The 52,452-nt window shown below is 42.9% G+C and carries 35 protein-coding genes and 1 riboswitch; of the genes, 28 read left to right on the top strand and 7 right to left on the bottom strand.

Annotation, left to right across the window (positions count from 1 at the left end):
* On the top strand, positions 1-2,957 hold a 2,957-nt coding region (locus ACESZH_RS01505; protein ID WP_373219840.1), incomplete at its 5' end, for an Ig-like domain-containing protein.
* Positions 2,958-3,178: 221 nt separating this feature from the next.
* Here ACESZH_RS01505 and ACESZH_RS01500 read toward each other — a convergent pair.
* From ACESZH_RS01500 to ACESZH_RS01490, 3 genes are all read right to left on the bottom strand, one after another.
* Positions 3,179-4,810, bottom strand: coding sequence for an IS66 family transposase (locus ACESZH_RS01500; RefSeq protein WP_373216163.1), 1,632 nt, complete (start codon positions 4,808-4,810; stop codon positions 3,179-3,181).
* Positions 4,811-4,927: 117 nt separating this feature from the next.
* The gene (gene tnpB / locus ACESZH_RS01495) at positions 4,928-5,281 is read right to left on the bottom strand and encodes an IS66 family insertion sequence element accessory protein TnpB (protein WP_373216161.1); all 354 of its coding nucleotides are present in this window, start codon (positions 5,279-5,281) and stop codon (positions 4,928-4,930) included.
* A complete protein-coding gene (locus ACESZH_RS01490; RefSeq protein ID WP_373216159.1) occupies positions 5,275-5,688 on the bottom strand; it encodes an IS66 family insertion sequence element accessory protein TnpB in 414 nt (137 codons plus the stop codon). The genes tnpB and ACESZH_RS01490 overlap by 7 nt, the downstream gene beginning before the upstream one ends.
* Before the next feature lie 128 nt (positions 5,689-5,816).
* Here ACESZH_RS01490 and ACESZH_RS01485 point away from each other — a divergent pair, with 128 nt between their 5' ends.
* Positions 5,817-7,460, top strand: a complete 1,644-nt coding sequence (locus tag ACESZH_RS01485; protein WP_373216364.1) for an AAA family ATPase — start codon at positions 5,817-5,819, stop codon at positions 7,458-7,460.
* A 65-nt stretch (positions 7,461-7,525) separates the two neighbouring features.
* Here the strand turns inward: ACESZH_RS01485 and ACESZH_RS01480 are convergent, their stop codons facing one another.
* A complete protein-coding gene (locus ACESZH_RS01480) occupies positions 7,526-8,014 on the bottom strand; it encodes a GyrI-like domain-containing protein (RefSeq protein WP_373216157.1) in 489 nt (162 codons plus the stop codon).
* A 181-nt stretch (positions 8,015-8,195) separates the two neighbouring features.
* Here ACESZH_RS01480 and ACESZH_RS01475 point away from each other — a divergent pair, with 181 nt between their 5' ends.
* Both ACESZH_RS01475 and ACESZH_RS01470 read left to right on the top strand, forming a co-directional pair.
* Complete coding sequence (locus ACESZH_RS01475) at positions 8,196-8,621, top strand: PBECR2 nuclease fold domain-containing protein (RefSeq protein ID WP_373216155.1); 426 nt, start codon at positions 8,196-8,198, stop codon at positions 8,619-8,621.
* A 306-nt stretch (positions 8,622-8,927) separates the two neighbouring features.
* Positions 8,928-9,040, top strand: a riboswitch (cobalamin riboswitch).
* Between the two features lie 370 nt (positions 9,041-9,410).
* Positions 9,411-10,892 carry an Ig-like domain-containing protein gene (locus tag ACESZH_RS01470; protein WP_373216153.1) on the top strand — a complete coding sequence of 494 codons (1,482 nt, stop codon included), beginning with the start codon at positions 9,411-9,413 and terminating at the stop codon, positions 10,890-10,892.
* A 3,657-nt stretch (positions 10,893-14,549) separates the two neighbouring features.
* Here the strand turns inward: ACESZH_RS01470 and ACESZH_RS01465 are convergent.
* Complete coding sequence (locus ACESZH_RS01465) at positions 14,550-14,927, bottom strand: pentapeptide repeat-containing protein (RefSeq protein ID WP_373216362.1); 378 nt, start codon at positions 14,925-14,927, stop codon at positions 14,550-14,552.
* On the opposite strand from ACESZH_RS01465, the gene ACESZH_RS01460 reads away from it, so the two are divergent.
* The 17 genes from ACESZH_RS01460 to ACESZH_RS01380 all read left to right on the top strand — a co-directional run bounded on the left by ACESZH_RS01460 (position 14,919) and on the right by ACESZH_RS01380 (position 38,897).
* On the top strand, positions 14,919-15,854 hold the full coding sequence (locus ACESZH_RS01460; protein WP_373216152.1) for an AAA family ATPase: 936 nt from the start codon (positions 14,919-14,921) through the stop codon (positions 15,852-15,854). The two genes, ACESZH_RS01465 and ACESZH_RS01460, sit on opposite strands and share 9 nt — an antisense overlap.
* A gap of 18 nt (positions 15,855-15,872) precedes the next feature.
* Entirely contained in the window at positions 15,873-17,009 is a 1,137-nt protein-coding gene (locus tag ACESZH_RS01455; protein WP_373216150.1) for a DUF58 domain-containing protein, read from the top strand.
* A 14-nt stretch (positions 17,010-17,023) separates the two neighbouring features.
* Positions 17,024-19,408, top strand: coding sequence for a transglutaminase domain-containing protein (locus ACESZH_RS01450; protein ID WP_373216148.1), 2,385 nt, complete (start codon positions 17,024-17,026; stop codon positions 19,406-19,408).
* A gap of 43 nt (positions 19,409-19,451) precedes the next feature.
* The gene (locus ACESZH_RS01445; RefSeq protein ID WP_373216146.1) at positions 19,452-24,452 is read left to right on the top strand and encodes a PQQ-binding-like beta-propeller repeat protein; all 5,001 of its coding nucleotides are present in this window, start codon (positions 19,452-19,454) and stop codon (positions 24,450-24,452) included.
* Positions 24,453-24,472: 20 nt separating this feature from the next.
* Complete coding sequence (locus ACESZH_RS01440) at positions 24,473-25,492, top strand: hypothetical protein (RefSeq protein WP_373216144.1); 1,020 nt, start codon at positions 24,473-24,475, stop codon at positions 25,490-25,492.
* Between the two features lie 356 nt (positions 25,493-25,848).
* On the top strand, positions 25,849-26,286 hold the full coding sequence (locus ACESZH_RS01435) for a sigma factor-like helix-turn-helix DNA-binding protein (protein WP_373216142.1): 438 nt from the start codon (positions 25,849-25,851) through the stop codon (positions 26,284-26,286).
* Positions 26,273-26,533, top strand: a complete 261-nt coding sequence (locus ACESZH_RS01430) for a helix-turn-helix domain-containing protein (protein ID WP_373216140.1) — start codon at positions 26,273-26,275, stop codon at positions 26,531-26,533. Before ACESZH_RS01435 ends, ACESZH_RS01430 begins: the two co-directional genes overlap by 14 nt.
* 228 nt (positions 26,534-26,761) lie before the next feature.
* Positions 26,762-27,013 carry a DUF6870 family protein gene (locus ACESZH_RS01425; RefSeq protein WP_373215590.1) on the top strand — a complete coding sequence of 84 codons (252 nt, stop codon included), beginning with the start codon at positions 26,762-26,764 and terminating at the stop codon, positions 27,011-27,013.
* Positions 27,014-27,129: 116 nt separating this feature from the next.
* Positions 27,130-28,806, top strand: coding sequence for a recombinase family protein (locus ACESZH_RS01420; protein WP_373215589.1), 1,677 nt, complete (start codon positions 27,130-27,132; stop codon positions 28,804-28,806).
* Positions 28,799-30,478: a recombinase family protein gene (locus ACESZH_RS01415; protein WP_373215588.1), complete on the top strand. Its 1,680-nt coding sequence runs from the start codon at positions 28,799-28,801 to the stop codon at positions 30,476-30,478. Before ACESZH_RS01420 ends, ACESZH_RS01415 begins: the two co-directional genes overlap by 8 nt.
* Positions 30,459-31,994, top strand: a complete 1,536-nt coding sequence (locus ACESZH_RS01410) for a recombinase family protein (RefSeq protein ID WP_373215587.1) — start codon at positions 30,459-30,461, stop codon at positions 31,992-31,994. Before ACESZH_RS01415 ends, ACESZH_RS01410 begins: the two co-directional genes overlap by 20 nt.
* 371 nt (positions 31,995-32,365) lie before the next feature.
* Positions 32,366-33,619, top strand: a complete 1,254-nt coding sequence (locus tag ACESZH_RS01405) for an ATP-binding protein (protein ID WP_373215586.1) — start codon at positions 32,366-32,368, stop codon at positions 33,617-33,619.
* A gap of 84 nt (positions 33,620-33,703) precedes the next feature.
* Positions 33,704-35,422: a hypothetical protein gene (locus ACESZH_RS01400; RefSeq protein WP_373215585.1), complete on the top strand. Its 1,719-nt coding sequence runs from the start codon at positions 33,704-33,706 to the stop codon at positions 35,420-35,422.
* Between the two features lie 346 nt (positions 35,423-35,768).
* Positions 35,769-36,359: a hypothetical protein gene (locus tag ACESZH_RS01395; RefSeq protein ID WP_373215584.1), complete on the top strand. Its 591-nt coding sequence runs from the start codon at positions 35,769-35,771 to the stop codon at positions 36,357-36,359.
* Positions 36,356-37,126 (top strand): metallophosphoesterase, encoded by a 771-nt coding sequence (locus tag ACESZH_RS01390; protein ID WP_373215583.1) that lies wholly within the window; start codon positions 36,356-36,358, stop codon positions 37,124-37,126. The genes ACESZH_RS01395 and ACESZH_RS01390 overlap by 4 nt, the downstream gene beginning before the upstream one ends.
* 57 nt (positions 37,127-37,183) lie before the next feature.
* Positions 37,184-38,341, top strand: coding sequence for a tetratricopeptide repeat protein (locus tag ACESZH_RS01385; RefSeq protein WP_373215582.1), 1,158 nt, complete (start codon positions 37,184-37,186; stop codon positions 38,339-38,341).
* Positions 38,342-38,354: 13 nt separating this feature from the next.
* Entirely contained in the window at positions 38,355-38,897 is a 543-nt protein-coding gene (locus tag ACESZH_RS01380) for a hypothetical protein (protein WP_373215581.1), read from the top strand.
* Positions 38,898-38,959: 62 nt separating this feature from the next.
* Here ACESZH_RS01380 and ACESZH_RS01375 read toward each other — a convergent pair whose 3' ends face one another.
* Positions 38,960-39,796: a hypothetical protein gene (locus ACESZH_RS01375; protein WP_373215580.1), complete on the bottom strand. Its 837-nt coding sequence runs from the start codon at positions 39,794-39,796 to the stop codon at positions 38,960-38,962.
* 13 nt (positions 39,797-39,809) lie between these two features.
* A complete protein-coding gene (locus ACESZH_RS01370; protein WP_373215579.1) occupies positions 39,810-40,262 on the bottom strand; it encodes a toll/interleukin-1 receptor domain-containing protein in 453 nt (150 codons plus the stop codon).
* Positions 40,263-40,419: 157 nt separating this feature from the next.
* Here ACESZH_RS01370 and ACESZH_RS01365 point away from each other — a divergent pair, with 157 nt between their 5' ends.
* The 7 genes from ACESZH_RS01365 to ACESZH_RS01335 all read left to right on the top strand — a co-directional run bounded on the left by ACESZH_RS01365 (position 40,420) and on the right by ACESZH_RS01335 (position 52,285).
* Positions 40,420-42,516: a hypothetical protein gene (locus tag ACESZH_RS01365; RefSeq protein WP_373215578.1), complete on the top strand. Its 2,097-nt coding sequence runs from the start codon at positions 40,420-40,422 to the stop codon at positions 42,514-42,516.
* A 15-nt stretch (positions 42,517-42,531) separates the two neighbouring features.
* Complete coding sequence (locus ACESZH_RS01360) at positions 42,532-46,788, top strand: protein kinase (RefSeq protein ID WP_373215577.1); 4,257 nt, start codon at positions 42,532-42,534, stop codon at positions 46,786-46,788.
* Positions 46,789-46,872: 84 nt separating this feature from the next.
* Positions 46,873-48,093 (top strand): FtsW/RodA/SpoVE family cell cycle protein, encoded by a 1,221-nt coding sequence (locus ACESZH_RS01355; protein ID WP_373215576.1) that lies wholly within the window; start codon positions 46,873-46,875, stop codon positions 48,091-48,093.
* Positions 48,084-48,545 (top strand): hypothetical protein, encoded by a 462-nt coding sequence (locus ACESZH_RS01350; protein ID WP_373215575.1) that lies wholly within the window; start codon positions 48,084-48,086, stop codon positions 48,543-48,545. The genes ACESZH_RS01355 and ACESZH_RS01350 overlap by 10 nt, the downstream gene beginning before the upstream one ends.
* A 204-nt stretch (positions 48,546-48,749) precedes the next feature.
* A complete protein-coding gene (gene rsxC / locus ACESZH_RS01345) occupies positions 48,750-50,741 on the top strand; it encodes an electron transport complex subunit RsxC (protein ID WP_373215574.1) in 1,992 nt (663 codons plus the stop codon).
* A 1-nt stretch (position 50,742) separates the two neighbouring features.
* Entirely contained in the window at positions 50,743-51,366 is a 624-nt protein-coding gene (locus ACESZH_RS01340) for a methylenetetrahydrofolate reductase C-terminal domain-containing protein (protein WP_373215573.1), read from the top strand.
* Positions 51,367-51,406: 40 nt separating this feature from the next.
* On the top strand, positions 51,407-52,285 hold the full coding sequence (locus ACESZH_RS01335) for a methylenetetrahydrofolate reductase (protein WP_373215572.1): 879 nt from the start codon (positions 51,407-51,409) through the stop codon (positions 52,283-52,285).
* Positions 52,286-52,452: the final 167 nt, after the last annotated feature.

The raw sequence follows: 52,452 nt of genomic DNA, 5'->3' as shown, positions 1-52,452 counted from the left end.
AGAGCTATACTGCAGAAGTCGGAGAAGACGGAGCAGTATACTGTATTCAGGCAGGAGAATACTATCATCTGTATATCGAAGTAGAAGAAAAAGAAGAAGTGAAACTTGGAAGCTATATTTCTATCACTACGGATATGGACGGTGAGGTAACTGTTACTGAAGAAGAAACAGATATGTTTTTCCCTGTTTATAAAACAGTAGTACCTAGAGGTTCTGGTTACGCATATTTCACTTTCCCAGCGAATACTATTTATACTTTTGAGGGTAGTGCTAAAGTAACACTTAGAAGAACTGGACATAGCCCTGATAAATATTATCAGGCAATCACAAATGTAGATGGATCAGTTACAGTAAAACTTCTGATTACAGATATTTATACTGGAGCACTTGATGAAGAAACTATTGCATGTTTCTGGAAACCAGATGGTACCAGTGTATTAGAAGGTTATTCTTTTGAATACTCTAATGACATGAGTATTCTTTTGGTCGGACTTGCAGTTGGCAATGGTTATACTACGAATGGTGCAACATATGTTAAAAATGGAGAAGATTATACATTCACTATTGATGTGAAAAATGGTTATGATGCTACTAATATGGTAGTTAAGGTTAATGGTGAGACAGTTACTCCGGACGAAGATGGTATCTATACTGTGAAAGAAGTAACGGAAGATTTGGATATTACTGTTGAGGGTGTAGAATCTATTCCAGTTGATGGTGATGTGACCGTATATTTTACAATGGAAAATCATGATAAGTTTGTTGAACAGGGTGGCACTGTATGGGCATTAGAAAAAGTTACTATTCCGTATTTTGATCTTGCTAACTATGGTATGGAGTATTTATATTACAATCCAAATTGTTATACAGGAGGCAGTCAGACGGGAGGTACAAAAGAAACTGCAGATGGTGTTGTAACTCTGCTGCATATGATGATCTGGTTAACTGAGGTATATTATAATGATGTTGATCCGGAAGATGCTGGGCAGGGCTATTTAGCAAATGAATTGAACTGGAGAGGATTTTCCATTCATCATGCTACAGCAGGATCCGCATTCTTTAATATATGGGATTTCGGATATAATTTTAATTACTATCTGAATTATGAATATCCATTAGGAAGTCCGGGCTGGGGATCAACATGTGACCAGATTAAGCTGAGTGATAATGATGTGGTCACTATTCGATATAATGATAATTCAGGTAATGTTGGAACGTATCATCATTTTGGTGAAAATGGAATCGTTGAAAAATCAGTAACGCAGGGGACAAGTATTGACTTGAATATTTATTATACTGGTGTGGATAACGTGAATTATACAACTCCAGTGTATAAAGTAGGAGAGGGACATAAAGTATATATGTTCCCGGAATATGATGTATATGTAGATCCGACTGAAGGTACATATGTCGGTGTAACAGATACAGATGGAAAAGTAACAGTAAACACTGCAGAGCTTGAAGTTGGAAGATATTATCTAGTTTCAGATTCTATGAGTCCGGCAGTAATGTTACTTGAAATTCAGGAAAACACTGATCCGGGTGCAGTAGAACTTGCAAATGCTAAAACTGATGCCAAGGCAGAAATTACAAATTATAAAAATGCTGATAATTATAGAGAAGCAGAAAAAGCAGCTCTGATAGAAGTAATTGAAGCAGCAAGGTCAGCAATTGATGAAGCAGAAACTATCGAAGAAGTTACAGAAATAATAGCAGTGGCAAAGGCTGAGATGGATGCGATTAAGACTGATGAACAGCTTAAGAAAGAAGAAGCAGAATCAGAAGAAAAAGAAGCGGCAGAAACAGTTACTAATGCAATTTCATCTCTTCCGGCAGTGGACAGTCTGACAGCAGGAAATGCAGAAGAAGTCAAAGCAGCAAGAGAAGCATACGAAGCTCTGACAGATGCGCAGAAAGCGCTGGTATCCACGGATACATTGAAGCAGCTCGAAGCAGCAGAAGCTAAGATTGCAGAACTGACACATGTTCATTCTTGGGATGTAGGAACAGTTACAAAAACTGCAACATGTAAAGAAACAGGTGTGAAGACCTTCAAGTGTTCCTGCGGTGAAACTAAGACAGAAACCATTGCTAAGACAACTTCTCATCAGTATGGAGCATGGACTGTTGAGTCTGAAGCAACAGTAAAAGCTGCGGAAGTTCAGAAACATATCTGTTCTGTCTGTGGAAATGAAGAAACAAAGGATGTAGGGAAAGCTCTTACACCGGTTCTGGAAATTCCGGGCAAACTTTCTTCTTTCAATATGAAGAAAGGAAAAACTGTGAAGTTTGAAGTAACTATGGCAAATGGTGATTCTGTATCTTCTGTAAAATCCAGCAAGACAAAAATCCTGAAAGCAACTCTGGATAAGAAGACTGGAAAGATTACTGTGAAAGGTGTGAAGAAGGGAACTTCCAAACTGACCATTACACTGGCAAGTGGAAAGACCAGAACTTACACAGTTAAGGTTGTAACAGGAACTGTTAAGACAAAAGGATTGTCTGTAACGAATGTAACAGATAAGAAACTGAAACTGGCAGTGAAGAAGACTCATACACTGCAGAGTGAACTGAAACCGTTCACAAGTACACAGAAGCTGACCTACAAATCTTCCAATAAGAAGATCGCAAAAGTATCTTCCAAGGGTAAGATCACAGCAGTCGCACCGGGTAAAGCAACGATCACAGTTACATCCGGAAGCAAGAAAGTGAAGATCACGGTAACTGTACCGGGTATCGCAAATGTAAAATCTTCTGTATCCGTGAAGAAGAATAAGACACTGACACTGAAACCAAAGACATATGGAATCAGTGAGAAAGTGACTTACACATCATCCAATACAAAGGTTGCAACTGTTACTGCAAATGGTAAGATCAAAGGTATTAAGAAGGGAACCGCTAAGATTACAATTCAGGCAGGAACCTTTAAGAAGACAGTTACAGTTAAAGTAAAATAAATTGTGTTTTCTATAGAAATCCGTTATACTAAAGTATAGCGGATTTCTTTTATGGGAGGTGTCATGACTTATGGGAAGAAATGTAGCGATTGATATACAGAATTATAATGACATTATAGGTAAGCGCTTAAATTTCAGCCGTTGAGCATAAAAATGCTCCAGCTGGATTTACCCAACTGAAGCACATTGACAATTCACATACGGTTTAACATTATTGGTCGCTATTCGTTATTCTGAGTGTCGACGCGTCTCTGGATTTCTGATTTTACGTCTTCATTCCACGGTGCAAGCTGCTCCAGTTCTTCATCTGTCATCTGCCTGCTTGGCTGATGTTCAAACAGGAACGTGAGATAATGATAAACATTCACTTTGTTTGCCTTGGCCATCTCTACCATTGTGTATGCCATGGCACTTGCCTGGGCTCCGGCAGGAGTATCGCAGAACAGCCAGCCTTTTCTTCCAACTACAAACGGTCGGATACAGTTCTCGGACAGATTGTTTGAAAAACTGCAGCGGCCATCATCCAGATAGCTGGCAAGATAATCCTTTCTGTTCCGGATATAGGTTACCGCTTTGTCCAGTCTGGAGTTTCGGACCGGATTCTGTCTCTCAAGCCACGACAAAAAGCCTTCAATGATCGGCTTTTCCTGTTTCAGCCTGGCTTCTTTGATGGCATCGAACGTTTTATATTTCTGTCGGATCTTGTCCTCTATATCAAAAAGCTGATTGGTATACATGACTCCCTGCACGGCGGGCTGTGCATAATCCAACTGTTTTCCCTTCGGGATTGCATCAATCAGGTATCTGCGGATGTGTGCCCAGCAGGCCAGACGCTTTGCAGTCTTTACCTTATTGTAGCCACTGTATCCGTCACACATCAGGTATCCGCGGAATCCATCCAGAAAATCCACAGCGGTATCACCGGCTCTTGTTTCGGAATACTTGTAAATGATGATTGGGAAATCACCATCCTCACCGCTGCGGAACAGCCACATATATGACTTGGTCTGTGCACGGCGTTCAGGTTCATGCAGCACCTGTACCGGTGTCTCATCAGCCATGGCAAAATCTTTTTCCAGAAGCTTTCTCCGGAAGAAGTCGTACATTGGAGCGAAAAATGCTTCGGAGTTTTTGATCACCCAGTTTGCCAGTGTGGCACGGCTGATCTTTGCACCAAGACGTCCCAGATCCTGCTCAATCCTGTATAAGGGCATTCCATTGCAGAACTTCTGGTAAACAACCCAGGCAACAGTAGATGCAGATGCCATCCCATACATCATGTGGGCTTTTCCGTCCTTACCCTTGATGATGGTTGGTGTTACATCATTCTGTCTGCAGCTTTTACATGCGTAGTTCACACTGTAGTATTCAATGACAGTTGCTCTTGCAGGGATGATCTTCAGCTCACGGCGTACAAACTCAGTACCGATCGGTACCATTTCACCGCCGCATTTACTGCAGGTAAGATTCGTTGCATCTGGTTCGAGCATGACCTTTTTTACCGGAATGCCTTTAAAGCGTTCCTCGTTTGTGGAACGCTTCTTACGGTCTGGTTTTTCAGTGGCTGCAAGCTGGTCCGATGTTTCAGCAGCTGGATCCATTTCGGATTCTGCTTCATTAAAGAGATTCATCTGCCCCGGGATATCACATGCACCTTTTTCACTGGAAGATCCAAAGAGCTTCTTTGTCAGGTAATCCACCTGCTCTTTGAAGTTGTCACGTTCCTGCTGGATCGCAGCTTTCTCTTTTTGTACGTCTTCAAGTGTTTTGCGGAGAAGTTTTGTTGTCTCCTTGAGTTCATTTACAAGGTCTTTTAACTCCCTCAGCTGGATATCTTTTGCACTTTGAGCCACTGTTTTTCACCTCTTTTCTGTTTCCTATTGTACCAGAAAATGAAGGATTTTTACAGAAGAAAGAGGGCTGAAAAGTGCCGAAAATAAAGGGAAAACCGGACTTTCTATGTGCAATATTCAGGCCTGTTCAGGGGACATTTTTATTGCTTTTGGCTGGTCGATATCGATGCCGGACATGAGCCAGTCAAACTCTCTCCAGGTGAGATTTCGCACCTCGGATTTATCTCTTGGCCACCGGTAGCGTCCCTGTGCTGTCAGCTTTTTATAGATCATGACAATGCCGTCAGGTTCTTTCAAAATGGCCTTGATGCGATCACACTTTCTTCCACAGAACAGATACAGGGCATTCAGATCCTTATTCTGCGGGAACTGATCCTGTACAAGCGCGTATAAACCATCGACAGACTTTCTCATATCAGTATAACCGGTCACGATGAAAATGGCATCGACACCGGAGATATCCGCTAACATCGTACCGGACGTAACATCCGGACGATCTGCTGGAGTAAAAACGGATCTGCCGAATTACTGATCTTAATGGAAACGTCATCCATCTTAAGTTCAATCGTATGTGAATTGTCAATGTGCGTGGAAGTATCCATCGGCCGTATTACTTCGGCGGGGATTCTTTCCGGCTGTATATCAATCCTGACCACATCCTGATGATTGGATGTCAACCCAAGAGTGGCAGCCTTTCCAACAGCCTCTGGTATTTCGCAGGCTTTCTTTCTAAGCCGTGTTGCCGCATTGTAAAATGAACTTACTGAAATACCTTGCTGTTCACACCAGGCAGCATCGGAAAGGCCGCTCTGGCGACACTCAGTAATCAGCGCCATCCATTCCTCGAGGGAACGGTTGGCAGAACGAGAGTTGCTCATGTCATATCCTCCATAACTGTAGTAAAAATCTACTTCCTATCTACCAGGAAGTGTAGTAAAAAACTATCACTACTATTATGAAGGAAAAATCATCGGTTGTCGAACCGACCAATATTTAAGCGCTTACCATTATAGAGCACAATTGTTTTTATGTAGATAAAACTGCATTTATCAGAGAATGGTGGGAAAGCAGGGATTCTGTTACCCTGATCACACGACCGCGCAGATTTGGAAAGACACTGAACATGAGCATGGTGGAGCAGTTTTTTTCTCTGAAATATGCGGGACGAAGTGATCTGTTTGAAGGGAAAAAGATATGGGAAGATAAGGCGTATCATGAACTGCAGGGAACTTATCCGGTGATCAGTCTGTCTTTTGCCAATATAAAGGAAACAACATACGAAAGTACCAGAGAGAAGATTTGCCGGTTATTGATTAATCTGTATTCACAGTATGAGTTTTTACTGGAAGAAGATAGGGTGGCAGAAAGAAATAAAGAATTTTTCCGTAGTGTTGTTACTGGTATGAATGATGGAGTTGCGACTCTTGCACTATATCAGTTATCAGATATGCTGTTCCGGTATTATGGAAAAAAGGTCATCATCCTTCTGGATGAATACGATACACCGATGCAGGAAGCTTATGTAAATGGATACTGGGAGGAACTGGTGTCTTTTACCAGAAGCCTGTTCAATGCAACATTTAAGACGAATCCATATCTGGAACGTGCGATCATGACAGGAATTACGAGAGTGAGCAAGGAGTCCATCTTTTCAGATTTGAATCATCTGAAGGTGGTGACAACGACTTCTATAGAATATGCGGATTCTTTTGGTTTTACGGAAGAAGAAGTCTTTGCAGCTATGGATGAGTTTGGGTATACAGAAAAAGAAGATGTGAAACTCTGGTATGACGGATTTGTGTTTGGGAATAAGCGAGATATTTATAATCCATGGTCGATTCTGAACTATCTGGATACAGGCAGGCTTACAACATACTGGGCGAATACCAGCTCCAACAGTCTGGTGGGTAAACTGATTCAGGAAGGTGATAAAAGTGTCAAACTGTCTTTTGAGCATTTGCTCAGAGGAAATCATCTGTTTATGCAGATCGATGAGCAGATTATATATGACCAGCTGCTTGGAGATGAGGAGGCAATCTGGAGTCTGCTGGTAGCCAGCGGTTATCTGAAGATTGTGGATTATGAGAAATACAGTTCAGGAAATGAGACGGAACCATTGTATGAGCTGGCATTGACAAATCTGGAAGTGAAAATCATGTTCCAGAGTATGATACGGAACTGGTTCAGGGGAGCGAGATCTGATTATAATGATTTTGTAAAGGCATTGCTGCTGGGAGATGTAAAAGCAATGGGAGCTTACATGAACCGTATTTCCCTGAAAATTTTCAGTTATTTTGATACAGGAAAGCAGCCATCCGGAGCAGAACCGGAACGTTTTTATCACGGATTTGTGCTTGGGCTGCTTGTGGAACTGATGGGAAGATATGTGATCACATCGAACAGAGAAAGTGGTTTCGGCAGATATGATGTGCTGCTGGAGCCGTTAAATAAAGAAGAGTTTGCGTATATTCTGGAATTTAAGGTACATGACCCGGAGGATGAAAAAGATCTGAAGGATACCGTTGCTGCAGCACTTTTGCAGATTGAAGAAAAAGAGTATGCTGCAGCACTTGTTTCCAGAGGAATACCGGAAGAAAAGATACGTAAATATGGATTTGCTTTTGAAGGGAAAAAGGTTATGATTGGATAAGATAAATTTACATGGAGCCGGAACAGTTTGTGTACTGTATCCGGCTCTTTTTTCTCTAATGTATTTTAATAGATTGGTACGTAGATTTGCATTTCATTACCAGAGTATACCTCAAAATTGCATTTGTCATCATCGTGGCGATAACCGCTGCCTGGGAACCACTCATCAAAGATATACTGCCACAGATCTTTGATTGCCTGCACGTAAGATTTCTGATCGGCAGCAGTGAACTGGGAATCCAGTGTGAAAATGGCATATTTTGCTTCCGGGATTTCCAGAACTTCCATACCGTCCGGTACGTTTCCGACGGTATCTACTCTTTCTCCAAAAAAGAACCGCATTTCAAAATCGCCTGTTTCTTTGCATTTCCAGAAGGCAATCTCCATACCGGATTTATTCTCGATATTTGCATAAGCATCTTTGTCCATATTGGAAAAATCAGTAACAGACCAATAAGCAGCTCTGTCTACGGTATGACAGAGTTTGGTCCAGTCAGCTTCGTAAGAATAGCCGATGGCATAAATCTTGTTTTCTTCTTTAATGATAGGGTTCATAGTATTCCTCCACGATAAAAATTTTGGTGCTATTCTAGCATAGTGCAGTTTAAAATGCAAATTGCAATATAATTTAGTCCCTGTCAATACTGTTTGTGTGGTCATAAAATAAAACTAATACTGGCTTTTTTCATATTTGAGGAATATAATAATATTTATTACTGATGATCGGAGATTTTAAATGACTGACGAAATGATAAAACTCGGTACATATAATCAGGAATTGAATAAAATAATCGGAACCGAAATGAAATCCTTAGATATATATCGTTCCAAAGGTTTACCAGCACATTTATTAAAGAGAAAACACTATAACGCTTTAAAATATATTGATTATTTACCAGAAATAATTTCTAATCCTGATTATGTTGGTATTGATCCAAAAGAACCAGATTCTGTAGAGTTTGTCAAAGTATATAAAGATAATATATGGGTTGGAATTAAACTTGATAAAGATGGAGATTATTATTATGTGTCTACAATGTATGATGTTCAGGAAGCGAAGATTTCTCGTAGATTGTATAGTGGAAGAATTAAGCCGGTGAGCACGGATAAGGAGGAAGTTAAAGAACCATCGCATGAAGATATTGACACAGAACGAGATTAGTAGTATTATATTGATGTAAATTGAATACAATATTTTGTAGCATAGTTATTTTGAGGTCGGAAATGGTTCCCGACGCACTCTTATAGAGTACCTGAGATGATGGATACACCGCCCATCCTTAATATCTATGCTATTTTTCTTTGTAAGAAATAAGGATATTTATACGAAGCCGGAGCAGTTTGATTGGACTGTATCCGGCTTCTTTTTTTGTTTGAAGGAGTGGTACATATGTTCTTCCGGGCAAAAAAGGATTGCAGTCTCTGGATGGGTATGGTACTATATACATATATGTGAAACAGAGTTTTTGGAATGGGCAAATCCCAACGGTACCAAGCCGCCGTAGACGGACATTATGCCGCTTCCTGTCATTGGTGTATACTGAGAAGGCAGAAGCATTCAGGCGTCCGGAGTCGGAATACATTGCTGTTTTCTGTAATCCGGACTCTTGGGGGCTGTCTGGTGAGATGCTGTGTTTGGCATGTTCTTTTTGTGTTTTTAGTCCCCGAAAAGGGGCTTTTTTCATTTTAAAACTGAATACAGACCATACATACAGAGCAAATGAAGACATTGTGATACTAGGTGAAACTCCAGAGCAGGTGCGTACGCTCCCGTTACAGCCGGGACACGATGTTTTCCTCTTTTGATTGGAATCTGCGTACATGGATGATTATCAGATAACGGAATCTTTCTATCTTTTTACAGGATAGAAAGTCCGTTATTTTTTATTGCTCTAATAACAAAAGAAGACAGAAGCATATAGAGAAATGCATGAATGGGAGGAAAGAAAACATGAAAAAACTATTTGCACTGGTATTACTGCTAGTATCGCTTTGGAGTATGACGGTCATAGCCTCTGCGGCGAGTATAGGGACGTATGTGAGTTCAGGGCATATAAAGCCGGGAGAGAAGGTTGTTGTCACCATCAAACTGGATGGAGCGATCAATGTTTCAGAGGGGGCAACCATGCTGCAGGGGGAACTGACGTATGACGGTTCGCTTCTGGAATTTCAGCAGGTGAACAAAAGCAGTCAGCTGTCACATGCGGCGAAGCATGCCAGTGAATATAAAATACAGTTTCATTACCTGAGTATGGATAATCAGGCAGTTGGCTTTTCAGCAGGAAATCTTGTAGAGATTACATTTAAGGCAAAAGACAGTATTTCAGGAGATAGGGTAAATACAGCTCTGAATTTCACAGGTTATATACAGGATGCAGACGGCAATGCAGTAGGCAGTTCAGCATATACAAGTGCTGCTTCTGTTACGATTGAAAAGGAGCAGCCGCAGACAGAACCGCATGTACATTCCTGGGGAACCGGTACAGTTACAAAAGCAGCTACCTGTAAGGAAACAGGAGTGAAGACATATAAGTGTTCCTGCGGACAGACAAAGACGGAAAGTATTGCACTTAGTACCACACACAGTTATGGAGCATGGACGGTTGTATCTGAAGCAACAGTAAAAGCTGCAGAGGTACAGAAACATATCTGTTCTGTTTGTGGAAAAAGTGAGAACAGAGAGAATGGCAAGAAACTGACTCCGGTTCTGGAGCTGCCGGGTAAGCTGAGTTCTCTCAGTATGAAAAAAGGCAAGACAGCGAAGTTTACGGTAAGTATGGCTGCGGGTGATGCTGTATCTTCTGTAAAATCCAGTGCCACAAAGTACCTGAAAGCATCTGCAGATAAGAAGAATGGAACAATCACACTGAAAGGCGTGAAGAAGGGAAATGCCAAACTGACCATTACACTGGAAAGCGGCAAGAGCAGAGAGTACACAGTAAAAGTGGTGACGGGAACGGTCAAGACCACTGGATTGTCAGCAACGAATGTAACAGGCAATAAGCTGACGCTGGCAGCAAAGAAGAGTTATACACTGAAATATGAACTGAAACCGTTTACAACAACTCAGAAGGTTACTTTCAAATCCTCTAATAAGAAGATCGCAAAAGTAACTTCTGCAGGCAAAATCACAGCAGTGGCACCGGGCAGTGCGACGATCACGATGAGTTCCGGCAGCAAGAAAGTGAAGATCACAGTTACGGTACCGGGAATTACAAATCTGAAATCTTCGGTATCCGTAAAGCGGAACAAAACGGTGACTTTGAAGCCGAAGGCTTATGGTATCAGCGGAAAGATAACATATACATCTTCCAATACCAAGATTGCAACAGTAACTGATAAGGGTAAGGTAAAGGGCATTAAGAAAGGAACTGCGAAGATCACAATCAAGGCAGGAACCTTTACAAAGACGGTTACTGTTAAAGTGAAATAGCAGTTAGAAAAAATCCGTAAAGGAGATTACTTATGAAGTTGAAACAATGGCTGGGAAAACGGATGATCCGCATCGGACTCTGTCTGATTCTGATTACCGCGATCGTGTTAAATATGTGCTGGCCGGGGTTGGGACTGGAGACAGTACAGCCTGACAATCCGATCGAAAGTGAGCAGATCAGTGAGATCACACCGCTTCAGATGGGAGAGAACACCAGCAGCATAGAAATAGATGAGCAGATGACAGAAACAGAAACCGAGACTGAGACGGAAATGGAAAGCGAGACCGAAACGGAAACTGAAACGGAAAGCGAGACGGAAACAGAAACCGAAACGGAAAGCGAGACCGAAACGGAAAGCGAGACCGAAACGGAAACTGAGACAGAGACGGAGACAGAGACAGAATCTGAAACGGAAACTGAGAGCGAGACAGAAGAGACAGAATCTGAAACGCAGGAATCTCCGGAGAATAATCAGGGAACAGAGAAGACGGAGCCGGAAACGGATACGAACACAGAGAATGAGACACAGAACAATGGTGATACATCGGATGGTTCTGATGAAGAGAAACCTGGAGTATCCGGAGATGAAACAGCAGATATTGATGTTGCGATGGTTATGACATGGTACCAGTATGGAACACAGCCGGAACTGGTTTCCTGTATACCTTCTGAAGTGACAAATGTGGATCTGAATACCGCGCGTCTCAATAATAATGAACTGAAGTATTCATTTTCACCTGCAGGTACAGAAGCAGATCAGATTCAGGATTATACCGTGTTCCTGAAAGAGGGAGATGGTTCTTTCACGGAAGTTTCTGAAAGCGGAACCGTATCCATCCGTCTGCCGGGTGCAGGTGAGGGAAGAAATTATACATTCCGTGTAGATGCATCATTAAAGACAGATGATGCACAGGCAGAACAGGAAATCAAGTTCACATATTCACTGGATTGCTATTATACGATGGATGTGGAACTGCAGCTTGAGTGGAAAACAAAAGATGGTTCTGTGGACAGCATGACTTGTAAGGCTGATGAGACAGCAACAGATTCTGTGACACAGAAAGATCTGACTGAAAATGTATTCAGTTATACACCAAGGCTGGTCGGAGTTCTGGCAGAGGATGCACAGATCATCAAGGCGGAGTATCGGACTGCATCAGGCGCATCAGGCGAACTGAATACAGCCGGTGGTTCCCTGATCATGCAGACACCGGAAACTTCAGATGAGGAAATCTATTACCTGACATTTGAAGCAGAGGTAAAAGATGCGACTGGAAGCAGCAGAAGCGTATTCTATCATTTTAATATTCACTTTAAAGATCAGGTAGATGTACAGCTTGCCTTTACCTGGCTGGAAAAAGGAATGATCCGCAAGACGATGATCTGTCAGATGGATCAGAGTGTTTCAGCAGATATCAAGAATAATCAGCTTTCTGCCGGAGCAGTAAAATATGAGATCGCACTGGAAGGTGAGGACAGTGCAAATGCAAGAATTCTGAATCTTACTTATACCTCAGATGCGACCGGCGGAGGCAGGATTGATCAGAATGGAGCACTTGCTGTTAGTCTGCCGGATGGATATACGTCCAATTCCTATATCATCACTGCACTGGTTCTTGTGGATGGAAAACAGACAGAATTTGAAATCGTGCTGAATTATTCGATGGATGTATATCTGGAGATGCAGTACAGCGTTCAGGATAGTGGAAGCACAGTAAGAAGAAGTGTTACCTGTGAAAATGGAAAATCAAAAACAGCAGAAGTGGTTTATGATGACCAGTTATCCGACAATGCACTGTCTTATGCAATGACACTTGTGGGACGGGATGCGGCAGATCTGGAAATTACTTCCGTTAGCTGTTATCAGTCAGGTAATAACAGAACAGTTACATTAAGTAAAGAAGATACACTTTCCATGGCATTGAAAGACGGTAAGACCGGGGAACAGGCATTTTCAGTTCTGGCAAAGGATGGAAACGGAACAGAATATAAGTTCCAGATTAACGTACCTTACAAGCACAGAGGTGAAAATGCAGTAAAGATCACAACAAATCTGACGGATGGACAGGTTGTGACAAATGATTCTGATCTGAACCTGAAGGTGAATGCATGGACTGAGGATGAAAACGGAACAGTTACCGGAACAATCCCGGCAAATGGAACAGAAACGAAACTGATCGTGAAGCTGGATGGAAAAGAAGTTTCTTATACTAGTTCGTCCGGTTCTGCATCTGAATATACGCTGCATCCTGAGAATCCGGAAACCGGTGATAACAATACACATACGGTTTACATTTATGCAGAAGATTCCTATGGAAATTTCGGTGAACTGAATCTGTTACTGAACGGTGAACGTAATCAGAAGGGACAGAAGATCGGTACTGCTACGATTTACATTGACATGAGTGTACTGGGACTTGGAGTGGTCGGTTCCGTATCTTATGAAGTTCTGGCAGATGAACCGGTTTCCTATGCAATCGCCAAAGCCGTACTTGGTCAGGATACAGGGGAACCGTTTGGAGCAGCAGCAAGTTCCCTTGGCTGGGGCGGAAGATATTCCGGAACACTGGACAGCGGATTTTATCTGCAGAGCCTGTCACCGGGATATTCCGGAAGTGCACTGACCGGCGGAAGCTGGGGACAGTATGGTTCCAATGAAGAAGAGATCCTGAAAAACATTGATAAGCAGTTCGGAAAAGGAACCGGTCTTGCAACACTCTGGAGATGTATTTACCGCAATGGCCTGAATAAGAGCGGAGGTTCCGGCGGTTCTGTTGGAGAATTTGATTACACCAGCGGTTCCGGATGGATGTATTCCCTCGGAGGTTCTTATTATCCGGGACAGTCCATGTCAGAGCTGAACCTTCAGAATGGAGATGTACTGACACTTCGATATACACTGGCTTACGGATGGGATGTCGGTGGAGGAACTTCCGGATACGGAAATACCGTTGGATATTGTGTATCAGCAATAAACGGTGGTTTCAGCATCAATCACAGAATGCAGAAGACAGAGAATAAAGACGGTACCATCACAAATATGTGTAAGTGCTGTGGTCTGAAGGAAGACTGTGAACATAAACATAAGATATGGAAAGACCTGGAAGATGGAACCCATATCGAATACTGCGAAGACTGTAAGGATACGATCGGTGATCCAGTTGAACATATCTGGGAACAGGAAGAACTGGAACATAAATGTTCCAAGTGTGAAGTTGTGGAAGAACATATCTGGGAAGAAGTAGAAGGCAGCAATACAGCTACCTGTACAGAACCGGGTGTGAAAACGATGGTCTGCACAATCTGCGAAATGGAAAAAGAAGAGGAAAGTCCGGAATTAGGACATACCTTGAACAGCAGATGGAACCATACAGCACAGGAACATTACCAGAAGTGTTCGGTATGTGAGGAAATCATTGAAGAGAGCAAAGGTCTGCATCAGTACAGATATCACACAGGAGATGATGACTGGTACTGTGAAATCTGTGATGCGGGTCATGACTGGGATTATTGTGGCAATGATAAACTGGTAGTCCAGACTGCAACATGTCAGAAGGTTATTTATGTCTGCAGTGTATGTGGTGTGGAACTGATGAAAGAAGGAACGTTTGCTGAGTATCATAAGTACGAAGGCGGTAAGTGTACTTATTGTGGTGCTAATGATCCAAATGCTGAAACGGATCCGCCGCAGACGGATGCACCGGAAACAGAACCACCACAGACGGATGCGCCGGAAACAGACCCGCCGCAGACGGATGCGCCTGAGACAGATCCGCCGCAGACGGATGCGCCTGAGACAGATCCGCCGCAGACAGATCCACCTGAGACAGATCCGCCGCAGACAGACCCGCCGCAGACGGAGCCGCCGCAGACGGACCCGCCGCCACCACCACAGACGGATCCGCCGCCACCACCACAAACAGAACCGCCACAACCGGATCCACCTCAGGAACAGAATGTTCCTGAGGAGACTCTTCCGGAAGGTTGATGATAAGAAGCTGAGAGAATGGAGGAAATAACGAATCATGAATCATAAAATAAATGAAATACTTCAGGAAATTGAAAAAGTAGTCGTAGGTAAAAATGAAATTGTTGAAAAGATACTGATGTCTGTACTTGCCGGAGGTCATGTTCTGATGGAAGACGTACCGGGAGTTGGAAAAACCACTACTGCTATGACATTTGCAAAGGTACTTGGACTGGATACTCGCCGTGTGCAGTTTACATCCGATACTGTACCGTCAGATATTATCGGCTATTCTGTTTATGACAAGGAAAGCGGAAACTTTATTTTCAAAGCAGGTGCAGTTATGACAAACCTGCTTCTGGCAGATGAGATCAACCGTACTTCCAGTAAGACACAGTCTGCGCTGCTGGAAGCGATGGAAGAGCTTCATGTAACAGTAGACGGACAGACTTATGAGCTTCCGAAACCATTCGTTGTACTGGCAACTCAGAACCCGATCGGTTCCGCTGGTACACAGATGCTTCCGAACTCTCAGCTCGACCGTTTCATGATCAAGATCAGCATGGGTTATCCGGATCTGAAGAGCCAGGTAAATATTCTTCGTGACCGTCATACTGTGAACCCGCTCAGTAAGATTCATCCGGTAGTAGACAAAGAGGAACTGCAGGGACTGATCCAGGAAGCTGCGGCAACGGAAGTACATGATCTGGTATATGAATATGTTACCCGACTGACACAGGCAACAAGAGAACATCCGCTGGTACAGCTTGGTATCAGCCCTCGAGGTGCACTGGCAGTTTGCCGTATGGCAAAAGCGTATGCATATCTCCATGGAAGAGATTTTGTAATTCCGGAAGATGTGGCTGCTGTCTTCTCAGATGTCTGCAGTCACCGTCTGGTTCTCTCAACGAAAGCCAGAATGCAGGAAGAACGACCGGAGGATATTATTCGTTCCATTCTGGAATCTGTGAAAATGCCGGTCCTTAGAAAATAAAGGAAGCAGGTAGCTTATATGATTGGAATGAAATTAGGATGGCTGATCCTGCAGGTTATCCTGCTGGGATTCTTTATCTGGTATGGAAGCGGTACAGCATTTGTGATTTCCATAGTGCTTTTATTTATTCCGCTGTGCAGTTTTTTGCTGCATCTGTACATACGAAAGCATCTGGAAATCCGGCTGACCGCAGATGCAAATATGAATAAAGGTAAGAACGGTGTATTTTCTGTACATATAGATAATCCTACGGTTTTTCCGGTTTTTCGCATCGGTTACAGGATACAGGTGGAGAACCAGCTGAACCGTGAAAAGCGCCGTATGTGTATGACGGGATGCCTGCCGCCGAAAAAGCAGGTGGAAACTTCCATGACGACTGGCAGTGATTATTGTGGAAGACTCCGGATTTCTGTGCAGAAAATTGTTCTGTATGACATTTTGGGATTGTTTGGAGTTTCCTGTAAGTGTCAGGCAGTTACCCATATGACAGTACAGCCGGATACCTTTGAACCGGCGGTTACAGTTATTCAGAGCTTTAACAGTGTGGAAGAAAGTGAAGTGTATTCACAGGACCGTCCGGGAAGTGATCTGACAGAAACTTTTCAGATCCGTGAATATGTGCCGGGAGACAGTCCGCGCCAGATACACTGGAAGCTGAGCAGCAAGTTTGACAAACTGATCGTACGTGATCCGGCGCTTCCGATTACCAGAAATGTCCTGATATTCTGGGAAAGAACCGGAGAATCAGGTTCGTTGGAACTGCTGGATGCACAGGCGGAAGTTGTGGTTTCTCTTGGGAAGAGTCTGATTGAGCAGTCCATTCAGTTCAGCATTGCCTGGAATGATACAGACCGCAATCTGTGTATCCGTTATGAAATCAAAGATATGGACGAACTGATCGGTATTATTCCGAGACTGATGCGTGCGTCCGGTGTAAAAGAAGGTGTCAGCGGTGCTGCACTTCTCATGCAGGATGCCAGTGAAGCTTTATGTGCGCATATGGTTTATATTGCAGAGAAACCACAGAAAGAAGTCATGGACATGCAGAGATTCGGACATGTATCCATGCTGTTATGCGGAAAAACATCTATGCCGGGTGCAGTGATGTTTGATGCAAAGAATTATCAAGAACAATTGATGCAGATTGAACTGTAGGGAAGGAGGAAGCATTGATTCGGGAAAAGAAAAAAGGAATGTGGCTGGAAAACGGCGTATATTCAAAAAAAGACAGATCCGGATGGATGATTCATACAATTCTGGCAGTTCTGACATACTGTATGTTTACATTTGTTTTGATAGAACTGACCGGATTGGATAAACTGTTCAATCCGAGAAATATGTTAATTGCAGGAAGTGTGATCTGCCTTGTCTATGGAATCAGTCTGAGATTTCAGAAACAGGGCTGGATATATCCGGCAGTGCTGCTTTTGCTGCTGGTGAGTGTTCTGGTTTTCAGGGAAGAGATTCTGGAAGGCGGACGTCTGGTATGGAATCATATCAGTAACAGATGGACTGCAAAGACAGGATGGCTTCTTCCGGAACTGAAGATGCAGATGGAGCAGCAGCAGTGGGACAGATGTCTGCTTCTGTTCGCTGTGGTCGGCAGTATACCGGGAGCACTTCTGTGCTGTATGCTGACTACAAGGAAATGGCCTGCAGCAGCAGTTCTGGTATCAGGACTCACACTTGCGGGAATGACCGTATTCCGCATGGATATGACAGATCTTACAGCTTTCTGTTTGCCGATGATTCTGATGATTTCCGTATTCCTTCTGATCAGCAGCGGCTGGGAAAGAAAAAAGATGCCGGGGTTGACCTTCGGTATCTGGATATTCCTTGCTTTAGCCGGAGTAATCCTGACATCGGGAAATATTCTTCAGAAAACAGAAGATTGGGCATCTGATATCAGCAGCAGTTTTCAGCAGGATGTTCATGAACACAGATTTGAGACTGTAAATACGGTACTTCCGGAAGGTGATTTTACAGGGGAACAGATCTGGAACAGTGATTTCGTAAAGGCAACGGATACGAAGAAAGATACCATCACTGACGGGACACAGGAAGAAGATCAGGATGCACAGAAAAAATCCGGGCTGATCGTTACGATGGAACAGCCGGAAACACTGTATCTGAGAGGATTTACAGGTACATTGTTTGAAGAAAACAGATGGACAGAACTGGATAAACAGGTGCTGGCAGAGCAGGAAGATCTGCTGTACTGGCTGAACCTGAATGAGTTTGATGTAAGAACACAGTTAAAAGGAGCAATGCCGGAAGAAGAAGCTGACTTGAATTTTGTTACCGTACAGAATGCAGGAGCCTGCAGCCGTTACTATTATGTACCGTATAATCTTGCTTCGGCAGAATTTCTGACAGCAGAAAATCTTGATCCGGATATGGTTCTTGCAGATGGTGAGAGAAGTTATGGATTTTCCATGATCGCCGGCAGCAGCGAGCGGATCGGAGCGCTTCTGGAACTGCTTCAGAAGTCAGAAGAAGAGGACGTTCTGAAGTACCGTCAGGCAGAAAGTGCGTACCGTGAATTTGTCTATAACAATTATATGCAGATTCCGGCAGAAGCAGAAGAACTGCTGACAGAACAGTGGAACCGGATTGCAGCCGAATATGGCAATCAGGAAGAACTGACCAAAGAACAGGCACAGGCCTGTGTGAGAAGTTTTCTGGAGCAGTGTTTTTCAGAGGAGGAAACAGCTTCAGCAATCACACTGCCATTACAGATGGCAGCGGGAAGCAGTTATCAGTATGCAACAACAGCAGTTCTGACATTACGTCATTTTGGTTTTCCGGCCCGTTATGCGGAAGGTTATGTAATCACAGAAGAAATGATAGCTGATACAGAACCGGGAACGCCGGTAGAAGCAGACAGCAGTTGTGCCGGAGCGTGGGCAGAAGTTTATCAGGATGGTATCGGCTGGATTCCGCTGGAGCTGACAGCAGGTATTAAAGGCATTTCTGCAGAGCAGACAGACGGGGACCAGAACGGAGATGCAGACAGTACAGAGAACGAACCTGCGAATGAAGAAATGCAGGAGACGGAACAGGAAGAAACGGAAAGCGAACTTCCGGAAGAGAAAGACGATGAGATGGAAATTCAGCTTCCGGATTTACTGAACTGGCGGACACTGCTGGCAGTGTGTATCCTGTTGCTTCTGGTGCTCTTATTCCTGATTATACGAAGACATATCCTGATTTCCAGAAAGAAAGAGAAATTCTTACAGGAAGAGGCAAAGGAAGCAGTCGCTTTTATCGTTGCAGATGCAGTCCGATTGTTGGAAGAACTGGGATATGACCGTGGAAATGGTTCGCTGTATGCGTTATGTGATTCCATGGGTAAACATTTTTCGGAACCTGAGATAGAAATGTTCAGAGAAGTAATTGGTCTGAATGCACAGGCCGTATTCAGCAGCAGACCGATGACGGAAGAACAGAGAGATACTGTATTAGATTTTTATTATACAGTTCTCGCCAGCTTGAAATGGGAAACAAAGTGGCTCAGACGTTTGCACCTGAAATGGATACAGTGTCTGTGGTGAGGTTTCTGTGTAAACAGAATTAATAAAAGAGAGGAGCCGGAATATGAAGATAAGAAAGAAGCTTCTTTGTCTGATCCTTTCAGCGGCGATGGTATTTGGCAGCATCCCCGCTGGGGTTATGGCAGAAGAACTGGTTGTACTGGAAGAGTCAGAGATTGCTGCATATGATCTGACGGATACAGCCGATGGAGAAGATCTGATCATTCTGGAAGATGAAACATTTTTGCCTGCAGAAGATGCAGGCAATACGGTAATAGATGATGACCTGATTATTGATATCGAGGAAATCGTGATAGAACCGGAGGAAATAGTTACAGATGAAGATCAGATTGATTTGGAAGAAGAAAGGGATACCGAAATTCAGACTGAGACGGAGGGACAAAATGAAACAGAGTTTCAGTCTGAACCAGAAGAACCGGTAGAACCAGAAGTTCAGTCTGAATCAGAGGAACAGGCAGCGACGGAACTTCAGACTGAGTCAGAGGAGCAGGCTGTAACAGAACTTCAGACGGAAACAGAATTGTTCACTGATATCCTGATAGATATGGAAAGTCTGGAAGAAATTGAACTGTTTTCTGCAGCGGAAGAACCATTGCCAGGTTTTACAGGCAGCTTTATTCTTGCTGCAGATTCAGGCGGAAGTCTTGTGATTGCTCCGGAGTATGTACCATATACAAATGGTCAGACTGTAAAGGAAGTATTGCTTGAAAGTAAGCATAGTTTTACCGGTCTGGAAGCAGGATGGATTACAGCCATTGACGGTGTGGACGGAAATTATACCAGAAGTGATGAAGACGGCGGATATGATCTGGATCAGTTTGCAGAGAATGTAAATTATTTCCGTTTCAGTGAAGATAGAGACTGCAAACCGGAAGAAGGTCTGCAGAGGCTGATGAAAGCAATGGCAGACTATCAACTGAAAGATACAGATGTAAAAAATGCTGCGAAAGAAGCTTATGAGACTGCATATCAGCAGTTTTCCGGTATTGATGATGCATCTGCGGGTGTTCTTGCAGAGAAGTTAATCAATGCGATGGATGCATACGAGAATAATCTGAATGCAGGTACAGTGGCGGTTACTTTTAATAATGGAAGTAATACATATGCAGGGGTATCAATTGTCGCAGAGAATGGTTACGGAAGAACATGGACAGATGAGGATGGAAATGGCGTACTGGAGCTTCCGATGGGAACCTATCACTTCTGTATCAGTCAGGATGGGCTGATGGTGGAAGGTGAGATTACAGTATCGACAGAACCGGTAACAGTAACAGCTCCGTTACCACAGAAGTTGTGGCTGAAACAGGATGCGTTCCGTATTTCAGGAAGTTACGGCGAGGAAGGCAATGAAGAGAGTCAGTTTATCGATGATGAATATAAGGTAAGTGCATGGGCAGATCGTAAGGCTACGGTTGCAGTTCCGGATACATTTACTGGTAAAATTTATACCTATACGGAATATGATACCACACTGCTTTCATCTGTTCCGAAACTGACTGCTGTTTATACAAATACTGCAGGCACTGTAACAGAAGAAGATATTCCATTTGGTTCATTAAAAAGTGGTGTGTCTGGAGTGCTTGGCAGAGGAGCGGCAGGCAACAATATTGTGTACCGTATCAGTTATACGGAAGAAGATGGATATACTTATTCACAGGACTATACGGTTATGCTGGATCGTACTCCGTCTCTGATATCAATTACAGTCAAAGATCAGGAAGGATTTGAGCAGACTCCGATGACTGGTTTTGATGGAAGTGTAAAAGAACATATTTATAAGGTGCTGGATACAGTTACATCCGTGACAATCGCTGCAGAAGCACTGGATGCCGGTTATGTCGTGCAGGTAAATGGGCAGATGATAAGTGAAACGTCAGAGGGCATTACAGTAAATCTGGAAGAAGCAGAAGAAACAAGTATTACTGTAACAGTTAGTGCAGAAGGATATACGAATGAGTATATTCTAAAGATCAGACCGGGTGAGGGAAAAACACTTTCTTTTGTGACGAATGATACAGATGTAACAGTAGAAGTAGTGAATAGTAGTGGTCTGGTGATGCCTTTTGAGAAGTTCAAAGAAGGTGATTCTGGAAATCGTTATCAGTATATACTGGTTCCGGGAGAGACTTATAATTACGTTGTGACTCGTGATACATGGTACCATGTTGCAGATACTTTCACGATGGAAGATATTGCAGGCAGTACCATAAATGTGGATGTACAGATGGAAGACTGGCTTACAGGGCTGGCATTTGGAACCGGTACACAGTCTGCCAATAAAGGCAACCTGATTATGGATACTGCATTTGATCCGGCGGATCACAACTATCAGGTTCAGTATGTGGATACAGAGCATCTTGCATATATCTGGGTAAACTGTGGTCAGGATATAGAAATTCAGGCTATGTATGATCAGGTATTCAGGAGCAATCTGTATCATGGAAAAGCATATGACATGAAGCTTCGTTCAGGTGAAAAGCAAGGTGTGAAGCTGGAACGTTTCCTGATGGATGAAAATCCGATTGGAAATAAAATGATAATCAGATTAACAAAAGAGGCAGATGGTGTTACCTATTACCAGGATTATTCAGTTGATTTTACCAGAACACTGACTTTAAAAGATCTTGATGTAAAATGTGATGGTCTGACGGTTTCACCGGTACAGAAGGACGGAACCGTAGGATTTGATTCTGATGTAAAAGAATATGATCTCAAAGTTTCCATGATGGCTGAAAAGGTAGAACTGAAGACATTCTGTTATACAGATAATCCGTGTTATGGAGAGGCAGAGGTTGGATATCGGGTTAGAGTTGATGGGAAAGATGTAACCGCTGCCGGAGGAACAGAGATTGCTTTGGACGGTACTCTGAATACACAGACGGTACTTATTACAGTTGAAAATGATAAAGCACCGGAAGGAAGTACCGTTTACATTCTGAATCTTCTGAAATCCCCTCCGGTAAAAACAACATTTGCAGTCGCACCGGCATCCGCTTTAATTAGTATTTATGAAGTGATGTCCGATGAACGTATATGGCCTGATGAAAACGGAACATATCAGCTCTGTGAAGGTTACAGTTATAATTATGCTCTGTCAGAGTATGGCTATATCAATAAATCAGGTACGCTTTCTGTGACCAGAGATGAAGAAGAACGTCTGGTTATTACTGACAGCAGTGATACTTATCTTGTGACAGAAGCAGAAGATGGAAATGGTGCGGTAACATTAAACTGGACACTGCAGGAAGCACCGAGAAATGAAGATATTATTGTGGATATTGAATCGGACTGGTCAAACTTCCGTGGAAACGATGATAACAACGCTGTCAGTGATACCTCAATTCCGACAAAGGCAGAAGACGGAACACTTTTCTGGGCAAATAAGATTGGTGATGGTATTGATGCCGATGCAGTAGGAAGTCCGATCATTGTAGATGGATATCTAATCACTTATGCAAGTGATAATCTGTATCGTGTAGATACCGTTACCGGTGAGATTGTGGCAACTGCAAAGATGGATCATAAGTCCAGCTTCTCCATCACACCGCCTACCTATGCGGATGGAATGGTATTTGTTGCTCTTTCAAACGGAACCGTACAGGCATTTAACGCAGTGACTTTAGAATCTCTCTGGATCTACATGGACCCGCTGGGAGGACAGCCGAACTGTCCGCTGACTGTGAAGAATGGTTATCTCTATACCGGTTTCTGGAACAGTGAGACTTCAAAAGCAAACTTTGTATGTCTGTCGATTACAGATGAAGATCCGGGTCAGGAGAAGGAGCGCAAGAGTGCTTCCTGGTATTATACACAGGCAGGCGGATTCTACTGGGCAGGTGCTTATACCGCCGGAGATTATGTACTGGTGGGTACGGATGATGGAACGAATACATGTACAAGCCAGACTTCAAGCATGCTGATGCTGGATGCGAAGACAGGTACGATACTGGATTGCTGGAGCGGACTGAACGGTGATATCCGCAGCTCTGTGGTATATGACAGTGCAACAAACGCGTACTATTTTACATCCAAAGGCGGCAGCTTCTATTCTGTACAGGTAGAGGGAAAGAAATTTACAAATAAGTGGAGTGTGCAGCTCAGTAATGGCAGTCAGAGTACACCGATGAGTACCTGTTCACCTTCTGTTTATAATGGAAGAGCTTATATCGGTGTTTCTGGTGCAGGACAGTTTTCAGCTTATTCCGGACATAACATTACGGTCATTGATCTTGCGAGCAAATCCATTGCTTATCAGGTACCGACCCATGGATATCCGCAGACCAGCGGACTGCTGACAACGGCATATGCAGAAGAAAGCGGCTACGTTTATGTATATTTCTTTGATAATCAGACACCGGGTACGTTGCGTGTATTAAGAGATAAACCGGGACAGACCAGTGCGGATTATGTGACACAGGAAGGTGATATTACCACAGCTTATGCATTGTTTACTCCGACTGGAGATCAGGCTCAGTATGCAATCTGCAGTCCGATCGTAGATGAATATGGAACCATTTATTTTAAGAATGACTCCGCTCATCTGATGGCTTTCGGAAGTGCGATTGAAAAGATAGAAGTGACAAAACAGCCTGATAAGATGTCTTACAGAGAAGGCGACAGCTTTGATCCGACTGGCATGGTGGTTACAGCTACCTATGTAAATGGAAAGACCAGAGATATCACCAGATATGTAACATTTAATAAAGAACCGCTTTCTGCTTCTGATTCCACCATTACGATTGCTTTCGAGTATGTGATGTACCATAATGCAGAAAATGGAACAGGAATGAATACTGGTGTTCAGACTACAACACCTGTGACGACATTAAAGATTAATATCCTTAGTGCAGATGCGGGATATGTTCCGGGTGATGTGAATCAGGATGATATGGTTAATGCAAAAGACGCAGATCTCGTTGTTTCCTATTATTATGGAACAACAACATTGAATAATGACCAGAAGGCATTGGCTGATATGAATCAGGATGGCTGCGTAGATATCCGTGATGCAAACCGGATTGTTTTTGAGTATAGCCGGTCATGATCAGCAGAAAAGGAGAACATATGAAACGAAATGTAAAAATTCAAAAAGGTATTCAGAGATTTTTCCTTGGAATGCTGATGCTTACGATCATTGTCAGCAGCAGTCTGGTAAGTCTGGCAGCGGATAATTCTTCAGAGGAATTACTGAAGGAAACTGTGGAAAATACGCTGCAGGAATGTGCAGAAATGTTGACAACCAGCATTCCGGAACCGACATGCGGATCTGTTGGCGGAGAATGGGTTGTGTTTGGGCTGGCTCGCTGGGGCGGCGAAGTTCCGGAGGAATGGTTCGAAACTTATTATAAAAATCTGGAAGAATATGTAATAAGCTGTGAAGGTATACTCCATCCTAAGAAATATACAGAATATTCCCGTGTGATTCTGGCTCTGACTGCAATCGGAAAAGATCCAGCAGATGTAGGTGGCTATAATCTGCTGGAACCGCTGGCTGATTTTGAACAGACCATCTTTCAGGGAGTAAACGGACCGGCATTTGCGTTGCTGGCACTGGACAGCGGAAATTATGAAATTCCGGAAAATGTTACAGGCAGTACACAGGCTACCAGAGAACTGTATGTGGATTACATTCTGAGTCAGGAGCTGGCTTCCGGTGGCTGGGCACTTTCCGGAGATCAGGTGGATATTGATATTACTGCTATGGTGCTGCAGGCACTGGCTAAGTATACGGAAAGACAGGATGTGGCAGAAGCGATTGAGCAGGCACTTAACGTACTCTCTGAGCTACAGAATGAAAACGGCGGATACTTTGCTTATGAGGCAGAAAGCAGCGAGACTATCTCGCAGGTGATTACAGCACTGGCAGAGCTGGACATTGATGTGGATGATGCCCGATTTGTGAAAAAGGGGAAAAATCTGGCAGAAAGACTGCTGGAGTTTCAGTCAGAGGATGGCGGTTTTAAACATCTTATGGATGGAGACAGTGATCTGATGGCAACCGAACAGGCATTTTATGCATTGGTTGCCCTAGATAGAGCAATGTGTAATGAAACTTCACTTTATAATGTGAGTGGAAAAAACTGATTTTGTACCCTATAGTATATAAAACAGGAAAGTATAAAAGAAAAGTGAAAAAGTTGGAGCTGAATATGACAGAATGATTTGGCACAAGCCTCAAAGTACATATAAAACTGAATATTGCAGCGATAACACAAGAATAAATGCGGCAAAGGGGAACGCCGGATGGTTTAGCAGACCATCCGGCGTTTTTTCTTTGTCGATTTTTTTCGAACTCTGTCGTATAGGCACACATAAATTGAAAAAAATTTCCAAAAAAATCATCTCCACCCGGCATTTGCGCGATTGGTCAACGGGATAAGAAGCAAAGGAGCTGGAAAGCCTTTGTTCTTTATCAGCTGAGTCGGAAGGAGGTGAATAAGATGGAGCACTCTTTTTCCTATGATACAGCAACGATCAGGCATCAGTTTGATTATGTATGTAAAAGGGCATTGAAGAACGGGCGGATAGATTATCAAAGGCAGAAGACCCGTAAAAGGAAGCACGAGATACTGATGTCAGAACTGCCGGTAAATGAAAGAAAAAGGCTGTTTTCAATGGATGAATACAGCGTGGAGCATTATAAATTTCAGGTACTTGGTTACAACATAGCGGTAAAGGACGGTTTGCTTGCGGAAGCATTACAGTCTTTATCGGAACGAAAAAGAAATGTGGTGCTGCTTTACTACTATATGGATATGACAGATGCGGAGATCGCACGGGAAATGAAGCTTGTACGCAGTACAGTTCAGGAACACCGGGCAAGATCGATTGAATTGTTACGACAGAAAATGAGAGGAAATGCGGATGAGAAAAAATAATAACCGGAGAAAGAAATATCGTGAATTATTGCCGTTTTATATTATCAAAAATGCAGCGGAGGGCGATGTAGAGGCGCTTCATAAGGTTTTGGAATATTACGAAGGGGACATACGCAGGCTGGCAACGCAGGTTGTATATGATGAATATGGGGAGGCGCATTACATGATCAATGAGGAACTTCGGAGACGTTTGGAGATCAGATTGATAATGACTACGCTAAATTTTCGGATAGAGAAGGTCCGATGAAAATAAAGGTAAGTTTATAAAGGAGGTACTTCCCGACAATTTGTCGGGAAGTACCTCCTTTATAAAAAAATAAAATTTTTTACATCCCCGGCAATTTGGATACTTTAGAACGGGATATATAGTAGAAGAGGAAAACAAGGCATATTTATGAAGATACGTTTTACAGTTTGAACGTATATAGTACAACCTATACAAAGTATAGTAGATAAGGAAGAGGGTACATAAGGAATGATTTCTATTTTGCACATGGAAGATGTAGATATTCGCAGCGTTGATCCGGGAAGTCTGGTGGATATAGAACAGGTTGAAATCCATAGTGAGCTGCCAAAAGAAGAACGGTGGAAAAATTTTGTTGAACAGATTAAAAACCCCCGTTGTTATATCTGTAATGGGATGGTTGTAAAGGTATCTTATAACAATCAGGAAGAGAGACTGGAACAGAAACTGATGGATCTGATTATGGCATTGCATGAGGTGTGAAAAATGGAGATTTGGTATAGACAGCATACAGGCAAGATGCTAAAATATAAATGGACTAAGCAGAACCCCGAATAGATCAGGTTTTACTGAAAACATGACTATTTGAGGTGATAATAATGAATACAAATCTTGAGTATGCTGTTTATATGGCTGTTATTTATCTGCGCATTTCCAGAGATGACGGAGATAAGGATGAAAGCGACAGCATCACAAATCAAAGAGATCTGATTTTAAATTTCCTTAAATCACATCCCGAAATCCAAATTTATAAAATAAGAATCGACGACGGTTACTCCGGCGTTAATTTTGATCGCCCTGGAATCATTCAGACTATGGAAGATATCCGGTCCGGTTATGCGAACTGCATTATCGTGAAGGATCTGTCCCGTTTTGGCAGAAATCACATTGAGGTAGGAAGATATACGGAAAAGATATTTCCACGCCTTGGTGTCCGTTTTATTGCAGTAAATGATAATGTGGACAGTATTCGCAATGATCTGCCGGGAAACGACATCATTGTTCCATTCAAAAACCTGATTAATGATTCCTACAGCAGGGATATCAGTATCAAAATCCGCAGTAATCTGGAAGCCAAAAGACAGAGAGGTGAGTTTGTTGGAGCCTTTACGCCGTATGGATACCGGAAAGCGGACGATAACAAAAACAAGCTGGTAGTGGATGAAGAAGCTGCGGATGTAGTACGCTATATTTTCAGCCTGTATCTGCAGGGATATAGCGCGTACAAAATCGCAGAGCGGCTGAATCAGGATGATGTCCTGACTCCGCTTGATTATAAATGGCAGCATGGGTGTGCTTTGTATTCCTACTGGAGAAAGAGACAGAAGGGACAGTGGGACCATACCAATATACTAAGGATTCTGAGCAATCCGACTTATATGGGAACACTGATACAGGGAAGATATACAACGCCCAATTATAAAGTAAAGAAAATCGTACAAAAAGACCGGAGCAAATGGTGTGAAAAGGTAAACAACCATGAACCGATCATTGCTCCGACCATTTTTCGGTGCATTCAGAAAGCATTAAAAAATGACACCTTAACAGGTCGTTCTGCAGAAAAGCTGCATAGTCTGGCCGGTGTGCTTAAATGCGGCGATTGCGGGGCTAACATGAGCAGGAAAACAGTCCCGTCCGGCGGAAAGAAATACATTTATTATGTATGCAGGGCACACAAAAATAACCGTAAAGTCTGTACTCCACATAACGTCAGTGCGGAAGTATTGGAAAAAACGATACTGGATGTACTAAATCAGCAGATCCGTATGGCACAGGATATGGAAGCACTTTTGGAACAAGTGCAGGAAATTCAGTATAAACAGAAAATTGCTGCAAGGTGGGAACGGCAGATCGCGGATAAAGAGGAGCAGATACAGAAATATCAGAAGCTTCGTATTGAGTTATATGAAGACCTGAAAATGGAGATTCTTTCCTGGGAAGAATACGAAGAACTGAAAGCTGTATTTGAACAGCGGATTCAGGAAGCAGAGTGCGCACTGAGCATATTGCTGAAAGAAGCAGAACATATCGGGGAAGGGAAGACAGACTTTTGCGAATGGATCAATGAATTTAAGCGGTATGGCAGTTTGCAGCAGCTTACAAGAGAAGTCGTGATCTGTCTGATCGATGAGGTTCTTGTATATGAAAAGAAGGAAGGGGAGAAATATCCCCGCATAGAAGTACGCTTTAATTACCGTGAAGAAACAGAGATGACAGAAAATCTGCTGGAAGAACTGAAACTTCTGAAACCGGGGGAGGCGGGCGTACATGGCTAGAGTCAGCAGAAAAAAGAAGAAAGTTGCTCCACTGCTGGGATGTTATGTGCTGAAAATCGGCTTATACGTGCGGTTATCCAATGAAAATAATGGAGGAATGACGGACATCAGTGTAAAGACACAGCTGGCATATCTGAAACGGTTTGTGAAGAAGCTGGAGAATGCACGCATTGTCGATGTTTTTATAGACAATGGACAGACCGGCACAAATTTTAACCGGCCCGAATGGCAGCGTCTGATGGAGGCTGCCAGACGAAAGGAAATTAACTGTATTGTAGTAAAAGATCTTTCACGGTTTGCAAGGAGCTATATTGATGCGGGAGATTATCTGGAACGGATATTTCCGGAGCTTGGTGTCCGTCTGATTGCAATAAATGACAGCTATGACAGTTACAATATTCTGTTTCCGGAGAAGGATATTCTGGCTTCTTTCCGCAATCTGGCCAATGATTATTATTCAAAAGATATTTCCCGAAAGGTACTTTCTGCTTTTGAAACCAAAAAGAACAAAGGGGAATACATCGGTTCCAAAGCTCCGTATGGATATGTATTGATCGATAATCATTTTGTAGTTGATCCACCTGCAGCGGCGGTTGTAAAAAGGATTTTTGATATGCGCATGGCAGGCATGAGTTTTGGAAAGATTGCCAGACAGTTAAATGAAGAAGGGGTTGCGTCTCCCAGCAGATATGCAGGGGAACATGGATACCGGAAATATAAAAATGGGCGGGTAATTTTGTGGCAGGCACAGGCGGTCAGCAGGATCGTGTATAACCAGACCTATGCGGGAGATTTGATCGTAGGGAAGTTCAACAAGTCCATTTATTCAAATGTTCCAAATGGAAAATTGAAAAAAGAGCAGTGGAAGATAATAGAAAACGCCCATGAAAGGATTGTGGAGCGGGAAATTTTTCAAATCATAAATGAGACTGGTGAAAAAAACAGAAAAGAATGGCAGGAAAGTCAGGAAACAGCAGTATCACATGAAAATGTATTGAAAGATATCCTGGTGTGTGGAAACTGTGGGCATAAAATACGCAGACACAAGAGCACGAAAAAAGGGAAACCTAAGTATTATTATTCCTGTGATTCCGGTCAACGGTATGCGGATGTCGAGTGCTGTCCATTCTCTATAGTGGAACATAAAGTACACGAACTGATCTTGCAGCAAATCCGGATACAGATTGAGCTGGCGATAGAGATGGAGACATTTCTGTTAAAAATAAAGGAAGACTGTCTTATGTCCCGGGAGAACAGGGACAGGAAGGAAGCACTTGGGCGTATCCAGGGAGATTTGAACCGTTATCTGTATCTGAAATCGGGTATTTATGAAGATATGAGAAACGGTGTTTTGACACAGGAGGAATACCTGATTTTAAAAGAAAAATATGCGGAAAGGATAAAACAGTTACAGAAAGAGTATGAAGAAAAAGACAAAGAGCTGAAAGAGTATAAAACATACATAAGCTCTGAAAACAGATGGGTGCAGGCTTTTTTGGGATTCCGGGACGCGAACATCCTTACCAGAGAGATGGCTGAAACTTTGCTGGAAAAAGTGGAACTTTATGATGATCGGAGGATTCATATCATATTCAAGTTCAGAGATGATTATGAACACTTGAGTTCAGGTCTGGAAAGGAAGGTGAAAGCGTATGGCGTATCAGGAATATGAAATGTATCTGGCATTCTATCTTCGACTTTCTATGGAAGACGGCGATCTTGTATCCGATGAAAAGAAAACGGAAAGCAATAGTATCGCACATCAGAGAGAATTGATAAGTCAGTATAGAAGAGAGCGTCATCTTTATCCGGGGATGAAAGTTCTGGAATTTATAGATGACGGATACAGTGGGACGAGCTTTAACAGACCTGCTTTAATGGAACTGTTGGCATTGGTCAGGGAAAAACGGATATGCTGCATCATAGTCAAAGATATCTCACGTTTTGGAAGGGATTATGTAGACGTAGGGGATTATCTGGAACAGATATTTCCCTTTCTGGGAGTACGCTTTATTTCAGTAAATGATCATTATGACAGTGACGATTATCTTGGAACTACCGGAGGGATTGATCTGGCGCTGCGAAGCCTTTTTTATGACTGGTATAGCAAGGATCTTTCTATGAAAATGCGGTCTGCGTTAAAAATACGAAGAGAACGCGGAGAGTATATGGGGGCATTTGCACCTTTTGGATATAAAAAATCAAAGGAAAAAAGGAACAGTTTGGAGATAGACGAAGAATCAGCAGTTTATGTAAGGAGAATCTTTCAACTGGCAGGCCTGGGGAAGAGTACCGGAGAAATTGCAAAAAAACTGAATAAAGAAGGCGTTCCAACACCAAGTCAGTATCAGTATGAAAAAGGAATCAAAAAGAAATGTGCAAAAGAAAAATTCTTTTGGAAAAACTCTACAGTAAGAAAGATTTTACAAAATCCGGTTTATCTGGGGGTGATTGTGACCCCTAAATTACGGGTCACAGAAGTTGGAAGCAAAAGGTTAGAGACGGTGCCGGAAGAAGAGCGCATGTATATTCCGGATAAACATGAGGCGATCATAACCGAAGAAGCATTCGCCGAAGCTGCAAAGGTGCTTCGGGACAATGGGGAACAGAGTGGAAAAAAGCACAAGCCAAGAGAAATAAGACCTCTGCATGGAAAACTAAAATGTGGTGGATGCAGAAATAATCTTGTAAGGCTGCAACAGGTCAAAACACCTGTCTGGATATGCGAGAGAACACGTTTTGTAGAAATTGGGGACTGCTTTTGCGGCAGATTAAAAGAGCATGAGATAGAACAGTTGGTATTGCAGGAAATAAAAAAGAAGATAGACGATGACGAAACGGTATCTTCAAGTAAAAAAGAGAAGTCTCTGGTTCTGAGAAATGGACAGAAAAAAGATATTCAAAGGAAAAGGGAGTCGTTGAAAGTCCAGAAGCAGTATTTATATGAGGAGTATAAGACAGGGAAAATAGAAAAGAACATATATCTGAATAAGATCAATACTTTGCGGGAGGAGGAAACCTGGCTGCAGGCGCTGCTCAGTGCGCAGGAAAATACGAATGAAAAGGAAGAGAGCAGGGCAAGTGAAGCAAGAAATGCAGATGAACTCACACGGGAGCTGATTGACAGATATATTAAAGAAATATTGGTATATAGTGAGATAAAAATAGAAATTATCTGGAATCTATAAAAAAATCTTAGTCCGGACTTGACAAAGTCATACGGGGAGAAGGTGAAGGCGTATCTGCGCAGAGGAGCAAAGCCGTTGGCGGGGTTTGGGAGGTATCCGAATGAGGAGATTGGGTATGGGGTGCTGTGCGTCAGGGATAGTATACCTGTTTAAGTTAGAATAGTATTTTTTATAGACTGGTAATGCTTTTAGAATATGAGATTTTGGGAAAAATGTAAAGGAGATGATATATTGGTGTGAGAATTGTTAATGAAAAAAGTAGACTCATATGCCCCTGATTTTCATTATATTCTTGCGAATGAAAAAGATTTACCGTATAATGATGAAAAAGAAGGGCACATGTGCCGTGAATTATAGAAATAGGTGTGCTGATGGAAATAAAACGGGAGAGATACTTGAATGCCCTGATCGATCGTATGCATAATGGATTGATTAAGGTAGTGACAGGTATCAGGAGAAGCGGAAAGTCGTTTCTTGTGTTTCATATTTTTAAGGATTATTTGATTCAAAGCAGTGTGGAAGAGTCACATATTATAGAAATTGAATTGGATCAGAGAAAGTACAGGCAATATCGGGATCCTGATACTATTTTGGATTACATTGAATCCAGGATTACGGATAAGGAAATGTATTATATTTTACTGGATGAAGTGCAAATGCTTAAAGATTTTGAGGAAGTGTTAAATTCACTTTTGCATATAGACAACGTAGATGTGTATGTGACTGGAAGTAATCCTAAGTTTCTGTCTAAGGGTATTATTACGGAATTTCGTGGAAGAGGGGATGAAGTTCATGTATATCCTCTGACGTTTAGAGAATTCATGCAGGTTTATATGGGGGATGTGTATCATGGATGGGCAGACTATATAACTTATGGAGGTCTGCCGCTTACTGTAACAATGAAAACAGAAGAGCAGAAGATTAATTATTTAATTCGGCTATTTGAAGAAACTTATATAAAAGACATCAGGGAAAGAAATCATATTGAGAAGGTGCAGGAACTGAACGATCTGATAAATATACTTGCATCTTCTATAGGATCTCTGACTAATCCATCGAAAATTGAAACGACATTTCGCAGTGTTATTCATTCGGATATTAGTTTGAATACAATTAGATTATATATTGAACATTTGAAAGATGCCTTTATTGTTAGTGAGGCAAATCGATATGATGTAAAGGGAAGAAAATATATCGGAACTCCTCTGAAGTACTATTTTGAAGATATCGGACTCCGCAATGCAAGACTTGGATTTCGGCAAGTAGAAGAAACACATTTGATGGAAAACGTAATTTATAATGAACTGAAAGCAAGAGGATTTCAGGTAGATGTTGGAATGGTTCAAAAGAGAAGCAGGAATAAAGAAGGAAGGCAAGAGAAAAGACAGTTGGAAATAGATTTTATAGCAAATCTTGGAAGTAGGAGATATTATATCCAATCCGCCTTTAGCATTCCTGATCAGATAAAGGAGGAGCAGGAAAAGGCTTCCCTTTTGAATATTCAGGATTCGTTTAAAAAAATTGTCATTGTAAAAGATGTTATAAAAGTAAAACGGGATGAGTACGGCATTGTGACAATGAGTATTTATGATTTTTTGTTGAATGAGAATAGTTTGGAACTCTAACAAATATTAGTCCTTACTTGACAGCAGCATAGCAATGATCTGTGCCCCTGCGGTAGTGGAAAAAATAGAGGAGATGAGCCGGGTATGGAACAAAAGATAAAAAAACTCAGTAAAGAAAATCTGCAGGATATTATATTAAATATGCTGGGCTTACTTTCGAAAGAACAATGCGAAAGATTAGAGGTAATGATTGAAGCCTGTACAACGGAAAAGGACAAGATTCAACTGACTGAAAGCATGTCTCAGGAGTTTGTAGATGAAAAAATGGAACTTCTGAGAAAATGGATGAAGCAGATTGATGAGGGAAAATTATATCTGGATGTGGATGAATACGAAGACTATTCGGATTCTTATTGGGACAGAGACTGGATTACGGACTATTACGATAATCAGGAGATTGGTGATAAAGTTGAATTTATGATTCGGTTCGCACAGGAATGTGTGAACGACCGAAGATATCAGCAAGCGAATGATATTTATGAGTGGTTATGGGAAATGTCTGTAAGTACAGATCCGGAATACGAGTGTGATCCTGTGGATCTGGAACTATTGTCGGAGAAAAAAATTATTCATGCAGATCTGGAACAGTTAGCTTTACTGACCCTATATGTAGATTATCAGATACAGAAGCCGGAAAACCGCGCTGAAGATATATACTTGTATTTTTCAATTTATACGTTTCGAAAATTGCACATCCAGGATATGTTTTGCGTAGGACGCGAAGAATTAGATGGAACTGAACAATTCTGGGAAGATTGGGTTGCACTGCTGCAAATGAAAAGCGGGGAAGCGGAGAGCAGACTTTTACAGGAAGCAGTTCTATATCAGGAAGGAATTGATGGACTGGTAAAAATGGCAGATAAGAACTGTGACGTGCATCCGTCATTATACTTGACGGCGATGCAGGAATACAATAATAAGCATAATTATTTGCAAATCGAAAAGATTGGAGACAGGGCTATTGAAAAAATTGACAGTAAGCTTAAAATCAGAAGCAAAATAGCGCTTATGGCAGCATATGCTGCTTCCTGTCTGGGGCATGCAGAAAAACAAATGCAGTTTTGCTGGGAATGTTTTCGATCAGATTCAACTGTCAGAAACTTTCTGCGCCTTTTTGGAACAGAGGAAATGGCAGAGAAATATGGTTTGACAGGCCAAGAATTTTTGTGCTTCAGAGAAAAAGGAAATCCGACCGAATATGTAAGAAATTCGGAACTGGAAAGAAATATTGTTGGCGATTACGGGTATTATACACTTAGTTTTTATACGGGAGATTTTCAGAAGGTAAAAGCTGCATCGAAAAATCCCCAGGGGTCATTAGGATGGAGCGGAAGCTTTATCCGTTATGGTATCCGTTTGATTTTACTGTATTTATATGATAACCCATTACCTTCGAAAGCGGCTGCAGGTATAGCGGGATATGTGGGGTTTCCTGATGGAAATGACTTGAGTCTGCAAATGAATTTTGAGAGTGAAATTGTTGAAGAAAGTCGTAGACTTAAGATAAGTACGTTCTGGAACTATTTTCAGAGATGGAAAAAGTATTTTCAGATGTCAGGGGAAGAAAAAAATAAATATTTTACCTGGGCGGAAAAAATTGCTTACAGCAGGGCTGATGCAATTGTGTCTGGTCAGTATAGAAGACATTATGGAGAGGTTGCGGAACTGCTTGCTCTGGTTGCGGAGATAAAAGAGGGCATGGGAGAAGCGGGAGCAAAAAAGATGATTTTTCAGGAATATAAGAGAAAATTTCCAAGGCATTCTTCCTTTCAGGCAGAAATGAGGAGCTATTTTGGTATATAAGAAGCAGTTATGTTTGTGATAATGACGTAGCATCCAACCGGCCGACTTTATGACAACAACATAACATCCTCCAACGAATTTATGCGGTTTTAAGCCATTTTCATGGCAAAAAGCCGCATATTTTTTTTCAGGAGTACCGCTAATTTTTCAGGTAGACGTTTCCAGGGGACGAATTTTTGTTGTAGCAATGACTTGACATCCTTGGTGCTGTGCGAGAGGGACAGTTTACCGATTTGAGCCGCAAAAGAAGAAAGTTAAAAAAATTTTTTATATGCGATGGTTTAAAATGTGAGCAGGAGGTAAAAAACGTTCTTGGAATGCCTGTACAAAGAGAAAGGAGAGAAAAATGAATTACTATATCGCAGACGCACATTTTGGACATGCGAATATTTTAAGGCATAGTAAACGGCCATTTGGTTCCGTGGAGGAGATGGATGGGATGCTTGTGAAAAGATGGCAGGAAAAGGTGAATGAGAGCGACATGGTGTATGTTTTGGGAGATCTTTTTTACAGGCATAAGGACCCGGAGGGGATTCTGCGTTTGCTGCCAGGCAGAAAAATATTGATAGAAGGGAATCACGACAGGACCTGGCTGAGAGGAATTGACGGAGAAAAATATTTTGAAGATGTACAGCTCATGGCGGAGATCAAGGATGAGGGAAGGCGGGTGATCCTTTGCCATTATCCTTTGATGACCTGGTTTGAATTTGGAAAGGGGACATATCATATTTACGGGCATATTCATGACAGAGTGGACCTTCCCTATTGGCCGCTGCTGGTGAAGATGGAGGATGCACTGAACGCTGGTGTTGAGATCAATCATTTTTGCCCGGTGACATTGGATGAACTGATTGAGAACAACAGGGCATTTAAACATGCGTGGTGCGCAGGCCGGGATATTAAGGAAAGAGCGGATCAGAAAGGGGGGATCATATGATCTATGTAACAGGGGACTGTCATCAGGACTTCCGGCGCTTTTCTATGGACTGCTTTCCGGAGCAGCGGGAAATGACAAAAGAGGATATGGTGATCATATTGGGAGACTTTGGAGGAGTCTGGAATTATAAGGGAGAGGATAGGACAGAGAATTACTGGCTAAACTGGCTGAATGATAAGAATTTTACTACGCTTTTTGTGGATGGAAACCATGAATGCTTTCCAAGACTGAATTCGTATCCGGAAAGAGAATTCTGCGGGGGAAGGGTACATGAGATCCGACCGTCTGTTTTTCATCTGATGAGAGGAGAAATCTTTGAGTTGGAGGGCAGGAAATTTTTCGCATTTGGAGGCGCGTCCAGCCACGATGTGGAGGATGGGATTCTGGATCCGGTGAAGGACAGGGGAAAGATAAAAAGGTGGCTTTATGACCGGGAAGAACGGTTCCGTATAAACGGGGTCAACTGGTGGCAGGAAGAATTACCATCAGAGACGGAAATGGAAAAGGGCAGGAAAAACCTTGGACAAAACGGGGGAAAGGTGGATTTCGTTCTTTCACATGCAGCCCCCCAGTCGATCGTGGAGCTTTTGCAGGAAAGCGACCTGGAAAAGCAGCACATGGAGGCAGACCGGCTGACCGTATATTTTGATCGGCTGCTTATGGAAGGGCTGCAGTTTGAGAGATGGTTTTTCGGGCATTATCACAAAAACCAGCAGTGCGGGAAAAAGTTTATCTGTCTGTATAAACAGATCATTCCGGTGATGTGATCGCTGTCGCCCGGTTATGGAAAAACTGACTATGTATGAATATAACGGAGGTGCCAAATGAAGGAAAACGTGAAAGAACAGAAGAGCTGCACAGGCAGGAAAGACACAAATTCAGGCAACGCAGTTTCACTTGTACATACTTATACAGAAAAAGCGAAAAATGCGTATCAAAAGCTTTTAAAACCGGAAGAGGCACAGGAATATTTTGACAAAGCCTTCATTTGGCTGGAACAGGCGGAAGAGCATTCAGATTCATATTACAGCGCATTTGAGAAGCTATACCTGGAAGCGGCACAATTTTATGATATCCAGGGAGATGAGGAACGAGCCAGTGGTCTGTTTCAGTCTGCGATCCGTTGTTTTGAGGCTTTGAGCGAAAAAAGCGGCGTTTATTTCCAGGGTCTTGCAAGGAGCTGCTATTTCTTTGGACAGTATCAGGAACGGCATGGAAATATAGAGCAAGCGGAAATGCTTTATAAAAAGGATATTGACGCATCAGAAAAATGGTGGGATGCCGCCCCGGCAGCGGATATAAAGAGTGCTGAACCGGGCATTGCCTATTGTAATATCGCGCGCTTTTATGAAAAATGCAATTATGAGGCGGAAGCAGAGGAATTTTATTTAAGATCAATAAAGTTCATGGAGCAGCTCCCCAAAAAGAATACCGCGCTTTCCAGACAGGAAGCGGACGCTTATACAAACATTATAAAGTTCTATTTTCAGGCTAAAAGATATGAGGATTGTATCATATATCTGGAAAAAAATCTTGCTTTGTGTAACTCGCTTGTAAAGGAGGAGCCATCGCCGGAAAATGAAAGATGTCTGGCAGTCTGCCTGTCCAATGCGGGTACTGTTTATTATGAAAAAAATGCCATAAACAAGAGGATCAAGGACAGGGAAAGGGGATTATGTTATGATGACCAGTGCTTTCATCTTCTCAGAAAAAACAGAAATATGAGCGGAGCCGATGAACGGGAAGACTTTGCCATGCTGGGGCAGATCTACAGTCATTTCATGGAAACTGCTTCAGAATATTTCAGCGGAGGATATCTTTTTGTTGCCTGTGCTTTATGTAAACAGGCGCTTGAGATCGCAGAATGTATTCCTTATCCGTTTGTGAGAGAAAAATACGTATCTTCCTGCAGGGAGAATCTGGATCACGCAGAGCAAATGATACGAGCCAGGGCGGTAAATAATCTGTCCAATAAGAGGTGATGAGGAGAACAGTATGAAAAAAGCCATTAAAAAATCAGGGAAAATTGTAAGGGCGTACCGCCTTGGAGAGGATAGTGCGGTTTTAAAAGAACTCATGGAAAAGGGGAAAATTAGGAGGACTGGGGATGATACCTATGAGATATTTTCCCGGGAAGCTGTGGATGGAAAAGGGAAAACCGCCCATACAGGCGATTATATAAGAATTGATTCAGCCGGATATCCTTATCCGGTCCTGGAAGGGTATTTTGGGGAAAATCACAGGCAGATACAGGGAGAAGAATACGAACAGATCCCGCATCCGGTATACATCTGGACGGCAGAAGACAAGGAATGTGAAGAGATTCAATATCTCAGGAAATGCCGGGGACTGGCGCTGAATGAGGCGTGTCCGGAACGGTTTTTCAGCGCTGAATTGCGGGGGCGTCTGTCGTCGGCAGCAAAGGATGCAGTAATCGTATTTGATGGGATTTATAAAGACCGGAAGGGGCAGATCGTAGATGTGGATTTTAATTTCGTAGCCAGAACGGAGTTTGAAAAGGCGTATACGCTGCTGTAAAAAATGTGCTTTACAAAAAGGATAAGATCCGAAAAAGGGAATCTTATCCTTTTTTGTGCTGCTTAATTTTTAGAACAGTGCCTATGGGGAATGTGATATCCGATCATTAAGTTATCTGTATTTGTAATAAAATATTCTGCAGAGCTATCTATGCGTACTGCGCCGGTTTCATGATCAATGAGGGTTTCATTCGTCAGGACATTTTCTATATCCTCCAATAAATACCCGACAACATTTTGTGCCATTTCAGATTCCATGCCCTCATAGACTGGCCCATTACAGAGAGCTTCTGTTATTTCGGGATGCTCAAAAAGATCAATATCTTTCAGATATCTTTCTGTGGAAGAAGCGCCGGTTTCTTCCGTATCGTCCTGGGTATTGTACAAAATAAAGTTATAGTTATTCTCCATATCGTAGACAGAAGAATGCTTCATTCCGAAACGATCTGTATAGCTGATGTCGAGATACATTTGCAGGGCGTAGGATGTCAGCTCCATATCATTTTCGTTTAGGACGGCAGAAACGGCATGGAGATAATCGCGCAGCAGATTTCCGTTCTCTTCAGGAATTTCCACAATACCTGTCAGATTGTCAAAGTAATAATTATCCGGAAAATAGTTGGATATTTCCTGGCTGTAATGGCCCTGCTGAACCGTATCATCCGTGTATCTTGAGATATTAAAATCAACGATCATATGAGGCGTAACCTTTACATTTACGATGGTACCGCCTTTATTGGAAAAGACATAGGTGCGATTCCAATTTTCAGTGCCATCCCGGGAGACAGGCGTATCATTTTTTATGTCTAAAGTAAAATTGGGTTTGGTCAGTGTACGGTACAGGACAAAAAGGAGAAGAAAAAGCAAGAGGATTAAAATAATAGATATACTGTAAATCAAAAGATGCTTTTTCTTATAAATTTTTTTTTGTCGGTTTTGAATGCAGTGACAGGATCAGTTTTTCAAAAAACGCATCCAGATAATCGCTTCTCACATTCAGGCCATGATGATTTTTTAGTTCGGAGATCTCATAAGGAAGCTCATCCGGCAGCTCAAAATCCTTAAGGAAAACAGGAATAATGTTTTTGTTTTTCTGCAATGCGTAGGCAATTTCTCTTCTTACCCAATCATCCGCGTTTTTTAAGCTTCGATCCAGGGAGTGGGGAGATAATAGGACTATCACATCCGAACATTGATCAATTACCTGTAATAATTGCTCATTAAATTTTCCGGAACGCAAAGATTCCGTATCCAGAAAGACTGAATAATGGTCGCTGCACAATTTTTCATAAAGACTGTGAGCCAGAAATTCTCCGCCCTTGCGGCGGTAGCTTATAAAGATATCGTAAGTATTTTTTTTCTTCATACAACCTCCCTATGAAAGTAAAAGAAATCATAAGAAGTATAACATATTCAGAATTATCTGACAACCAGTCCATTTCTTTTATTGCCCGGAATAAAACGATAGCGTATAATAAAGACATCTAAATATACAGTCAGGGAAAACCGGGAGGTCCGTAGGCATGATAAAATCAGGCAGAACGAGGGGCGTAAGTGAGCAATTAATGAAGTGGTATGATGAGGAATATGAAAATGCAGATGCGGTATGGATATGGGGATGCAATCAGGAGGCGCTCCAAAGGCTTTTGGATACCAGAGAGCCTGTACCCTTCCGGTGCTTTTTGATCCGTTATTTGCTGGAAATTTATAAAGAGAAGCTGCAGGATACAGTTGTGTTTGACGCTGCCGGAGAAGCCTGGGTAAATGAATACGCAGACAAGCTTTTGGAGCAGATCGAGGCAGGAGAAGGAAAAGCATACAAAACAGCATCCTGTGAGCTTAAGACCTTAACGGATATGGTGTACAGGGATTTCAGGGCAAATATGGGAACTCTGCCAGGACAAAATACGGACAAAAAGATATGGAGCAGAAATCAGATTTTATCGAAGATAACGGCGGTCCATATCAGCAACGGGGAGCTTTGGACACTGGGCCTTGGGCTAAATATGAGCCGGGAGGATCTGTCGTTTTTCCTGAAAAAAGCGCTGAAAAGAGAGGATTTTAACCTTTGGAATCATAAAGAATTTTTGCTTTATCTTACATTTGAATATGCGCAGGGAGGGTGCTTTGCGTTTTATGAAAAGCTGAAAAAAAGCTTTCAGGAAGCAGATCCGATCCCCTGTGACTGGGGCGGTACAGATGGGCTTTCTACAGTTTCAATCCAAAACAGAGCCGAGACGGTGGCTGAGAAAATCCGGAGGAATTGTTTTGATCTTACACTGAACCGGGATGGAGAGCTGCCGGATAAAATGATCCGGTTTCTGGGGGAATATAAATACCTGACCGAATATACGGAGGATTATACCAGGACCGTTCAAAAAGAAAGCGCAAGGCTTCTTTCAGAATTTAAAAGACGAGTAAAAAGCGATATAGAAGCGGCAAAAGAAGTATTAAAGGATGACGCTCCGAAATGCGAAAGAACTTCTCAGGGGAAAGTCCTTGTGTACTACGATCCTGGAAAGGGGCTGGATATTCCAAAGGGAACCATTTTTTACAAAAAAAGTGCGGACGCTTTGGGGAAGGCTGGCTCGTATGGAGGAGCAGATGATAACGGAATTGGCTTTGAAACGGAGAGCGAGATCTGTATTGCGCCAGTGGAGGATGCTGTCAGAATGGTTAAAATCCCGGTGCAGTGTGTGAAAAAAACACGAAAAATGAAGAAAAAGGAAGCAGAGTATGGATATGTTCCGGGAAAAACAGAGTTTGTTTCAAAGAATCCGTATCTCCGGGAAATCAGAAATAAAAGCCTGTTTAAAACTCCCCTTAAGGCTAACGGAAGAAAACTGTCTGAGGGCGAGCCTGCCTGCGTTGCGGGAACCTTATATGCAGAGTGTACGGCAGGAAAAATGATCCCCTGCGGTACGGAATTTCATCCTAAGAATAAAGAGTTTGAACATATTACCTTTATTTCAAAGGAAGACGTTTTTGCGGAGGTATATGAGGAAATCTGGGTGCATTGTTTGAAGCCGGAATATGAGGCATCCCTGAACGAGATTACAGACTGCAGCATACCGGATTGGCAGAAAAAGTTCGAACGCATTGGGAATAAAAAAATAGGATTTAACAAGAAAAAGGCAGAAGATGCAGTAAAGGACGGCGTTCTTTATAATTATTTGTATCCTGCATTTGATGAATTTTATCATTTAAACGATGTGTTGGATAAAAAATATCTTCAAAAGCTGGGAGAGGTTCTTGAGGGAACACAATTATCATCTGCTAAGCTCAGCCAGATCGAGTCGAGGAAAGCGGATGGGATTTCCAGAAATGATATCCTGACTCTGAGCTTTTTGGAATATATGAGCGAGATTGAAGAGCAGCGGAAGAATCATGACTACGAACCGGAAAGTGAGGAGGATTATAAATACCGGCGCACAGGTTTCATTCAAAGAACAAACGAGGTTCTGACCAGGTGCGGTTTTTATGAATTGTATGCACCAAATCCCTATGACAGCCTTCTGATCTGTCTGCTTTCCAGCAATGAAGCCATTGATTCTTACAGAAATCTCTGGGGATGGTATTTGGTCAATAAAGAAAAAACTGAGGAAGGTAACAAAGCTTAACAGGAGGAAGCCGCCATGCCAGAGGGAATCAAAGGTGCAAAGCGTATACGTCTGACCGGACAGACTATGGAAATAAAATTTGTTGATGCAAAAGGTTGCGGTTATACATACAAGATCACAGTAGATAATGAATTAGGGGAGGGAAGCTCCAGCATTTGTTATGAGGCGACGGTTTTTAAGAGCAGGAACAGCATTGGTCAGAAGCGTATCCTGAAGCAGTTTTATCCGGATCCAAAAGCCTATGGAATAGATGCAAAAATTGATGGGATAAACCTGGATATCCGGGGCTTTTACCAGAATGAAGCTGTACGTAAGCTGGCGGATCTGTTTGAAGCAGCTTACGACAATCAGGTAGATCTGAGCAACCGTGAGGAATTAACCGGGGTAATTGTGCGACCGGATCTGAACCATTTTGACGGTCCCACAAAATATATTCTTTATGAGCCTGACCATGGGACGTATCTGCAAAGGGATCAGATCGGCAGCCTGGAAGAGATGATCCGCATCTTTTATCAATTTGCGGCAGCGCTGGAAAAGCTTCACAGCCAAAGAATCATCCATATGGATCTGAAGCCGGAGAATGTTCTGGTTACGGGAGATCAGGGAATTAAGTTTTTTGATTTTGACGCTTCCATAAATATGGATCACGTATCAGAGATACATCTGGAGGATATCCGGGGAGATGAGCGTCAGGATCTTCTTGCACCGGAACTGCGGCTGCAGAACCAGAGGGAATTTGAGCAAAATAAAAGAGATTTTCTGAATGAGAGAGTAGATATTTATTCCTTTGGGGCAATCTTGTTTTCCTTTCTGCTAGACCGCTATCCCGGGATGGAAGATTGCCGTACAAGGGATTATGAGAAACAACTGCGCCGCTTATATAATGAAAGATACAGGGGCGCCTTGACAGAAAAAGAAGCGGACATGCTTAACCATGTTATCTGGAAATGTATCCAGGCGGATTTAAGTGCAAAAGGAAGATACAAAACCACGCATGACCTTGTGAATGATCTGAGGGAATTGTGGAATTCCGTAAATACTCCCATTACAAACAGGCGTAAGGAATTTCAGGTTGTAAATGGTCGCCTCCAGGCCGCTTATGTGATGGATAAATATCCTCTGAGTAGATTCCGCCGAAAGGGTGAAAACAGAACCTGGCGGATGGATGTTCTGATTGCAGGGGACGACCCTGTAGGAGACGACTTTTTTGAAAATATTTATGCCTGCGCTCAAATGCTGGATACCAGAATCGTGATCAGACTTGCCTCAAAGGATGCGCAGGACAGACTGTACCGTTTGTTCAGAAAGTGGCCTCTGATGAAAAAAACAACAGAGGTATATCTGAATGAAATGCCTGTTGCAGAAGACCCAAATTCCCGGAAAGTGGAGCTGGATCTTTCCATAACGAAAACTCCCTTTGCAGAGGTATGGTTCTATGAATGGGACAGCAAAAAACGGGAAATCTTGGATTTGTATCAGAGTATGAAGGAGCATTGCGAGATCTCCTGGATGATACTGGCGGATGACCGGATTGAAGAAAATATTGAGCATGCCAGAAAACTGGAAAGGGCGGCAGGTTCTTCCGGAAAGCAGGTATTTGTGGGATATCTGGACGAAAGGGGAGATGGTTTTGATCTGAGGAAGCTGGAACCGGAGCACAAGAATGTCATTGCCTGTCCGTTTAGCTGTAATGATAAATATTCATTGGAGGAAAATGAATTTTCAGAGGGTATTCGTAAACAGGCCCTGCTGCTGCACAAGCATTATATGCGGGAATGGAATGAGTGTGCCGATACATTGGAGATTTGGAAGGATTTTTCGTCATCTTCTTATAATGTAAATTCATCCCTGTGCAGCGTATTGTCCATTCCCTATAAGCTGGAGTCCATTGGGATTAAGACAACGGGGACGGAGGCTGCTGCGGAATTCTATTATGATGTGCTGTCCGGGACAGAGAAGGCAAAAAAAACGATGAACAAATTAATCTATCTTGAACACAGACGGTGGATGTGTTTTATGGTAACAGAGGGATATGATAAACCCTCCTGGGAACAGATTTCCCGGTATGCCTTTAAAGGGAAAAACGATCAGCGAAACAGGGAGGGCGGGGAAAAACTGCATGCAATGCTCTGTGACAGTGACCCTGAGAGCGGTGCCCGGCTGCATGAGCTTTCCCGCGGAGAATGGGAAAAACCGGATTTTCAGGACACTGCAAGGAGAGAAGGAAGACCTTTTGATGAGCTGGATTGCATGTCTGTATGGCTGCATCAATTGTGCAGCCAAAGAGTTGAGAAAATGAATCTGGAAGAAGGCGGTTTGCGGGATATTTTCTCTGCTCTTGAACGGAATATGCGGGATGAAAAATTTGGCGATGAAGAATTTGAGATTTTGAAGTCGCTGAAAATTGTCTGCCGGAGAATGTTGGATAACGAGTCAAATATAAACCATCTGTGGGACAGAATGTGCAAGAAGTTTGCGCTTATGATCCGCGATCATGATAAAAAGGCGAAGCTGCATGTAAATGGAGTCACAGACACGTTTAAAGCCCTGAAAAACGCCATGCGGGTGGTTGTGGAAAGAAATAAATATCATGATTATAAGAGCAGTGACCAGACAATTCTGGAGGCAATACCGCTGCTGCTTTTGAGTGAGGATCCTATCCGGAGGATTCACAAGCCTGCAGGGAGCCAAAGCTGGCATAATATTGTCAGCTCACTAATTATGGAACCTGATGAGTTGATTCTATATACGGATCAGCCTGAAGAACTGGAACGGGATTTAATAGAGAATTTTCTGCAGGAGGAAAGAGGACTTAAGACCGCAGTAAAGGTCTGCACTATGGACGAGCTGTATAACCTGAAGATAACGAAAAGATCTCTTAAAAGTGTGTTGGATATTACCGGTTTGTCAGCAATGGAAACCTTTGAGATCACAAATAAACAGAATTTAGTTTCTATACCTGCGATCATATTCAAGGATGGACGGATTCGGAGTATGCGCGGGAGATCAGAGACAGATTATTACAGTGTATTGAAAAGGCATCTGACGGTTAAAGAGACCTTCCGGCTGTTCCATTCCAATATTCATTCGGATGACGGGGAAAATCTTATGTTGGGATTAAGTTCCAATTACGAGGATCTGTGGAAGGCATATGTCAGTATGAAGCCGTTTCGCTGGCGGCAGATAGTTGACACTTTATATGAATTAGAAGAAGGTACTTATTGGAAAATAGATACAGAAAATATCCTGGAAAAGCCAGTGACAAAAATTTTCCGGCAGATTCCGCGCGCGCTTATTCTGGATACGAAAATAGATAAGGTGCTGGAGGATTTGCGGAGCAGAAATTTTATTGAAAGCGGTTACTGCATTCCGGATACCGGGCAGATGGGAACCGTTACCATCAGAACAAAATATGGGGATGTGAGTCAATACATTGATGGAATGTTTTACCTTGCCAGAAAGCATTATTATATGCACAGATTTTGTTTTGTGGAATCTCAAAGAGAGGCGATGACAGGAAAACCCTCGAATCAGATCTTGTACTACATTCATGACGATACGCTGGTTGTAGACCGGGATATGGTGGATGAGATCAGAGATGGAGAACGAAAGTCAGACATTGTTCAGCAGGCTCTTTTCTGTTTATATGACCAAAAATCTAAGAAGGAAGAATATACGATCCTGGAACCGCTGGACGAGAAGCCTATGATCGAAAAAAAGACAGTAAAAGGAAAAAACGGCTTTCATATTCAATTTGTCTACAAGAACCATTCCACAAAAGAATGTCTGATGAAAGAGGAAAATATTTTGGAAGCCTACACCTATCATTCTATCTGGAATAGGGTCTTCGTAGATGATATCAAATTAAATGTGGCATTTACCTGGGACGCAGGACATTCGGATGATCCGCTTGCGCGGGGCGCGGTTACCAGCGGGATCGATCTGGTTTGTACCAAAAATATGCAGACCTATTTTATTTCCTGCAAACAGACAAGACCCCAAAAAGAGTATCTTCAGGAGATAAGATTCTTGGCGGATTATTTCGGGATCGATGGAAAAGCCATCATTATTACCAGTGACTGGGAGGACGGCGGCAAGACTTTAGAGAACAGTGACAAAGATGTGCTCAAAAGCAAAAGCAAAAGGATGGAGGTTTACTATATTACAGGAGGAATGCTTGGGGATTCTCCGGAGAAAATGAGCGGAGGAAATTTGGCAGGATATATCCAAAATATCATAGATGGAAAAAGAGACTGGATGGTACTTGATTAAGCAATGTGATGAAAGTGCCATGATAAAAAAATTTTTTTTGAAGCCGCCCTATAATGACTGCATGACGTATAGGGAGGGTTTGCCATGGATATCAAAGCTTTTATTCAAGAGAGAAGAGAGAAAAGCAGACGGCTGGAAGGATTGGAAAGGGCTGATCTGAATATCTGGGTAACAACGATCATCCTGTGCTGTTTTGGGCTGATCATGGTGTACTCTGCATCCGGCTATGAATGCAGTCAAAATCCGGATTATAAATACGATTCGCTGTATCTGTTTAAGAGACAGGCTGTGTTTATGGTAATTGGTTTTGTTTGTATGTACGCGGGCAGATTTTTGGATTATCATTTACTGTATAAGATCGCGTCTGGCATTTACATATTGGGTATTATCTGCATTTTCCTCTTACTGACGCCTTTAGGCGTAGTAAATAACGGGGCGTGCAGATGGCTGCGTGTGGGACCGGTCACCTTTCAGGTGGCAGAGGTCGTAAAGATCGCGGTGATCATATTTCTGGCATTTATGATCTGCAGGTATTCCTCATATTTACATAGGACAAAGATGACGATATATTTGTGGCTGGCAGGCGGAATTCCGGCAGTGCTTTTGTTTCGGATATCAAACGACTTCAGTTCGGCTCTGGTGGTACTGGGAATTACCTTTTCATTAACATTTATCTTTACTGAGACTTACAAAATACATTTCATAACGGCTGGCGGAGCTTTTGCGGTTTGTGCAGCATATCTTATTTACCTGGCAAACCATTTACCGACGCAGGAGAAGCTGGATCAGCTCCCTTTCCGGATTGGCAGAGTAGCGGCGTGGCTTGCGCCGGAAAGATACGCGTCGGGGCAGGGATATCAGATCCTGCAGTCGCTGTACGCCATAGGAAGCGGGGGCTTTTTGGGAAAAGGGCTGGGAAATTCCGTTCAAAAGCTGGGTACGATTCCGGAAGCTCAAAATGATATGATTTTTTCGATTATTTGCGAAGAGCTGGGGGTAGCAGGCGCAGCTCTGGTCGCAGGGTTGATCGCGTACTTATTATATTGCTTTCTCCGTGTGGCGGGCCACTCAGATCTGTTTGGTTCCGTCATGGTTTCGGGAATACTTTTTCATATCGGCATTCAGTCGATCATTAATATTGCCGTTAATTGTAACTGGTTTCCCAATACAGGACTGCCGTTGCCCTTTTTCAGCTATGGAGGAACGTCCATTTTCCTTTTGCTTGGGGAGGTGGGGCTTATTTTGGCTATAGAACGTTTTAATATGATAAAAGCAATAAAGGGGAAACAGAAGAAATGGAGCTGATAAAAGAATTTCTGGAAGGCAGAATACCGGACGTGCCGGGTGTGAAGCTGGAGATGAAAAAAAGCGGCGAAAAGGATGACGAATGCCTGTATTTTAATCTGCCGCTGGAAATGGACGAGGAGTTTTACCTTGTGCATTGGGGAAGCGGAAGAAGGACGGCTGCCCTTTACAGCGAATGGGAATTTGACAGGCTGTACGAGTCCCTGCAGGATATGGCATACCGTGAAGGTCCGGGAAGACGGTATGTGAGAATGCTTTTGCTGTCCGCCCATTTTAGCAGCTACCGGGAAAATCTGGGATTTAGCATACGTCCGATCCTGCTGGATGAAAGGCTGGGGCAATGGGAATATATAGAAATGCCGGCGGAAGAGCGCATTTTAAGCAGTCTGGACCCGACGCGGGCATGTCCGTTTGCGTTTGTCACTGCACGGGATCCGGCTTCTGTTTCGTGACGGCAGTTCGCGGTTTTATCCGCCGGATATATTTTGCGCATTATGTATATTTTTGTTTAAAAATATATGTTTAGACTAGATAAGATAGCTAATTTGTGCTATATTAAAATATGTATTAATTACAGAATTAAGTTATCTGCTTATCCTTGTTTTTTCTTCAAAGTGCAGGGGGTTGAAAAAATAAAAAAGATAAGCAGATGGTTTATGAAACAATATTATAAGGAAGGTGAGCAATTGGAAAACTATACCAAGTATAAGTTGAAAAGTAACGACGAACTGGTGTCAGTATTGACCGGTAAGGATAACCTGTTTATTGTTGCTTGTAACAAGTGCTTCAAGGAATTTGAAACTGTTGATGAACCCGATTGCGGTGAGTTTGAGAAGATCGCTGCGGAAAACGGAAAAACGATCACAGGTAGTGTAAAGGTTGATTTTTTGTGCAACAAAACCCAAACTGAAAAAAAATTACAGGACGTGATTCCGGAAGGTACGGAAAATGTTTTTGTAATTTCCTGCGGCCTGGGAATCCAGACAGTTGCGGATCTGGCAGGGAAACCTGTATTTGCGGCCAGCAACTCACTTAACTACAGAGGACATCACGGTATGGCGCTCACGAAGAAAAGCTGTGATGCGTGTGCACAGTGCTACCTGAATATAACCGGTGGTGTCTGTCCTATCGTTGACTGTTCCAAGAGTCTTGTCAACGGACAGTGCGGAGGCGCAAAGGACGGAAAATGCGAAGTAGATGGCAACAAAGACTGTGCATGGGAAAAAATATACAGAAGACTGGAAAAACAGGGCCGTCTTGAAGAGTTTTTGAACCAGCCGGTACAGGTGCGCGATTACTCAAAGGTTAATGTTAAGTTTGTGAGTGAATATGTGAAATCGATCCGTGAGAACAGGCTTGAGGGCTATTACGGCGGCGTTCATCCTTCAGAGCGCAAAGAGTTCACAGAGCATCTGGCTCTGGAGAAATTTCCGGATCCGGAAGTTGTGGTTATTCCGCTGTCTATGCACGCAGGCGCTCCGGCAAATCCTGTTGTGCAGGTGGGAGACACGGTAAAAGTTGGTCAGAAGATCGGAGAAGCTGCAGCCTTCATAAGCAGCCCGATCCATTCCAGCGTCAGCGGAACTGTAATCGCGATTGAACCTCATGGACATGCAACAAGAGGCGAATGTATGTCTGTTGTCATCCGGTCGGATGGAAAAAATACTCTGCACGAATCTGTACAGCCTCATAAGGATCTTGACAGCCTGACACCGGATGAGATCGTTGAGATTGTCCGCGAGGCTGGAATCGTAGGTATGGGCGGCGCAGGCTTCCCGACATCGGTAAAATTAAAACCTGCCAAGCCGGTGGATACCATTCTGCTGAACGGCTGTGAGTGTGAGCCGCTTTTGACTGCAGACCACAGGGTGCTCTTAGAGTATGCGGACGATGTGATCTTCGGCCTTAAAGCGATGATCAAAACAGTGGGAGCTGAAAAGGGTCTTATCGTAATCGAGGACAATAAGCCGGACGCTATTGAATTAATGCAGGCTAAAACTGCTGATATCGGTAATATAGACGTTGTGGTAGCTAAGACAAAGTATCCTCAGGGCGCTGAGAAGATGCTGATCAAGCGTGTTATGAAAAGACAGGTACCGAGCGGCGGTCTTCCGGCAGATGTGGGCTGCGTTGTGAGCAATATCAGTACCACAAAGGCTATCGCGGATGCGATCCAGAAGGGTATGCCGTTAATTGAACGTGTTGTGACTGTGACTGGCGAAAATCTGAAGAAGCCGGGCAATTATATTGTAAAGATCGGTACCAATACAAAAGACCTGCTTGACTACTGCGGCGGCGTGACTGGCGATGATGTTACGATCAAGGCCGGCGGACCGATGATGGGATTTGTCCTTTCTGATGTAAATGTGCCGATCATGAAAGGTTCCAACGGAATCATTGCCGTTGATACCGATCATACGGTAGAACAGCCATGTATCAAATGCGGACGCTGCGTGGACGTATGCCCGATGGAGCTTTCTCCTCTGTATTTCGCAAAATATGCGGATGAGCAGAAGTGGCTGGAGATGAAAGATAAAAATGTCATGGATTGTGTTGAGTGCAGGTGCTGCGAGTACATCTGCTCCTCCAAGATTCCGTTAGTGACCAAGATCAAAGCCGGAAAAAATGCGATAAGGGGGATGAAGTAATATGTTGATTACCCAATTAAAAGCAAAAGAAACGATCGCATCACTGGCAGAAGGAAAAAAGGTTTTTATCATTAACTGCCATGGATGTAAGGAAGTGCATTTTCCGGAAAAAGAAGCTGCAGAGCTTCAGAAGGAATTGGGAGCTTCCGGGAATGTAACCGGAATCATCACAACTGATTACATATGCAATCCGGAAAATATGGAGCTGCGTCTCCAGAAACATATGAGCGAGATTGAAGCTGCCGATATGGTGCTGGTATTCTCCTGCGGCGTTGGAGTACAGACCGTGGCGGAGTATCTGGAGAATAAAATGGTGTGCGCGGGCTGTGACACCTATCCGTTACCGGGCTATCAGGGAGTGACACCGTTAGAGTACGATTGCGATCAGTGCGGTGAGTGTTACCTGAATCTGACCGGAGGAATCTGCCCGATCACGGCTTGTTCCAAGAGTCTTGTCAACGGACAGTGCGGTGGCTCTAAGGACGGCAAATGTGAAGTGGACAGCAATATGGAATGCGGCTGGGAGCGTATCTACAGACGGCTTGCACAATTGGGACGTTTGGATGTATTAAAATGCCCGACACAGGTGCGCAATTTTGCGACCGATGATGAAGTGTCTAAATAAGGAACCTGTTAAAATATATAATGATTAGGAGCAATGTATAATGAAAATTACTGAGTTATTTGAACGTGGTGAATTTGTAGTTTCTGCGGAAGTAGGTCCGCCAAAAGGAATTCATGTTGAACATTTGCTGGAAGAAGCGAAAACTTATTTGAGCGGTATTACGGCGGTAAACGTGACAGATAATCAGTCCTCCGTTATGCGTCTTGGTTCGCTGGCAATGTGTAAAGCCCTGAAGGACGAGGGGCTGACACCTATATACCAGTTGACCTGTCGTGACAGAAACCGTATCGCGCTGCAGTCAGACCTTTTGAGCGCAGCGATGTTAGGAATCGAGAACCTGCTGCTTTTAACAGGAGACCATACCAAGATGGGCGACCATCCGCAGGCAAAGCCGGTATTTGATCTGGATTCTGTTTCCCTGATCCATACCGTTAAAAAGCTGGAAGAAGGCGAAGACCTGGGCGGAAACAAGCTGATCGGCGAGCCGCCTGCATTTGCCAAGGGAGCAGTTGTATCACCTTGCAGCGATTCTGTTGATGCACAGCTTGCAAAAATGGAGCGGAAGGTTCGCGCAGGCGCAGACTATTTCCAGACACAGGCAGTTTTTGAACCGGAAAAATTCATCAAATTCATGGAAAAAGCAAAACAGTTTGGAAAACCGGTTCAGGTTGGAATCATCATCCCGAAATCAGTGGGAATGGCAAGATTCATGAATAACAATGTTGCTGGTGTTCATGTTCCTGAGGATATGATCGAGGAGCTGAAAAAGGACAAAGAAAAAACAAAGGCAGGCATCACTGGTGTAGAGATTGCCGCACGTATTATCAAAGAATGCAGACCGTATTGCCAGGGTGTACATATCATGGCACTGGGCTGGGAGTCCAAAGTTCCGGATCTTCTTAAGCAGGCTGGAATCTAATCTCCGGGCTGCAGCAGGAAGGCTGTATCAATAATTATTTTAAATATATAAGTGACCGAAAGTTGTTTATGCTTTCGGTCACTTTTTTTTGCGCCATGGGAAAGCAAGGATGCGCACTTCGCGCAAGAAGTGTTGAAATACGAAGTGATAGGTGGATTTCAAAGTTG

This window comes from Ruminococcus sp. 5_1_39BFAA (genome assembly GCF_964240875.1).
GTDB lineage: Bacteria > Bacillota > Clostridia > Lachnospirales > Lachnospiraceae > Blautia_A.
Note: the sequence above shows the minus strand (reverse complement) of the source record. Positions and strands in the feature narration are given on the sequence as shown.

Coding starts and splice junctions, on each gene's coding strand:
- tnpB (WP_373216161.1), bottom strand. CDS start 5,281: ATGTTAGCGGATATCTCCGGTGTCGATGCCATTTTCATCGTGACCGGT.
- ACESZH_RS01490 (WP_373216159.1), bottom strand. CDS start 5,688: ATGAGCAACTCTCGTTCTGCCAACCGTTCCCTCGAGGAATGGATGGCG.
- ACESZH_RS01480 (WP_373216157.1), bottom strand. CDS start 8,014: ATGAACCCTATCATTAAAGAAGAAAACAAGATTTATGCCATCGGCTAT.
- ACESZH_RS01475 (WP_373216155.1), top strand. CDS start 8,196: ATGACTGACGAAATGATAAAACTCGGTACATATAATCAGGAATTGAAT.
- ACESZH_RS01470 (WP_373216153.1), top strand. CDS start 9,411: ATGAAAAAACTATTTGCACTGGTATTACTGCTAGTATCGCTTTGGAGT.
- ACESZH_RS01460 (WP_373216152.1), top strand. CDS start 14,919: ATGAATCATAAAATAAATGAAATACTTCAGGAAATTGAAAAAGTAGTC.
- ACESZH_RS01465 (WP_373216362.1), bottom strand. CDS start 14,927: ATGATTCATGATTCGTTATTTCCTCCATTCTCTCAGCTTCTTATCATC.
- ACESZH_RS01455 (WP_373216150.1), top strand. CDS start 15,873: ATGATTGGAATGAAATTAGGATGGCTGATCCTGCAGGTTATCCTGCTG.
- ACESZH_RS01445 (WP_373216146.1), top strand. CDS start 19,452: ATGAAGATAAGAAAGAAGCTTCTTTGTCTGATCCTTTCAGCGGCGATG.
- ACESZH_RS01440 (WP_373216144.1), top strand. CDS start 24,473: ATGAAACGAAATGTAAAAATTCAAAAAGGTATTCAGAGATTTTTCCTT.
- ACESZH_RS01435 (WP_373216142.1), top strand. CDS start 25,849: ATGGAGCACTCTTTTTCCTATGATACAGCAACGATCAGGCATCAGTTT.
- ACESZH_RS01430 (WP_373216140.1), top strand. CDS start 26,273: ATGAGAAAAAATAATAACCGGAGAAAGAAATATCGTGAATTATTGCCG.
- ACESZH_RS01425 (WP_373215590.1), top strand. CDS start 26,762: ATGATTTCTATTTTGCACATGGAAGATGTAGATATTCGCAGCGTTGAT.
- ACESZH_RS01420 (WP_373215589.1), top strand. CDS start 27,130: ATGAATACAAATCTTGAGTATGCTGTTTATATGGCTGTTATTTATCTG.
- ACESZH_RS01415 (WP_373215588.1), top strand. CDS start 28,799: ATGGCTAGAGTCAGCAGAAAAAAGAAGAAAGTTGCTCCACTGCTGGGA.
- ACESZH_RS01410 (WP_373215587.1), top strand. CDS start 30,459: ATGGCGTATCAGGAATATGAAATGTATCTGGCATTCTATCTTCGACTT.
- ACESZH_RS01405 (WP_373215586.1), top strand. CDS start 32,366: ATGGAAATAAAACGGGAGAGATACTTGAATGCCCTGATCGATCGTATG.
- ACESZH_RS01400 (WP_373215585.1), top strand. CDS start 33,704: ATGGAACAAAAGATAAAAAAACTCAGTAAAGAAAATCTGCAGGATATT.
- ACESZH_RS01395 (WP_373215584.1), top strand. CDS start 35,769: ATGAATTACTATATCGCAGACGCACATTTTGGACATGCGAATATTTTA.
- ACESZH_RS01390 (WP_373215583.1), top strand. CDS start 36,356: ATGATCTATGTAACAGGGGACTGTCATCAGGACTTCCGGCGCTTTTCT.
- ACESZH_RS01385 (WP_373215582.1), top strand. CDS start 37,184: ATGAAGGAAAACGTGAAAGAACAGAAGAGCTGCACAGGCAGGAAAGAC.
- ACESZH_RS01380 (WP_373215581.1), top strand. CDS start 38,355: ATGAAAAAAGCCATTAAAAAATCAGGGAAAATTGTAAGGGCGTACCGC.
- ACESZH_RS01370 (WP_373215579.1), bottom strand. CDS start 40,262: ATGAAGAAAAAAAATACTTACGATATCTTTATAAGCTACCGCCGCAAG.
- ACESZH_RS01365 (WP_373215578.1), top strand. CDS start 40,420: ATGATAAAATCAGGCAGAACGAGGGGCGTAAGTGAGCAATTAATGAAG.
- ACESZH_RS01360 (WP_373215577.1), top strand. CDS start 42,532: ATGCCAGAGGGAATCAAAGGTGCAAAGCGTATACGTCTGACCGGACAG.
- ACESZH_RS01355 (WP_373215576.1), top strand. CDS start 46,873: ATGGATATCAAAGCTTTTATTCAAGAGAGAAGAGAGAAAAGCAGACGG.
- ACESZH_RS01350 (WP_373215575.1), top strand. CDS start 48,084: ATGGAGCTGATAAAAGAATTTCTGGAAGGCAGAATACCGGACGTGCCG.
- rsxC (WP_373215574.1), top strand. CDS start 48,750: ATGAAACAATATTATAAGGAAGGTGAGCAATTGGAAAACTATACCAAG.
- ACESZH_RS01340 (WP_373215573.1), top strand. CDS start 50,743: ATGTTGATTACCCAATTAAAAGCAAAAGAAACGATCGCATCACTGGCA.
- ACESZH_RS01335 (WP_373215572.1), top strand. CDS start 51,407: ATGAAAATTACTGAGTTATTTGAACGTGGTGAATTTGTAGTTTCTGCG.